Genomic DNA, 57671 nt, shown 5'->3' with positions numbered 1-57671 from the left:
CAAAAACAGGGCGATCCGGGCCTCGCCGCCGCGAAGTAACGGCAGCTTTTAAAAGACGTTGTCGGGCCGCCAATAGCGGCCCGTCTCCGGCCCGGATGGGCATTGCAGCACCGGGAGGAATTTTTCAGCATGCAGACGGTCTTCAGCATCCTTGTCGATGCGCTTGCCTATGGCATGGTCCTGTTCATCATCTCCATCGGCCTTTCGGTGACGATGGGGCTGATGCGGGTGGTCAATCTGGCGCATGGCGCCTTCGCCATGATCGGCGGTTATCTCGCCTCCTATGCCGCCCATGGCCTCGGCCTCGGTTACGCGGTGGCGATCCTCGTCGCCATCGTGGGCACCATCGTCATTGCCATTCCGCTTGAGCGTTTTCTCTATCGCCGCATCTATGGCGCGCCGGAACTGACACAGGTGCTGATGACCATCGGCATCACGTTCTGCATCATCGGCATCGCCAATTTCGTCTTCGGCCCGACGCTGAAGACGATTCCGCTGCCGCAGCAGCTGGCCGGCCCCACCGATCTCGGCTTCCGCACCATCGCCACCCACCGCGTCTTCGCCATTGCCTGCGGTCTGGCCGTTGCCGGTGCATTGTGGTTCACCTTCGAAAAGACCGCCTTCGGCATCAAGCTGCGCGCTGCTGTCGATAACGCCGCCATGGCGGCCGCACTCGGCGTTCGCACGGAGGTCATCTATGCCGTCAGTTTCGCCATCGCCGTCGGCCTTGCCGCCATGGGCGGCGTCATCGGCGCGGAATTGCTGCCGGTCGAACCCTATTATGCGCTGCGTTATATGGTGACCTTCCTCGTGGTGGTCTCGGTCGGCGGCGCGGGCTCCATTCCCGGCGCACTGATCGCCTGCCTGCTGCTCGGCGCCATCGATACGACCGGGCGGTATCTCGCGCCCGAATATGGCGAATTCTTCTTTTACCTGGCGGTCATCGTGATCATCACGCTGTTCCCGCGCGGCCTTCTCGGAAGGGCGAAATGAGATGGCGGTGCTCATGAACGACGTGACTGAAACGGCAGAGATCCCGAAGGCGCGCTCGCCGCTGCGCACGCTTGCAGGGCCGCTCCTCATCATTATCGCCGCCATTGCCGGTTATTACCTGTTTCCGGATAATCTGGCGCTTCTGACCCGCATCATCGCCATTGCGCTTCTCGTGCTATCGATCGATCTCGTTACCGGCTATTGCGGTGTCGCCACGCTCGGCCACGCCGCGCTGTTCGGCGCAGGCGCCTATGCCGCCGGCATCGCCGCCGCCCATTTCGAGATTACCGATCCGCTGCTGATGACCGTGATCGGCGCAGGCGCGGGCGGCGTTGCCGGGCTGGTCTCCGGCACGGTTCTCTTGCGCGCCCACGGCCTGCCGCAGCTCGTTCTTTCCATCGCCGTCATCCACCTGTTTCATGAGGCGGCCAACAAGGCATCGGGCTGGACGGGCGGCAGCGACGGTCTTGCCGGCGTTTCCCCGGACGCGCTGTTCGGCACCTTCGAATTCGACCTTTTCGGCCGCACCGCCTATATTTACGGCGTCTGTCTGCTGCTCGTCGTCTTCCTCGCCCTCAGGGTGGTGGTCAACTCGCCCTTTGGCATGTTGTGCCGCGGCGTCAAGCAGGACAGCATCCGCATTCAGGCCATGGGCGGCGCCGTCAACGGCACGATTTTGAAGATGTTCGTCATATCCGGCATCGTCGCCGGCATTGGCGGTGCGCTGAATGCCATCTCCACCCAGGTCGTCGGCCTCGACAGCCTCAGCTTCACGCTTTCGGCCGAAGCGCTGGTCATGCTGGTGCTCGGCGGCGCGGGTTCGCTTTACGGCGCGCTGATCGGCACTGTTACCTTCATGTGGTTCGAGGATGTCGTTTCCGCCGCCAATCCGTTCCACTGGCTCACCATTGTCGGCCTGCTGCTGATTGCCGTCGTGCTTTTTGCGCCGCGCGGGCTTTATGGCGCGGGTGAGCAGATCATTGCGCGCATCCGTGGAGGTCGCAAATGAGCGCCATTTTCGAAGTCTCCGGCCTCAAGAAAAATTTCGGCGGCCTCGTCGTCACCAATAATGTCTCGCTGTCGCTGTCGCCGGGAGACCGCACGGTGCTGATCGGCCCCAATGGCGCCGGCAAGACCACCTTCGTCAATCTCGTCACCGGCAATATCAAGCCCTCGGCCGGCACGGTGCGCATCGCCGGCGAAGACGTGACCGGCCTCAGCGCCAGTCAGCGGGTGAAGCGCGGCCTTGTGCGCTCCTTCCAGGTCACGCGGCTGTTTCAGGACATGACGCCCGAGGAACATGTGGCGCTCGCCATTCTCCAGCGCGAAGGCAGGACGGGCCGGATTTTCGGCCGTTACCGCGCCATGCCTGCGGTGATGAGCGAAGCCCGCGACATTCTCGGCACGCTTGGCCTCACGGCCCTGGCCGAAACAAGGGTGCGTGAAATCGCCTATGGCCAGCAGCGGCTGATCGAGATCGCGCTTGCCATGGCGCTTCGCCCTAAAATCCTGCTGCTCGACGAACCGGCCGCCGGCGTGCCTTCCACGGAAACCGCGCGCATCGAACAGGCGCTCGACCGGCTGCCGGCCGATCTCGCGATATTGATGATCGAGCACGACATGGATCTGGTCTTCCGTTTCGCCAAACGTGTGGTGGTACTCGCCGCAGGCGCCGTCATCTTCGACGGTTCACCTGAAGACGTCACCAGCAATGCGGAAGTCCGCCAAGCCTATCTGGGAAGTTACGCCGATGCCCGCAGCGCCGCTTGAAATCGTCAACCTCACCGCCGGTTATGGCCCTACCCGCGTCATCGAGGGCCTGTCGCTTTCCGTGCCGTCGGGCTCGCGTTTCGCGGTTCTCGGCCGCAACGGCGTCGGCAAGACCAGCCTCTTCGCCACGCTGGCCGGCCAGACGAAACGCTTCGCCGGCGATATCCGCATCGGCGGGCAGGACATCGCGGCCCTGCCGAGTGCCGCCCGCGCCAAGGCCGGCCTCGGCTATGTGCCGCAGACCCGCGATGTTTTTCCCACCCTCACCGTTGAGGAAAACCTGTTCGTCGGCCTCAAGGCCCGGCCGAAATCGGCCATTGAGGAAGCCTACACGCTGTTTCCGCGCCTGAAAGAGCGCCGCCGCAATCTCGGCTCGCAACTTTCGGGCGGCGAACAGCAGATGCTCTCCACCGCCCGCACCATTCTCGGCCAACCGCGCGTGCTGCTTCTCGACGAACCGCTCGAAGGCCTCGCCCCCGTCATCTGCGAGGAGCTGATGGCCGCCTTCTCCAAACTCGCCCAATCCGGCGAAATGACCATTCTCCTCGTCGAACAGCGCATCCAGATGGCCATCGACTTCGCCGACCACGCCATCATCATGGAACGCGGCCGCATCGTCTGGGAAGGGCCGTCGAGCGACCTTGCGGAGAACCCGGATATTATCGATACGCATCTTGGGGTTGGCGGGCTGCATTGAGCCAACGCATCGCCGTTGCGCGTTCACATATATAATCTCGTCATACCGGCCTTGAGCCGGTATCCAGCCACCCCAAGTCCTTGGGGTGAAAAGACACTTCGCGCCGCGCAGACGCGCGCCGGCTGGATTCCGGCTCAAGGCCGGAATGACGGAGGGTGACCGATCACACAAAGCACCCGCCGTCTCATTTGCCCTTCCTCAAAAAACCCAATGGAATAAAAATTCCACTGCAGTTAAAGTGCACACGATTTCAGTCTGCACAAAGGAACGACAATGACGGCAATCGAGGCGCCAGAATCCGTAAAGGCTTTTGAGGAGCGACTGCTCCAGGTCGCGGAGGGTTTGCCGAAACGATTGCGGCAATGCGCCGATTATGTCGCTTCCAATCAGGATCGCATCGCCGTTTCCACCGTCGCCGAAATGGCGGAAGGGGCTGGCGTGCAGCCCTCGGCCTTCATGCGTTTTTGCCAGATCATGGGCTTTTCCGGCTTTTCGGAAATGCAGCGGCTGTTCCGCGATTCCTATGTCGGCGGCTGGCCGGATTATGCCACGCGACTCGACCATCTGCGGGAAAAGGGCGATGAAAGCGCATCGGGCCTGCTTGCCGAATTCGTGGAGGCCGGCCGTTCCTCGCTGGAAATGCTGCTGAAATCGGTCGATACCCGCCAGCTTGACGAGGCGGTTTCGGCGCTGGCGAAGGCGCGCACCGTGCATATCATCGGTCTGCGGCGCTCCTTCCCCATTGCCAGCTATCTCGCTTACGCCTTCGAGAAGATGAAGGTGCCGGCGGTTCTGCACAGTGCGGTCGGCGGGCTCGGCAATATCAGCGCCATTTCCCGTGACGACGCGCTGATCGCGATCACCTTTTCTCCCTATTCCGCAGAAACGCTGGAGCTGGCGGAAAACGCCCGCGCCAACGGTATTCCGGTCGTGGCGCTCTCCGATTCCGCCGTCAATCCGCTGCGGAAATCCGGCGCGACGCTGCTGACCGTCACCGAGATCGATTTCGGCGCGTTCCGCTCGCTTTCCGCCACGCTCTGTCTGGCCATTACGCTGGCCGTGGCTGTGGGAACTCGCAAAACAGCCTGAATATTTTTATTGAAAACGGAAAAAATAGAATTTATGATCCAAATCCATGAAACGGGCATTCCATAATCGTCCGTCTCGTGACGAACGAAAATGAGCGGAGGAGGCTCATCGGAGCGGGATGGCGAAAGATGCGGGCGATCGTCGCCTGAATGCCGCTCCAGACATGTGAGGCAGACCGTACCGAGGTGCGGTGCTAAGGAGGAACCTTTTGAAAAAACTTGATCTCATCACGATCGGGCGCTCGTCTGTCGATCTGTACGGTTCGCAGGTCGGCGGCCGTCTGGAGGACATGGCCTCCTTTGCCAAATATATCGGCGGCTCTCCCACCAATATCGCAGCCGGCGCTGCGCGCCTCGGGCTCAACAGCGCCGTCATCACCCGTGTCGGCGATGAGCATATGGGCCGCTTCATCCGTGAACAGCTGGTGCGCGAAGGCGTCGATGTGCGCGGTGTGAAGACCGATCCGGAGCGGCTGACCGCGCTGGTGCTGCTCGGCATTCGTGACCAGAACCAGTTCCCGCTGATCTTCTATCGCGAAAACTGCGCCGACATGGCGCTCAGCGAAGACGACATCGATCCAGCCTTCATTGCCGAGGCCGGCTGCATCTGCGCCACCGGCACGCATCTGTCGCATCCGAAGACGGAAGCGGCCGTGCTGAAGGCGCTGAAACTCGCCCGCGAAAATGGCGCGAAGACCGCGCTCGATATCGATTACCGGCCCAACCTCTGGGGTGTGGCCGGCCATGGCGATGGCGAAAGCCGTTTCGTGGAATCGCAGAAGGTGACCGCCAAGCTGCAATCCACCCTGCATCTCTTCGATCTGATCGTCGGCACGGAAGAGGAATTCCACATTGCCGGCGGCTCCACCGATACGCTGGCTGCACTGAATGCGGTGCGCAAGGTTTCGAATGCGACGCTGGTGTGCAAGCGCGGGCCGATGGGCGCTTCGGTTTTCGCCGGCGACATTCCTTCCAGCCTCGACGATGGCGAGACGGGCGAAGGTTTCCCGATCGAGGTCTTCAACGTTCTCGGTGCCGGCGATGGCTTCATGGCCGGGCTGTTCCGCGGCTGGCTGCGCGGCGAGGACTGGCCGACAACGCTGAAATATGCCAATGCCTGCGGCGCCTTCGCCGTCTCCCGCCATGGCTGCACGCCCGCCTATCCAAGCTGGGAAGAGCTGCAATATTTCTTCAAGGCCGGCATTCGCAACAAGGCGCTGCGCAAGGACGAGGCGCTGGAGCAGGTGCACTGGTCGACCAACCGCAAGGGCGACTGGGACACGATGCGCGTCTTCGCCTTCGATCACCGCATGCAGCTGGAAGCCATCGCCGACGAGCTTGGCGTCAAGCACGAGCAGATCGGCGCTTTCAAGAAACTCTGCCTTCAGGCCGCACAGCATGTTGCAGGCGACAGGCCGGGTTACGGCATTCTCTGCGACGGCCGTCTCGGACGTGACGCCCTGTTTGCCGCCAGCGGCTCGGGCCTGTGGATCGGTCGCCCGGTGGAATGGCCGGGTTCGCGCCCACTGACGCTGGAACCCGATCTCGGCAAGGATTTCGGCGGTCTTTCTGAATGGCCGCTTGAAAATGTCGTCAAGGTTCTGTGTTTCTATCATCCCGACGATACGGATGAGATGCGCGCCACGCAGGAAGAGACGGTCATGCGTCTGTTCCAGGCGACACGCCGCAACCGCCTGGAAATGCTGCTGGAGGTCATTCCCTCCAAGGTCGGCCCGACCGACGATTTGACCGCCGCCCGCATCATCGAGCGCTTTTACGAGATCGGCGTCTATCCCGACTGGTGGAAGCTGGAGCCGATGAAGACCCGCGCGGCCTGGAAAAACGCCTGCGACGCCGTGCATCGCAACGATCCTTACGTGCGGGGCATCGTCGTTCTCGGTCTCGACGCGCCGCAAAGCGAGCTGGAAGAGAGCTTCCGCCTTGCCGCCGGTTTCGATCTGGTCAAAGGTTTCGCCGTTGGCCGCACGATTTTCGCGGATGCCGCCCGCAGCTGGCTCGGTGGCAAGATGACCGATGAGGAAGCGGTCAGGGATATGGCGCAGCGCTATACCAGCCTGTGCCGCATTTGGGATGAGGCGCGCGCCAAAAAGGGAGAGGCAGCGTGAAGACAATCAGATTGACGGCTGCGCAGGCCATGGTTCGTTACCTGGCAGCGCAGATGAATGAACATGGCGAAACCTACATCGCCGGCATGTGGGCCATTTTCGGCCATGGCAATGTCGCCGGCATCGGCGAAGCGCTTTATGGTATCCGCGACGAACTGCCGACCTATCGCGGCCAGAACGAGCAATCCATGGCCCATGCGGCCATCGCCTATTCGAAGCAGCTGCGCCGCCGCCGCGCCATGGCGGTCACCTCCTCCATCGGCCCGGGTGCGGCAAACATGGTGACGGCCGCCGCCCTTGCCCATGTCAACCGCCTTCCCGTGCTGTTGATCCCCGGCGACGTCTTCGCCAATCGTGGGCCCGATCCCGTCCTCCAGCAGCTGGAAGATTTCGGCGACGGCACGATGACGGTGAATGACTGCTTCCGCCCCGTCAGCCGTTATTTCGACCGCATCATGCGGCCGGAACAATTGCTGACCGCGCTTCCCCGCGCGATGCGCACCATGACGGACCCTGCCGATTGCGGCCCCGTCACGCTCGCCTTCTGCCAGGATGTGCAGGCGGAGGCCTATGATTACCCTGTCAGCTTCTTCGAAAAGCGTGTCTGGCGCCAGCGCCGCCCCGAGCCGGATGTGGTGGAATTCGAAGAAGCCGTCGCTGCGCTCAAGGCGGCGAAGAACCCGATCATCGTTGCCGGTGGCGGCGTGCATTTTGCCGGCGCAACCGAAACCCTGAAGCGCTTTGCCGAAACCCATTCCATTCCCGTCGTCGAAACGCAGGCCGGTAAATCGGCCGTCGCTTGGGACCATGATCTGAATTTCGGCCCCGTCGGCGTCACCGGCGCGGAAAGCGCCAATATCATCAGCGAGAAGGCCGATCTGGTCTTCGGTGTCGGCACCCGTTTTCAGGATTTCACCACCGGCTCCTGGGCGCTATTCAAGAACCCGAACCGCAAAATCCTGGCGCTTAACGTTCAGCCCTATGACAGCGCCAAGCACGATGCGATCAGCCTGACGGCGGATGCGAAGATCGGGCTTGAGAAACTCTCCGCAGCACTCGGCAGCCACCGTTTTGCGGCGCCGGATGCCGGTCTCAAGGCTGCATGGTTCAAAAAGGCCGATGCCGATACGGCAGCGCCGGGCGAGGACAATGCCAACAGCCTGCCCACCGACATGCAGGTCATCGGCGCGGTGCAGCGCCAGTCGCACGACAATACCGTCGTCATGTGCGCCGCAGGCACCATGCCGGGCGAGCTTCACCAGCTGTGGAAATCCAAGCTGCCGCTCTCCTATCACATGGAATACGGCTTCTCCTGCATGGGTTATGAAGTGGCCGGCGGCCTCGGCATCAAGATGGCGGAACCGGACCGCGACGTGATCGTCATGGTCGGCGACGGCTCCTACATGATGATGAATTCCGAGCTTGCGACATCGGTTGCCATGGGCGTGAAGATCACGCTCGTCATCACCGACAATCGCGGTTACGGCTGCATCAACCGGCTGCAGATGGAAACCGGCGGCGCGGAGTTCAACAACCTCTACGCCCACACCAACGTCAACCCGATCGCCATCGATTTCGTGGCCCATGCGGGCTCTATGGGGGCGGATGCGCGCAAGGTTTCCACCATTACCGAGCTGGAAGAGGCACTTGCGGCAGCCCGTGCCTCCAGCCGCACCACCGTCATCGTTATCGATACCGACCCTTACCCGACGCCGCAGGCCGGCGGTCACTGGTGGGATGTCGCGGTGCCTGAAGTTTCCGACCGCGCCGAAATCGGCCCGGCCCGCGTCCGTTATGAAAACCATGTCAAGGAAAGACAGTAAGATGATCCGTTACGGAACCAACCCGATTGCCTGGTCCAACGACGACGACCGCACGCTTGGCGCGCATATCAGCCTCGAACAATGCCTCGATGAAACCGCCAAGATCGGTTTCGACGGCATCGAGAAGGGCCACAAGTTCCCGACCGAGCCGGCAGGCCTGAAGGGCGTGCTTTCGCCGCGCGGCCTCTCCTTCGTCTCCGGCTGGCATTCGCTGAACCTTCTGACCGACGACATCGAGTCCGAAAAGAAGGCGATGCAGCCGGCGCTTGACCTGCTGAAAGCCATGGGCTCGAAGGTCATCATCGTCTGCGAGACCTCCAATGCCATCCATGGCGATGACAACAAGGCGCTGGTCGACCGTCCGCGCCTTGCGGCCGGGGACTGGGCGAAATTCGGCGCGGGCGTCGAGGCGCTGGCCGCCTTTGCCGCAGAACAGGGTATCACCCTCGTTTATCACCACCACATGGGAACGGTGGTCGAGAGCGAAGAGGAAATCGATCTCCTGATGAAACACACCGGCCCGAAGACGCGTCTCCTGCTCGATACCGGCCATTGCCTGTTCGGCGGCGGCGATCCCGTGCGCGTTGCGCAGAAATACATGGGTCGTGTCGGCCATATCCATGCCAAGAATGTGCGCCCTGCCATTGCCGATCAGGTTCGGGGTGAGCGGCTCTCCTTCCTCGAAGGCGTGCGCCGCGGCGTGTTCACCGTTCCCGGCGACAGCGAAGGCGGCGTGAACTTTCCGCCGGTGCTGAAGGTGGCGGCCGAGCATGGTTACAGCGGCTGGCTGGTGATCGAGGCCGAGCAGGACCCCGACGTGCGCAACCCGTTCGAATATCAGAGCCTCGGGCTGAAATCGCTGAAGGCTTTTGCGCGCGAAGCAGGGCTGGACAAGGCTCAGGCTGCTTGAGCTGAACCGATAACGGGCGGCATATCCCGCCCGTCATATCGGCCTTGAGCCGGTATCCAGCCACCCAAGTCCTTGGGCTGAAAAGAGTTGTCCCCGCCGCGCGGACGCGCGTCGGCTGGACCCCGGCTCAAGGCCGGGGTGACGAGACGGCAAGAACCGACGAACGACTGACCAAAAAGGAACACCACCATGACCTCACTTCTGCGCAAGCCGGTCGCGACCAGCGGCAAGGTGCACGATATCACGCCCCAAAGCGCGGATTGGGGTTATGTCGGTTTCGGCCTCTACCGCCTGAAGCCGGGCGAGACGGCGGCGGAAAACACCGGCGATACGGAAGTCATCCTCGTGCTGGTGGAAGGCAAGGCGACGATTTCCGCAGGCGGTAAGGACTTCGGTGAACTCGGCGACCGCATGAATGTGTTCGAGCGCAAGCCGCCGCATTGCGTTTATGTTCCGGCCGGCTCCGAATGGTCGCTGACCGCCACAACGGATTGCACCATCGGCGTCTGCACCGCACCCGGCGAAAAAGGCAGCCGCGAGGCGCAGCAGATCGGCCCCAATGGCGTGCAGCTCACCGAGCGTGGCAAGGGCGCCAATACGCGTTACATCTTCCCCATCGCCATGGAAGAGCGCGATGTGGCCGACAGCCTGCTGGTAACGGAGGTCTTCACGCCGTCGGGCAACTGGTCATCCTATCCGCCGCACCGGCATGATGAGGATAACTATCCCGATATGACCTATCTGGAGGAGACCTATTATCATCGCCTCAACCCGGCGCAGGGTTTCGGCTTCCAGCGCGTCTTCACCGAAGACGGTTCGCTGGATGAGACCATGGCGGTGTCGGACGGCGATGTCGTGCTGGTGCCCAAAGGCCACCACCCCTGCGGCGCGCCCTATGGTTACGAGATGTATTATCTGAACGTGATGGCGGGGCCGATGCGCAAATGGCGCTTCAAGAACCACCCGGATCACGACTGGATTTTCAAGCGGGATAATCCGTAAGGCATTTCAGGCAAACACCGCCGCCTCCTCATCCCTGTGCTTGTCACAGGGATCCAGCCAGCCCAAGTCCTTGGGCTGGAAGGAGTCTTTCCGTCGCGCGACGCGCGTCGGCTGGATTCGTGTGACAAGCACAGGAATGAGGGGTCTGCGGAGGTACGTCTCGACTCTGCGTTGGAGCTGAACCAACGCATCCAAACAATTGAATTAATTCAAATAATTTCGGGAGGAGAATACCATGGCCGCTCTTGGCGTGGGCCTTATCGGCACCGGTTACATGGGCAAATGCCACGCGCTGGCGTGGAACAACGTCACCAGCGTCTTCGGCGATGTGGAACGCCCCCGTCTCGTGACGCTGGCGGAAGTCAACCCCGAGCTGGCCGCGAAGAAAGCGGCCGAGTTCGGTTTTGCCCGCTCGACAGGCAACTGGCGCGACCTGCTATCCGATCCCGAGATCGACGTGATTTCGGTCACCACGCCCAATGCCTTCCACCCGGAAATGGCCATTGCCGCCCTTGAGGCCGGCAAACATGTCTGGTGTGAAAAGCCGATGGCGCCCGCTTTTACTGACGCGGTGAAGATGCGCGATGCGGCCCGCCGTTCCGGCAAGGCGGCGGCAATGGGCTACAACTACATTCAGAACCCCGTCATCCGCCATATCCGCCGGCTGATCGACGAAGGCGCCATCGGCAGGGTCTATCACGTCCGCGCCGAAATGGACGAGGACTTCATGGCGGATGCCACCCAGCCCTTCTACTGGAAGAGCGAAGCTTCCTCCGGTTATGGCGCGCTGGACGATTTCGCCGTGCACCCGCTGTCACTGCTCTTCGCCCTTTTTGGCCATGCCGAAAGCGCCATTACCGACATGGTGAAACCTTATGAGACCCGGCCGCTTGCCGGCGGTGGCGACCGCGCCGTCGAAACACATGACCTCGCCAGCGTGCTGCTGAAGCTCGAAGGCGGCATTTCCGCCGTGCTCATCGCCAACCGTTCCGCCTGGGGCCGCAAGGGCCGCATCGCCATCCAGATTTATGGTTCCACCGGCTCGATCCTGTTCGATCAGGAACGGATGAACGAGTTCCAGCTCTACACCACGGATGGACGCCCGGAAGAGCAGGGTTTCAGAACAATCCTCACCGCGCCGCACCACAAGCCCTATGACCGCTTCATCCCCGCCCCCGGCCACGGCCTCGGCTTCAACGATCTGAAGGTGATCGAATGCCGGGAACTGATCGCGGCAATCGAGGGGAAAAAGGCCCATATCATCGATTTCGAGGAAGGGCTGAAGATCGAGCGCAGCATTCATGCCATGGCGCGATCATTTGCCGAAGGGCGATGGGTGGGAAGCGCGGAGATTGCGGAATAGAACGCCCACAAAGGGCGAAAACGTCTCCTCCGTCATACCGGCCTTGAGCCGGTATCCAGCCACGGCGCGTCTGCGCCGTGAGAGGAGTATTTCGCGATCAAAGACTTGATCATGCTGGACCCCGGATCTAGTCCGGGGTGACGGGCGTGTGGCGGTAAAGCATTACCCCTTGACCGGCGTTTCCGGCACCGGCGTCAGCACCTTGCCGTCCTTGAACCAGCCAAGAATATTGTCAGCCACCAGATCGGCCATGGCGTTGCGCGTCGGAACCGAGGCGGAGGCGACATGCGGCAGCAGGGAGACGTTCGGCAGCGACAGGAAGGCTTCCGGCACCTTCGGCTCGGCATAGAACACATCGAGACCGGCAGCGCCCACAGCACCGCTCTTAAGCGCCTGCAAAAGCGCATCCTCATCGACGCTGGAACCGCGCCCGACATTGATGAACACGCCCTCAGGCCCCAGCGCCGTCAGGATTTCGGCGTTGATCGCCTTATGCGTTTCCGGCGTACCCGGCACGATGCAGATGAGGATATCGACGGCTTCCGCCATCTCCTTCAGCGAGCCGTAATAGGTGTAAGGGAGGCCATCCCGTTTGCTGCGGGTGTGGTAACCGATCTCCACCTTGAAAGGCTCCAGCCGCTTGGCGATTTCCTGCCCGATGCGGCCCATGCCAAAGAGACCTACCTTGCGGCCGCGCAGCGAAAACGGCGACAGCGCGAACGGGCCTTCACCAACCCATTTGCCATCGCGCAACCAGGTCTCGGCCTGATAAAGACGGCGCACGGTGTTGATCAAAAGCGCAATCGTCGTATCGGCCACCTCGTCGTTCAGCACATCAGGCGTATTCGTCACCACGATGCCACGCGTAGCGGCATGTTTGGCGTCGACGCCATCATAACCCACGCCGAAATTGGCGATGATCTCGAGCTTCGGCAGCGCATCGATCCATTTGGCGTTGACGACGCCGGAAACGGCAATGGCGTTAACACGCTCGGCCGCACCATCAGGCAGAACCGGCTCGGCGCCGGCAGGCACAGTCACGATCTCGACCTTGCCTTCGAGGCGTTCGAGAACGCGCGGGTTTATCTTGCCGGGAACGAGAACGACGGCCTTTTTGTCAGACATGAGCGGATATTCCTCCTGATAACATTCCGATAGCCGGAGCGGGTTTCAGGCGAACCTTCCGCCATCCCGCTCCTCTGGGCGGCGATCTTTTCAAACAAAGACGGCTGTGAAAAGGGCAATAAGGGGATGCTATGGGAGCAGACGGAAGTTTCATGCCGATTTTTTTAAGCGCCCTCACCGTCATGCCGGACTGGATCCGGCATCCAGCCAGCCCAAGTCCTTGGGCTGAGAGAGTCTTTTTCACCGCGTAGACACGCGGTGACTGGATTCCGGCTCAAGGCCGGAATGACGGAAAGGTGCAATGCACAGAACGCGCACCATTTCCCATCGTCTGAAGCCTCACACCCGCGGCCGCACCGGCCCGGTCGATTGCCGGATGCGCATTTCCGGCTTGATGAGGTGAATGCCGTCAGGCTCGTGGCTGCCCGCCAGCCTGTCCAGCAGCGCGCGGGCAGCGAGACGCCCCACCTCGGCCTGGCCGTTGGACACGGTGGTCAGCGCCGGTGTGGCAATCGCCGCCTCTTCCAGATCGTCATAGCCGGTGACGGAAATATCGACGCCCGGCACCAAGCCGGCACGGGAAATGCCGTTCATGAGACCGATGGCGACGAGATCGTTCCAGCAGACGGCGGCAGTCGGTTTCTGCGGCAGGGAGAGGAAATGCACGGCAGCCTCGAAACCGCCCTGTTTGGAGCGCGGGCCGGGAATGCGAAGGTTCGGATCGACCTCGATGCCGGCCTTGCGCAGCGCATTGACATAACCCTGATAACGGTCACGGCCCGTCGATGTCTGGTCGGTGCCGCCAACCATGGCGATGGTGCGGTGGCCGAGGCTGATCAGGTGGTTGGTGGCAAGCGAAATGCCGTAGCTGTCGTCACCGCGATAGGTCGGCATGTCGACGCCGTCCATGGAACGCGCCACCAGAATGGCGGGCATGCCGTTTTCTTCGGCCAGCGTCATATCCTCGATCGGCGTGCCGATGGCCGGCGACATGATGATGCCGTCGGAACCGAGCTGCAGCAGCGTTTCGATGAAGGTGCGTTGTTTTTCCACCGAATCGTAGTGGTTGGAAAGAATGAAGGTCTGGCGGCTGCGGTCCAGCTCACTTTCGATGGCTTTCAGAATTTCCCCATAGAAGGGGTTCATCACATCGTGGAATACCACACCGACGATGCCGGAACGCGAGGTGCGCAGGCTGGCGGCGCGGCGGTTGTAGATGTATCCCAGCGCCCGTGCCTGTTCCTTGATCTTGTCCCGCGTATCGGCAGCGACCAGCGGGCTGTCGCGCAATGCAAGAGAAATCGTGGCGGTCGAAAGACCGAGGCTTTCGGCAATCGTGGACAGTTTGACCTTTTGGGCCACGGCATTCCTCCCCAAACGCGTGTCAGTGACGGATGGCTCCGTTTAAATTGCAATTAAACAATTTAAACAAAATCCGCAACCCGTTTAAGGAATACCCACAAAACAGATGGTTCTTTTAAAAATTTCAGCAAAAATTATTGAAGATTGGCGTCTATTGCCTTCAAGAGTTTAACGATGTTGCGCACATCCTTGGCCGAAAGCCCCTCAACGGCTCTTGCACCGCAATTGGCGATGGAAACATTGATGTGTTCGACGCTTTTCAAACCCGCTTCCGTCAGCTTCACCAGCGTCACGCGGCCATCCTCATCGTCGCCGCTGCGTTCCACGAAACCCTGGGCTTCCATGCGGCCGATGGTGCGCGTCATGGTGGGCGCCTTGACGCCGAGTTTCTGGGCGATCTGCCCCGGCGTGAGGCTGCCTTCCTGCGCCAGCGCCAGGATAACGCCGTCCTGGCCCGCATAAAGCCCGCTTTCGGCAAGGCTGTGGCTCAGCGCCGTGCGCATGGAGCGGGCCGCCTGGGTGATGGATTGCGCCAGTTCCTCGGGGTTGAAATTCTCATCCCTTTTTTTGGCGTCCTTTACTTTCTTGCCGCCCTTTTCCTTCTTGGCGCTTTTGTCCTTATGCCCGGTTTTGTCCTTGCTCATATGCGAGTGCCTTTTACCCTGTGGCGGAACCGATATATGTTGCTGGAAATCCTTAACGAATGCACGCGCGGACTGCCATATGCCAAACTCATACACGCATTATCACGACGAAAACGTAACAGACCCCCATCTTCGCGCAACAGCTGCAATTTCCGTGCTACCGCTCGGCGCGCATGAACAGCATGGGCCCCACCTGCCCTTCGAGACCGATACGCTGATTGCCGAAGGCATCGCCGCCCGTCTCGCCGCCACCCTGCCCGCCCACCTGCCCGTCTCCTTCCTGCCGGTGGAACCGGTCGGCTATTCCATCGAACACATGAATGTACCGGGCACGAAAACCCTGCGTTACGATGAGGCCATCGAGCGCTGGCTCGGCATCGCCGAGGCGGAATATAAAAAGGGCGTGCGCAAATTCGTGATGCTGAACGCCCATGGCGGCAATTCACCGCTGATGACCATCGTCGCCACCGAGGCCCGCGCCCGTTTCGGCATGCTGGCGGTCGCCACAAGCTGGACCCGTTTTGGCGTACCGGCCGATATCGTGAAGCCGGAGGACAAGGCGGTCGATATTCATGGCGGCGATATCGAAACATCGGTCATGCTGGCGCTTCATCCCGAACGCGTGGCGATGCAGAAGGCCGAAGACTTTCCCTCCCGCCAGAGCGATTTCGCCACCCGCTTCAAACACCTGCGCGCCTATGGCCCACATGCATTCGGCTGGCTGATGAGCGATCTGAACCCCGACGGCGTTGCCGGAAACGCCGCCGCCGCCACTGCGGAAAAGGGCGAAAGGCTGATTTCCCATGCCGTAAAAGGCCTTGTCGAACTGCTTGAAGATATCCACGCTTTTGACATAACGTTATTTCATAACAAAATTTGAGTGCCATGGCCGAATTCGGCCAAAATCTCTTTGAACTGCCCGGACGTCGCGCCTATATGGACGACGACACATCTTCCTGAGGCCTGACGGCCTCTCTCCACGCGGGGTTTTCCATGACCGAAACAGCTATAGCCAAGCCCATTCCAGTCACCGTCCTGACGGGATATCTCGGCGCCGGCAAGACGACGCTTCTCAACCGCATTCTCTCCGAGAACCACGGCAAGAAATACGCTGTCATCGTCAATGAATTCGGCGAGATCGGCATCGATAACGATCTGATCGTCGAGTCCGATGAAGAAATCTATGAAATGAACAATGGCTGCGTGTGCTGCACGGTGCGCGGCGACCTCATCCGCGTCGTGGAAGGCCTGATGCGCCGTCCCGGCCGTTTCGATGGCATCATCGTCGAAACGACAGGTCTTGCCGATCCCGTTCCCGTCGCCCAGACCTTCTTCATGGATGACGACGTGCGCGCCAAGACCGAGCTTGATGCCGTCGTTGCCCTCGTTGACGCCAAGCATCTGCCGCTGCGCCTGAAGGACAGCCGCGAGGCCGAAGACCAGATCGCCTTTGCCGATGTCGTCGTCGTCAACAAGACCGATCTCGTTTCGCCGGAGGAAGTGGCCCGCATCGAGGATATCGTGCGCGCCATCAATCCTTCCGCACGCATCTACAAGACCACCCGGTCCGGTGTCGATCTCGCCCGGGTTCTCGATCAGGGCGCCTTCAATCTGGAGCGCGCGCTGGAAAACGATCCGCATTTCCTCGAGCATGGCCATGACGACCATGTTTGCGGCCCTGATTGCGATCATCACCACCACGATCATGACCACCATCATCATGACCATGACCACGATCATGGGCATCATCACCACGATCATGACCATGGCCACGATCATCACCACCATGGCGCGGTTTCGCCGATCCATGATGTGACGGTGCAGTCGGTCTCGCTGCGCGGCGGCGAGATGAACCCCGAGCGGTTCTTCCCGTGGATCCAGAAGGTCACCCAGACCGATGGCCCGAACATTCTGCGCCTCAAGGGCATCATCGCCTTCAAGGGCGATGCGGAACGTTACGTGGTGCAGGGCGTGCACATGATCATCGAGGGCGACCACCAGCGCCCGTGGAAGGAAGACGAAAAACGCGAAAGCCGCCTCGTCTTCATCGGCCGCGAACTGGACCGCGAGAAGCTGGAAAAGAGCTTTAACGCCTGCCTCGCGACGGCCTGATCCTCATCCCTCCGGCACCCCGGCCTTACGCCGGGGTATGACCGTTATCTTCCCTCATCTCTGTGCTTGTCACAGAGATCCAGCCAGCCCAAGTCTTTGGGCTGAAAGGACTCTCCCCGCCGCGCAGACGCGCGTCGGCTAGATTCCTGTGACAAGCACAGGAATGAGGTTGAAGTGATGTAAAGCGGTTCCGCTTTTGCCGGAAATGCTCTAGAACCATGCCAGCGAGCGGGAGCAACGCCCCCGCCCATCCGACACAGATACGAAAGACCGATGCCCCATGCCGACTGTTGCCCCGCTTGATATCGAAGGCCACGTGGTCTCGACCCATTTTCTCGGCGACATTCCCCTGTTTGCCACCGCCGCCGGCACCATTCACCGGCTGGATGGCGGCGAGAAGGTGACTGAGGCGCATGACGGGCTTCTGACCTGCGTGCGCGATCCCTATAGCGCCACCCTGCTTTCCGGCGGTGAAGACGGCCGCGTGCTGCGCATCGGCCATGACGGCAGCATCGGCGAAATCGCCAACGTTCCACGCAAATGGGTGGGCGTCGTTGCCGGGGGGCCGCAGAAGGCTGTCGCTTATGGCGTCGGCAAATCCAGTTTCGTCCGGCTGTCGGACGGCACGGTCAAGGAATTCAAGGAAGAGCGCACGGTGGAGGCCATCGCGTTTGCGCCCAAGGGCCTGCGCATTGCCGTTGCCCGTTATAACGGTGTGACATTGCACTGGGTGGCGACCGCCGGCGATCCCGTCGATCTGGAATGGAAGGGCGCCCATACGGGCGTCACCTTTTCGCCCGATGGCAAGTTCCTCGTCACTACCATGCAGGAAAATGCCCTGCACGGCTGGAAGATGGAAGCCACCAAGGGCGGCATGGAAGCCCGCCATATGCGCATGACGGGTTATCCCGCCAAGGTCAAATCCGTCTCCTGGTCGGCAAAGGGCAAATGGCTCGCCTCTTCCGGTGCGCCGGCCGCCATCGTCTGGCCGTTTGCCGGCAAGGACGGCCCGATGGGCAAGGCCCCGGAAGAACTCGGCAGCCGCGCCAACATCATGGTCACCAATGTCGCCTTCCACCCCGTGGAAGATGTGCTCGCCATCGGCTTCATCGACGGCATGATCCTCGGCGTTCGCCTTGCCGATGGCAAGGAAGCCCTGCTGCGCCGCCCCGGCAAGGGCGCCATCACCGGCATGGACTGGAGCGCCACGGGCAAGCTGCTTGCCTTCGCCTCCGAAGCGGGGGATTGCGGGATCATCGATATTTCGGCTTGAGGGATGGACGCGGGGGTAACAGGCCGCCCTACTCCCCCACCTGCCGCCGCGTCAAAAACAACAGCAGCAAGGCCGCGCCCGCGCCAACCGAAGCGAGCCGGATCGAGACGCCGAAACTCGCATATTGCGATACGAACCCCATCAGCGGCACCGCAAAAAGCGCGGCGAGGAAGATGGAGTTCATGTAGAGCGCCGTCGCCCGGGCCGTGCGGCCGCGCGCAAAGCCCTGCACGAAGGTGAGGCAAGTGCCGGCGCAAAGGCCGTAATAGGCGCCTTCCAGCGCCGCACCCGCGATCATGGCCGGCAATGTGGTGACCGAGGCGATGACATTGAAGGCGACGATGGCCATTACCGCTGAAACGCCCAGAAGCAGGCGGGCGCTGAAGCGGCGCATCATTCGCGGCGCAAGCAGGATGAACAGAACCTCCATGGCGCATTTGACACTGAGCGACAGGCCCGGCACGTAATCCGGCAGGCCGACCTCCCGCACCAGAAACACCGGCAGGGCCGAGGCGCAGAGAGCATGGGCAAAAGACATGCAGAAGCTGGCGGCCGCCGCCAGAAGCAGCGGCAGGTTGCGCCGTGTATCGTCGTCACCCGCCGGTCGCCGCTCCATCGGGCTGGTCTGATCGCGCGGCACGACCGCAAGGGCAAGCCCGCCCCAGATGACCGCCATCAGCATGGCATTCACGAACACGGCCTTCGCGCCGGCAAGATCGAAGATCAGATAGGCGGCAGCGGGAACCAGCATCCATGCCAGCGACACCATCGTTCGCAGGAAGGCATTATAGGCGGCCGTATCCAGCGCCTTCACCCGGCCATGATATCGGCCGTAACTGAAAATGAGCGTGCTGGCGGCATTGGAAAGCCCCATGCCGGTCGCCGTTATCGCCACCAGCAGCGCCAGATGCCCGAAACTCGCCGCAGCCGCCGCGACAAAAGCGCCGCACACGGAAAGCATCAACAACGGCCTCACCCGCACCCCGGCATCGACACGCTCGCCATAAAAACGGCTGGCGACAATCGAGGCCAGCGCCGCCGTGACGCTGTAAAAACCGACGGTGGCCGGCGGATGGCCGAGCACCTGGATGATGTAAAAACCGATAAATGGCACGACAGCCGCATTGGTGCTGCCGGCAATAAAAACCAGCAGGGCGATCAAATAGGCCTGACGATCGAAAGCGCCCGGCAAAGTGCTTTTCTGGAGCATGGGAATCGACTGAAGGCTGGGAGGCGGGACGGGATGGCGGCGACCACCATCACATCAAAACGGCTTGTGGTTCAAGCCTGCTTGGAAAGCAGGATGCGGTTTCATTGCCGGTTAAAGGTGAAGCCGCTTCTTTTATGCCGGGCCTGGCTGCCGCCCTGGGGCTGGACGCAAGCTCTCAACCGCAAGCCCGTGTCACTCAATTAGAAGCACCTGCCCGGCGGTTTTTCTTGCCGCCGGGCAGGTCATGGATCGATATGCGTCGAACTGTCGCCCCCGATACCGCCGCCGTAAAGATGGGCGACCCTCTTCGGAAACGAAAATCCGCAAATCAGAACTTTACGCCGAGACCGACGCTGACGACATGTTCGCTGAGCTTTCCATCGGCGGAAATGCCCCGGACAGTATAGGTTTCCTTGCCGAAGTCGTTGTAACGATATTCGAGACGGCCGAATACGTTGTCGGTGAAGGCGTAATCGATGCCGGCGCCAATCGTCCAGCCATTCAGCATCTTGCTGGTATTGCCGAAGGGCGTCTTGATCTCGCTGTCCGTCGCGGTGTAACCACCGGCGGTGTAGATCAGGGCGCGGTCGACCGCATAGCCGGCACGCAGGCGCGCGGAGCCGTTCAGGCCCGAGGAAACCTTGCTGAGGTTGATCGTCTTTTTGCCCCAGGCATAACCGAGATCACCCTCGACACCGAGAATGACGGACGGCGCGACTTCGGCATTGTAACCGGCAAAGCCCGCAAAGCGAGCGCCATCGAAACTGTGCTTGTCGGTCTCACCGTCTTCAGTCGTTTTCAACCGCTCCCAGCCATAGCCGCCCGAAACACCGGCGTAAAAACCGTCCCAGGAGAAGGCAGGCGCGGCATCGTTGACGACAGGTGCTGCCGGAACGTCGCTGACGGCATCGGCAGCAATGGCTGCGCCGGAAAGAACGCCGAGCGCGGCGAGCGCGAGAAATGATTGTTTCAACATGAAATAGCTCCTTCAAAACTTCCTTACCCGCCGAAATGCGAGCCGCGAACATACCCGCCACCGAAATCACAATCACAAATGGCGAGTCGTGGACACGTGTTAATTGAAACATCCAAAAGTTAAAAGCAAGTAACAACAGCAGCAAAATTGAACGTATTTTAAAATATAAATCATATTTTTACTTTATAATTTCATTTATTACCAATACAGAAATTAGAATATAAAAATATAAATATGCATCGGCGCACACCCGTTTCCGAAGCCGTCACGGATCGGCGGACACAAGGTGCTGATGGAGCATCCAGAATAAAAAAAGAGGGCCGCGAGGCCCTCTTCCAGTCATGCGATGCGCCGTTTGTTCTTGCCGGAAACGCCATGCGTGAAACACACGCAACTCGAGGATCATTGCCGGCTTATGCGCTGCGCGCATCGTCTGCGTCGAAAATCCCTGATGGTTTTCGAGCTGTTGCGTTGGAGCGGGATGGAGAAAAGCCCGATGGTTTCGCCATCCCGTTCCACCTTTCGGTTAGTGGCGGCGCTTTTTGCCGCCGTCATTCTTGTTGTCGATGACATCGACGGACGTCTTGTTGCCGTTCAGCACACCGTTCAGGATGCCGGTCTTGTTGCCATTCAGAATCCCGTTATTGGACAGGATGCCGCTGACACCCAGATCGATGCTGGGCGAGACGACGACAAGGGCGCCGCCCTTGTTGCTGTTGCCGGACAGGATGCCTCCCAGAAGACCGCCCGCATTGGCCTGACCAACGGAAGCGACAGTAAGAATAGCGGCTACACAAGCGAACTTTGCAATCATTTCTCTCTCCTCTTTTGTTTGATCACGCCGTCTGGCGTAACTGAACTGTATATTTAGAGGATTCTAATTCAAGCAAAGCCTAATATTACAATAAACGATTAACACTAATACTCGTGATTTTAATCAAATTCTACATATCGTATCTTCGCGCTCCCGCCCCTTGCTCAAACAATGCCGGTCGGCACCTGTATCGCGACAGTAAAGCGGTGCGGGAAACTTTATTAACCATCCAAATATAAGATATTGCTTAATTAGAGACCGGAGATGCGAATGCGGGTGGGGGGATATATCGCGCTTGTTCTCGGGCTTGCCTGCGCCTGCGGCGCGCGGGCGGGGGAAAAGGCCGATGAGCACAATGTTACCTATAAATCCGGCATTGCTTATGACAGCAATTATTTCGCCGACACCAACCGGCTGAGCGCGATTTCGCTGCGCGCCGGCTTCGGGCTCAACGGCAAGATCGTGCTGGAGGGGGCAGAGCTGCGTTATTCGCTCGAGCAGGAAGAGGTTCGCCTGCCCCGCTATCGTTTCGCCAATGAACATAACACCATCGCGGCGCTGGGGCTGACGAAACGATTTTCCGAGAAGCTGGAATGGGCCCTTGAGCTGCGCGGCACCCGCAGCGATGCCGGCGATATTTTCCTGCACCTGCCGGAAGAAGACATTGGCTACCGACAGCTGGATCACAAGCTGGAGGCGTCTTCCCAGCTCGGCATCCTCGCCCTTGGCGGCAAGAACACGCTGACGGCAAGTGTCGCCAGCCTGATGAAAGGCAAGGCGCGGTTCCGCCCGGCCTATTTCCTGCCCACCCGACTGGAAGCGAACGAGGCGCTTTTATCGCTGAAGGCCGAACATGCACGATCGCTCGGCGGCGGCGAGGCGGGGCTGACGCTTGCTTACGACCGTATCGCCGTGCCTGAGGGGCAGCAGGAAAAATATGAACGTTTCCCGGCCAACACGCTGCGGGGTTCTCTGGCCTATGGTTACAGGTTCTCCGACCGTTTCGCGGTTCTGGCCGAAGCGGGCTTCACATCCATTTCCGGCGATGAGATCAGCGACAAAGTAAAGCGCACCCGCCCCTATCTGCGGGCCGAGGTCGAGGTGAAGGCCACCGAGCGCATCGCCTTCGGCGCGGGCTTTTCGCAGGACTATGCGCTTTTCGACCCGGATGACCCGATTGCCGAATTCCATCGCCGCTTTCAATTCGTCGTGAAAAGCAGGCTCACCGAAAAGGTGGGGCTCGATCTTGCGCTGCACCGGGTCCACAAGGACTGGATCTATTACAATTACGATACCAGCGAGCGCCGGCTGGTCGCGACGCTCTCCTTCGATACCGGCAAGAACAGCAAGCTGGAGGTGGAGTTCAACCGCCTGCTGCATGGCGAGCGCGATACCGATCTTGCCTATAGCGGCTCCAGCATCACCTCGCGTTTCAGCGGCACCTTCTGAAATTTAGTGACGGCCCGCGCGAAGGATCAGCCGCATCAGGTCGAAATTCGGTCCCAATTTCTGCTAGAGTCAGACCTTCCAGATTCGAAGGCAGGACAGACCGGATAATGAACAGACGCTTTTTGCTCCTCGCGGCCGGCCTTGCCTGCGTTCCCGTCGCCGCGGCGGCGCATCCGCATATCTTTGCCGAAGCCCGCATGGAAATCGTCGAGGGGCCGAACGGCACCGTTCAGGAAGTGCGCAACATCTGGCGTTTCGACGAGATGTTCTCGGCAAGCGTGGTGATGGATTACGACAAGAACAGCGATCTGAAGCTCGACAAGGACGAGCTGGCCGAGATCGGCAATACCGTGCTGGAATCGCTCGCCGAATATTCCTACTACACCTTCATCACCGCCAATGGAAAACCGGTGGAATTTTCGAAGCCCGAGGCCATTCACGTGGACTATAAGGATCAGCAGATCCTGATGTTCTTCTCGGTGAAGCCGACAAAGCCTTTGGCCGTCAAGGGCAAGCTCAGCTTCGGCGCCTGGGATCCGACCATGTATACGGCAATCGATTTCGCCAAGGACGGCGATATCGCCACGCAGGGTAAGGACCTGAATGCCTGCAAGCATCATGTCGTCCGTCCCGATCCCGACGAGGTGATCTCGCAGAACCAGGGCACGCTCACCGACGCCTTCTTCAACGATCCGACCGGCACCGACATGACCAAGCTCTTCGCCACCCGGCTGGAGGTCTCATGCTGAGCCGCAGGGCCGGCCTCTTCGCCGTCGCCATTGGCCTCATTGTCGTGGCCGGTGCGGCCCATGCGCAATCGCCGCTCGGCATCGGCTCGGCCGAGCCTTCCTTTTCCGTCGGCGGCCCCTTCGCCCCGCTGATGCAATGGATCAATGTGCACCAGCAGATGTTTTATCGGGCACTGACCGGCGCGTTGAAGGCCATGCGTGAGGATGGCTGGGCGCTCAGCTCGCTGATCGGCCTCTCCTTTGCTTATGGCGTTTTCCATGCCGCCGGCCCCGGCCACGGCAAGGCGGTCATTTCGTCCTATATGATCGCCAATGAGACGCAGCTGAAACGCGGCATTCTCATTTCCTTCGTCTCGGCGCTCATTCAGGGTGCGGTCGCCATCGGCCTCGTCGGTGCGGCCTGGCTGGTGCTGCGCGGCACCTCCATCACCATGACGAAGGCGACGCAGGCGATGGAGATCGCCAGCTTCGCCATGGTGGCGCTGTTCGGCGCCTGGCTGCTGGTGCGAAAACTCTGGTCGCTGCGTATCCGGCGGGAACCCGTTCCCGTCTTCGCCACGGCGGGCGAGGCATCGGTGGCCCGAACCAGCGGCATGGGCACGGGGCTGCGGTTCCAGGGCAAGCCGGTTTTTGCCGATCACGACCATGACGGCACGGGCGATCTCTGCACCGCCTGCGGTAAATCCCATGCGCCGGATCCGATGCTGCTCAAGGGCAAGAACTTCAGCCTGCACGAAGCATGGTCCGCCATCATCGCGGTGGGGCTCAGGCCCTGCTCTGGCGCGATCATCGTCATGAGCTTCGCGCTTCTGAACGGGCTTTATCTCGGTGGCGTTCTCTCCGTCCTTGCCATGTCGCTCGGCACGGCCATAACGGTATCGCTGCTCGCCATCATGGCCGTCTCGGCAAAAGGCCTCGCCGTGCGTTTCGCCGGCCCCGGCAGCCGCAGGGCGGCCGGCATCAGCCATGCGATCGAGATCGCCGGTGCGTTGTTCGTGCTCATCATGGGGCTGTTGCTGCTCGGCGCGTCGCTTAAGCTCTAACCGTCACGGCGACGCTGGTAACGCGCGCGCAGCCAGAACAGCAGGAAGAAACACAGCACGGCCACCGTGCCGAAGGCAGCGGCGAGCCAGGGCGAATAATCGCCCAGCCACAGCATGATCTTCGGCATGACGAAGAAGACCAGCCCGAAACCGACGATGATGAGGGCGGCGGCGATGGCCGGCGACCAATCCTTCTTGCCGGGGCTCGGCTTTTCAGGCGCCGGGTTTTCAGGCGCCGAGTTTTCAGGCAATGGCATCGGCAAACTCCGCACGGATATCCTCAAGCTTACGCTTCTGCGCGCCGTCGGCCGCAAAATTCTCCGGCGCAAGCCAGGCTTCGAAGGCCTTGCCGATCAGCGGCCATTCGCCGTCGATCATGGAAAACCACGCCGTATCGCGGTTCTGGCCCTTCGAGATCATATGCTGGCGGAAGACGCCCTCGAAGGTGAAGCCATAACGCTTCGCCGTGATCTTGGAGGGCTCGTTTTCATTGTGGCATTTCCACTCGTAACGGCGATACCCCAGATCCTCGAAAACATGTTTCGCCATCAGGTAATGCGCCTCGGTGGAAAGAGGCGAGCGCTTCATCTTCGCGCCATGGGCGACGGAGCCGACCTCGACCACGCCATTGGCGGGATCGGGCCGCATATAGCTCGCCATGCCGACGATATCGCCGGTGGCGTTTTCAACGAAGACCAGTGTGACCCAGTTGAGCTTCTGACCGGCGCCGACGAGCCAGTCGCCGAAAGCGTCGGCATCGGGAAAGGCGCTTTGCGGGAAATATTTGAGCAGCGCATTCACGCCCTCGCCACCAAGTGCGGCCCAGAGCCTTGCGAGATGTTTTTCGCGATCGAACGGCTCCGCCATCACGTAACGGCCCTTCAACACCACCGGCTGCGGCGGCGGACATCCCTTGAAATCACTCAGATCGCGCATTCTCTTCCCCATTTGCTGGGAGAAGGATTAGGGCAAGCGGGGCGGGATGACAACAGTGCATATGTCGGGTGGGCGGGTGCGGTTTACCCCCCTCTGCCCTGCCGGGCATCTCCCCCTCAAGGGGGGAGATCGACAAGCGGCTATTTCTCGCCTCTCTCAACGTTTGCGAATGAAGTGGTGGTAGCGCCTCCTGCCGATCTCCCCCCTTGAGGGGGAGATGCTCGGCAGGGCAGAGGGGGGTAAACCGCACCCGCCGAGGCTATCCTCAAACCTTCGCCGCCACCACCGTCGCCTCGATATGGTCCACCAGCGCATCCGGCAGCCCAAGCCGCCCGGCAAGAAGGTCGAGATACCCCCGCTCCGCCCGCGTATCAGCCTCGATGGCAAGCCGCGAGGCGGTATAAAGCTCCACCTTCTGCTCTTCCGTGCGGGCAGCAGCCACCAGCGCGTCGATGTCGAGAGGATCGGCCAGTTCCTTTTCGAGGAACCGCTCAGCTTCGCTATCGAGGCCGGAGACCTGCACCTTGTCCATGATATTGGCGCGCTCCTTCTCATCGATATGACCGTCGGCCTTGGCGGCGGCGATCATCGCCTGGATGAGTTTCAGCGCGAAATCATTGGAAAGAGCTGGCGATTGCGGGTGGAAAGCGGAATCGGCCGGCGGGGCGAGAAGCTCCGGCTCGGGTTTTGGCGCTGCTTCAGGCGCCTGGCCGGACTTGTAATTCTTGTAGGCGAGGTAACCGAGACCGGCGATGGCGGCAACGCCGCCAATGGTGGCAACATTGCCGGCAAGCTTGCGGCCGGTCTTGGTGCCGAGAATGGCGGCGGCGAGCGCGCCGGCCTTGAGCGGATTATTCTTGGCGATATCGGCGGCCTGCCCGGCTCTGTCACGGACGCTTCCCGAAAGGCCCGGCACCTGCGAGCCGAGGAATTGTTCAAGAAGCTTCTTGGCGTCGAACATCGAAATCTCCTGTAGAGGTCAAATCTACAGGGGAGATAGGAAGCCGTGGGCCGAATACAAATGTCAAACCCGCTCACGCCTTCGTGAACGGGTTTGACAGGAAGCAAATCAGGCGCGCAGTGCGGCGGCTTCGGCGGCAAGCTTGGTAATGCCCGCCCAGTCACCCGTCGCCACCAGTTCGCGCGGGGCGACCCAGGAGCCGCCGACGCAGACGACGTTCGGCAGGGAGAGGTAATCATTGGCGTTCTTGAGCGACACGCTGCCGGTCGGGCAGAAGACGGTGCCGGCGAGCGGCGAGGACAGCGCCTTGAGATAAGGTGCGCCGCCCGCCTGTTCGGCCGGGAAGAACTTCAGCACCTTGTAACCCTCGTCGCGCAGCGCCATGACTTCGCTGGCGGTGGCAGCACCCGGAAGCAGCGGCACCTTCGAACCGCGTGCGGCTTCCAGCACGCTTTTATTGATGCCGGGGCTGACGATGAAGGTGGAGCCGGCTTCCGCCGCAGCTTCGAAATCCCTGGCATTGAGAATGGTGCCGGCGCCGACATTCGCACCCTCCACTTCCGCTGCAACCGCGCGGATGGCGTCGAGCGCCGCCGGTGTGCGCATGGTGATCTCGATTGCCTTCAGGCCGCCTGCGACCAAAGCGCGCGCAAGCGGCACGGCGGAAGCGGCGTCATCCACGATCAGCACCGGCACGACCGGCTGGAGCTTGAGGATGGAGAGCAGTTTTTCGGAGTCCTGGGCCAAGATGAGCCTCCCTTGCGCAATTGAAACGATTGAAATTCCGTCTACCGATTAGCCTGCCTCGGCTTTCATGTCGAGGCGCGCCAGCCGCATTTTTATCCAGATACTTCAATCAATTCGCTTCATCGCACTATCATATTGCGATAATCTGGCGCCCCAGTTCGCGGAGACAGCATGGCCAAGGAAATTGAACGGAAGTTTCTTGTTGCAGGCGGTGAATGGCGCAATGAGGTCACGCATAGCATGGCTTTCCGGCAGGCATATGTCGCCTCGATGGAAAACCGCTCGGTCCGGGTCAGGATCGTCGACCAGCGCGATGCGACCCTGACCATCAAGATCGGCGCAAGCGCGCTTGTCCGCGACGAATATGAATATTCCATCCCCCTCAAGGACGCCGAAGAGCTGATGGCGAGCGCGCCGGGCGTGGTGATCGAAAAAACCCGCCACACCGTCGATCATGGCGGCTTCACCTGGGAAGTGGATGTTTTCGAAGGGAAATATCACGGGCTGGTGGTGGCGGAAGTGGAAATGAACGACGAGAATGCCGATCCCGATCTGCCGTCCTGGCTGGGCAGGGAAGTCACCGGAGACAAGCGCTTCTCCAACCAGTCGCTCGCCATGGACTGTCCGAACGGAGACCTGCCGGATGCCCTTCAGAATTGATCCGAAAAAGCCCTTCGACAATGAAATCCGTCGGGCCGGGCTGGAGCTGATCGACGATACGGTCACGATCCTTCGCGACCAGCCGTCCGGATCCCACGAGGCCGTGCACGACGCCCGCAAGCGGTTCAAGCGGCTGCGCGCCCTCTATCGCCTCATCCGCAAGGCGGCACCGGATTTCGGCCGCGAGGAAAACGCCCGTATTCGCGATATCGCCCGCTCCCTCGCCTTTGCGCGGGATGCAACGGCGCTGGTGGAAACAGCGGAATATCTCGAGGCCTTCGCGCGTTCCGATGCGCAGGGCGAAGCGCTGCGGTCGATCACCGCGATGCTGCGCGCGCGCCGCGACGACGCCATAGAACACGAGGCCGGTCTCGACGAAGCCATTGCCGCCGCCATTGCCGGCTGCGGGGAAGCGCGCCAGAAGCTTGAGGACCTGTCGCTGCCGGATGAGTTAAAAGACACCGCCCGGCTGCTGAGAAGCGCCTGGGCGAAACAGAGAAAAAGGGCGCGCAAGGCGCTCACCGACTGCCATCAGCAGGCCGACGCCGAGCATTTCCATGAATTGCGCAAGTCCGGGCAGGCCTATTGGATGCATCTTGGCCTGATGCGCCGGCTCTGGCCTTCCGCCATGCGCGCCAAGCGGGCCGATACCAAGCGGCTGGTGGATATTCTCGGCCACGAGCACGATCTCTCGGTTCTTGCCGCCGTCGCCGACCGCGAGCCGGAGCGTTTCGGCAATGGCGAGCGGCTGGCCCTGCTGCTGGACGCGATCATCGAGAGGCAGCAGGCGCTGCGCACGGAAGGCCTTGCGCTGGCTAACGAGGTGTTTTCCGAATCCGCCCGCACCGAAAGCCGCATCGTCGGCCTGTTGTGGCGGCAGGCGGCGAAATAGGCTAACGCCACTTTCGGCGCTCACCCACCTCCGTCATTCCGGCCTTGAGCCGGAATCCAGCCAGCCCAAGTCCTTGGGCTGAAAAGATTCTCTCCGCCGCGCAGACGCGCGTCGGCTGGATTCCGGCTCAAGGCCGGAATGACGGAGGCGCCAATGCAACACCCTGTTGCCTGCACACGGCGGCAGGAGCGACAGAAAGCCCGCAAACCCTCCCGATTTGACGATTTTCAAAATACCCGAACCCACCGATAAATATTGCTTTGCGGCCGCCGTCGCTGTATTTCAGCGCCCATGACCGACACGACCATTCTCCCCCGCCCGGAAGTCTCTGGTGATTTCCTTGTGGCCGCGCTTTATCATTTCGCCCGCCTGCCGCGGTTCGAGAGCCTGCGCGAGCCGTTGTTTGCGCTCTGCCAGGAAAACGGCGTCAAGGGCACGCTGCTGCTTGCTGCCGAAGGTATCAACGGCACCATTGCCGGGCCGGATGCGGGCATTCACGCCGTGCTCTCCTTCCTGCGCGCCCAGCCGGAATTTACCGCGCTGGAGCACAAGGAAAGCCGCGCCTCGCACATGCCTTTCGTGCGGCTGAAGGTGAAGCTCAAGAAAGAGATCGTCACCATGGGCGTGCCGGATATCGATCCGAACCGCATCGTCGGCACCTATGTCGAGGCGCGCGACTGGAACGAGCTGATCTCCGATCCGGATACGATCGTCATCGACACCCGCAACGATTACGAGACCGCCATCGGCGTCTTCAAGAGCGCGGTCGATCCGCAGACGAAAACCTTCCGCGAGTTTCCCGACTGGGTGAAGAACAATCCCGGCCTGCACAACAAGCCGAAGATCGCCATGTATTGCACCGGCGGCATTCGCTGCGAAAAGGCCACCGCTTTCATGAAGGAGCAGGGTTTCGACGAGGTCTATCACCTCAAGGGCGGCATCCTGAAATATCTGGAAGAAGTGCCGGAAGAAGAAAGCCTGTGGGAAGGCGCCTGCTTCGTCTTCGACGAGCGCGTCTCGGTGGTGCACGGCCTTGCCGAAGGCGACCACCAGCTTTGCCACGCCTGCCGCAATCCGATCACACCGGAAGTGCGCCTATCCCCCAAATTCGAGGAAGGCGTGTCCTGCCCGAGCTGCTACGATGACCGCAGCGAAGAGGACCGCCAGCGCTTCCGCGACCGGCAGCAGCAGATCGAACTGGCAAAGAAGCGTGGCGAGCGGCATCTCGGGCGGTAATCCCGGTCGGCTATCGGCATTCAGAGTAGGATTTCGATTGAGCGGCCCCCGCGTATTTCTTCTCCCCGCCGGGGAGAAGTCCGCGGCAGCGGAATGAGGGGGCAAGCTCTCCGAAATCCGGCAGCGTGGCCCCCTCATCCGACCCTACGGGCCACCTTCTCCCCGGCGGGGAGAAGAAATGGGCCGCACCTTCAGGTGATCAAGAATGAGTGGAAGTAATCAGCCTCACGCCCCTGCCCGCAACGCAAAGAGCGGTGCGTCCTGCCCATCCAGCATGGCGGTGATCTCTTCCGCCGCGACCGGTTTCGAGAACAGGTAACCCTGCAATTCATCGCAGCCGCACAGATGCAGGATGGCCGCCTGCTCTTCCGTTTCCACGCCTTCGGCCGTCACCGGAATATCGAGCGACTTTGCCAGCGCCACGGTGGCCTGCAGCATTTCCAGCGACCGGCCGCCCTTGTCGAGTGCCATGATCAGCGAACGGTCGATCTTCATCCGGTCGAAACCGAAGCGGCGCAGATAACCGACGCTGGCGAAGCCGGCGCCGAAATCGTCGAGCGCTATATGCAGGCCAAGCTGCTTCAGCTTGTCGATGGCGGCACTCGCCCGCTCCGGATGCTGGATGAAATAGCCTTCCGTCATCTCAAGCCGCAGCCTTTCGGGCGGCGTCTGCGTCGCGTCGAGAATATCGGCCACATGGCCGGAGAAGGCCGGATTGCGGAACTGCACGGGAGAGATATTCACCGAGAGCTTGATGGACGGCCATTGCTGCGCCGTCTCGCAGGCCTTGTGCAGGACGAGAAGGCCGAGCCGGTCGATAAGGCCGCTGGTTTCGGCAGCAGCGATGAAGATATCCGGCGGCACGAAGCCATATCCCGGCCGCTGCCAGCGGGCCAGCGCCTCCACCCCGGTAATACAGCGCGTGGCGGCGCTGACGACCGGCTGATAGACCACCTGTATCTCATCGTTTAAAATGGCGGAGCGGAGATCGGCTTCGAGCTGCAGCTTTTCCTCGCGCAGCGCATCCATCTTCAGCTCATAGGAAACGTAACGCCCGCGTCCGTTCTCCTTGGCCTGATACATCGCCATATCGGCACGCCGCAGCAACTCCTCGCCATTGATATCGCCGGCGCGGGAAACCGAGGTGCCGATGCTGCAACCGATGCTCGCCACCCTTTCACCGATGCTGAAAGGCTCGGTAAAGAGTTCAAGAAGCGCCAGACACAGTTTGCGGCCTTCGGCCCAGACGTCGTTGCCCTGAATGGCGATGGCGAATTCGTCGCCGCCGAGCCGCGCCAGCACCGCACCTTCCGGCACCAGCACTCTCAGCGCCGCCGCCACGCCCTTGATCAGCCGGTCGCCGGCGGCATGGCCGTAGGAATCGTTGATTTCCTTGAAACCGTCGAGATCGAGATAGAGCAGCTTGATATCCGTCTTGTCATGGCGGCCCCTGTCGACCATGCGGTTCAGCCTGGCGAAGAGGCCGGCGCGGTTGCTGAGGCCGCTCAGCCGGTCGCGCAGCGCCTCCTCCCGCGCCGCTGCCTCATCCGCCTTCAGGCGGTCGAGCGTGGCCGAACCGATGATGAGCAGCACCAGAAAAAACGTGCCGGCAATGCCAAGCGCGGTAAAGACGACCGGACGCGCCTCATGAAAGCTGACGTCTCCCGGAAGGTGCGACCGCCAGACGAGCCGGGCCAGCACCTCCCCCAGCGGATTGACGATATCCACATGGTTGGCGGCAGGCCCGTCGCCATATTGCAGTTCCAGACCGTCGATGACGTAATTGCGGGCAAGCTTGTCCACCGTCGCCTGCTTGAGATGACGGGCGAAAACCAGGTAACGCCGCTCCGCACCGACCGGCGGCAGCGCCCCGGACTTCATCCGCACGAGCGCAACCCCCGCGGCGGCGACGCCATCGCCGGTCTTGACGAAGCCGGTCACCTGCGAAGTGATACCCGGACGCATGGAACGCACGCGCTCGATCATTTCCCTGAGGCCGCCGGCAAAATAAGCGTCCGGCTTCCATGCCACCGGCTTGCCGTCCTGATAGGCCATGCGGACCTTGCCGTCCTCATCGATGACCACGGCCGTATCGAAGAGATCGTTATTGACCGTCATCTCGCCGTAATTGCTTGCCACCCAGTCGAAACGATCAGGGGCATAGACATATTCGGCGGCATCGTCCCAGGCGGCGTAGTCGTTCAGCGTTGCGCCGAGCTGCTCACGAAAGGTGACGAGGGCGCCCGCCGTCGTCTCGCGCGAACGGGCATTGTCGAGCAGGTTGGCCTTTTCCCGGACCTGGCTCAAGGCGGATAAAACCAGCGCGGTGACGATGATAAGCACCAGCGCGAAGGTGGACAATACGACGCCCACGGCGGTTCTGCGCCCGACCGGCAAATAGTCCCCAATGTTGCGCGGCGCAATCCGCATAAAATCCCCTTCGAAAGCATCATCTTGCGAAGGAAACATTCAAAAGCGGTTAAGCCGCATTGTGGCCCCGCCCCAAAAAACTACGGGTATAAAACGACAGTCTGGCAAAGGCGCTGAAAAATCCTTCCCTGAAATGCCCCGGGTTTTTCATGGAAGGCGGATTTGCATCCGTCCGGAAAAGAAAAAACCTCCCCCGCGAACGGGAGAGGTCGTGATTTTTTAGACCGGGATGGCGAAAAGTGTAAGCGGTTTTCGCCTTAAATACCGGTCTGATCCAGTGCTGGAGCGGCTTACCAGGACGGGATGACCGTGCCGTTGTACTTTTCCAGAATGAAGGCCTTCACTTCCGGGCTCTGGTAGGATTCAACCAGCGTCTTCACCCAGGGCTTGTCCTTGTCCTGCGCACGAACGGCGATGACGTTCGCGTAAGGGGACTTTTCGCTTTCGATGGCGATGGCGTCCTTCTTCGGGTTCAGGCCGGCAGCCGTGGCATAGTTGGTGTTGATGACCGAAGCGTCGGTATCGTCAAGCGAGCGCGGCAGCTGGGCGGCGTCGAGTTCGACGATCTGGATGTTCTTCGGGTTTTCGGTGATGTCGGCAGGCGTTACCTTGAGGCCGGCCTCTTCCTTGACCTTGAGCACGCCCTTGGAAGCGAGAACCAGGAGCGCGCGGCCGCCATTGGTCGGGTCGTTCGGAATGCCGACGGTTGCGCCGTCCTTCAGCTCGTCGAGGTTCTTCACCTTCTTCGAATAAACGCCCATCGGGGTGGTGATGGTGGTGCCGACGCTGACGAGATCGAACTTGCGGTCAGCGATCTGGTTGTCGAGGTAAGGCTGGTGCTGGAAGGAGTTGGCCTGCAGCTCGCCATCGGCCAGCGCCTGGTTGGGCACGACATAGTCGGAGAATTCGACGATATCGATATCGAGACCCTTCGCGGCCGCAATCTTCTTCACCTGCTCCATGATCTGCGCATGCTCGGCGGGGGTTACGCCGATCTTGATGGTCTCGGCCAGCGCCTGACCGGCGGTGAAGAGAGCGGCGAGCGAAGCCGCGAGAATGAGTTTCTTCATGGGTGTCTCCTTGGGTTGTTATTATAAACGCAGTTAATTCTTCCGGGTCCGCTTGTCGAAGCTGCGGGCCAGCCTGTCGCCGGCGCTCTGCACCAGCTGCACCAGCACGATCAGCACCAGAACCACGACCAGCATCACATCCGGCATGAAGCGCTGGTAACCGTAGCGGATGCCGAGATCGCCCAGCCCGCCGCCGCCGACCGCGCCGACCATGGCCGAATAACCGATGAGGCTGACCAGCGTGAGCGTAAGCGCCAGCGTGATGCCGGGCTTGGCTTCGGCAAGCAGAACCTTGGTGACGATCTGCAGCGGCGTGGCGCCCATGGCGCGGGCGGCCTCGATCAGGCCCTTGTCCACCTCGCGGATCGCCGCTTCCACCAGCCTTGCGATGAAGGGCACGGTTGCGACCGTCAGCGGCACAATGGCCGCGCTGGTGCCGATGGAAGTGCCGGCGACGAGGCGGGTGAAGGGAATGATCGCCACCACCAGAATGATGAAGGGCGTGGAGCGCGCGGCGTTCACGACGAGGCCGAGGAGCCGGTTGGTCATCGGCGCCGGAAACAGCTCGCCCTTGCCGCTGGTGGCAAGGAAAACACCCATGGGCACGCCGATCAGCGAGCCGACGATGCCGGCAACGGCGACCATGTGCAGCGTCTGCAACAGGCCCTTGGAAAGAAGGCTGAACAGCATATCAGGCGACATAACCGAGCACCTCCGTGTGAAGACCGGTCTCAGCATAAAAGCGATTGGCGCGGGCGGTGACATCCGCCGAGGCCGGATAGGAGACGACCAGCGAGCCGAAGGGCTGGCCGGAAATTTCCTCGATGGTGCCGGCAAGGATGTTCACGTCAGGGCCGATTTCGGAGACGAGGCGCGCCGTCAGCGGCTGAAAGGCCGTCTCGCCGAAAAACACCAGGCGCACCAGAACACGGTCGCCTTCCGCCGCCTGCGGTTTCAGGCCCGAAGTGACCCAATGCGGCAGCTTCACGCCGACCGAGGACGACAGCAGGCTGCGGGTCGTCTCGTGTTTCGGCGCGGTGAAGATGTCGAAGGTCGTGCCTTCTTCCACGATCAGGCCTCTGTCGATGACCGCCACCTGCGAGGCGATGGTTTTCACCACCTCCATCTCGTGGGTGATGAGCAGCACGGTGAGCCCCAGCTCGGCATTGATGCGCTTCAGCAATTCAAGAATGGATTGCGTCGTTTCCGGATCGAGCGCCGATGTCGCCTCGTCGGAAAGGAGCAGCTTCGGCTGGGTGGCGAGCGCACGGGCAATGCCGACACGCTGCTTCTGGCCGCCGGAGAGTTCCGCCGGATAACGATTGGCCTTGTCCGAAAGCCCGACGAGATCGAGCAGCGGCGCAACGCGCGTTTCGATCTCCTTCTTGCCCATGCCGGCGATTTCGAGCGGCAGGGCCACATTATCGAAAGCGGTGCGCGAGGAGAGGAGATTGAAATGCTGGAAGATCATGCCGACGGAACGGCGCAGCGTGCGCAGGCTCTTTTCATCGAGCGCCGCGACATCGACGCCATCGACGACCACGCGGCCGGTCGAGGGCTTTTCAAGGCCGTTGGCGAGGCGGATGAGCGTGGATTTGCCCGCACCGGAGCGGCCGATAATGCCGGTGATGGAGCCTTTCGGCACCACGTAGTCGATACCGGCAAGGGCTGCGAAACCAGGCTTGCCGCCGGCGCCGCCAAAGGTCTTGGTCACGCCTTCAAACGTGACCATAGGCTCCTTTGCCGACCCTTCAGGGACCGCCTGTTCTTGGCGCGCGGGGGATGCCGCGCTGGATGGAAAACTCATTGTAAACTCTGGGAATGCGTGACGGATCGGGTCTCAAAAAATCCTGTTGCGGTGCTGAACCGCTCTCTTCATGCAGCCTTCGGGCACATTCGATGACAGCTGATTTTCCGGGTCATTTCGTCAGGCTTTCACTCAGAAATGCCGGGGATCGGCAATTCGATGGCGCATACTTGCCCGCACACGCCACCTTTTAACAGGGATGTTTTTTCAATTATCTGAAAAGAGAGGAAAAATCTACCGCAAAGCCGCGGAGGCGGCCCTGCGGCAGTCAAGATTTCGCGACGATATGAAAATCACACGCGGCTGGTGAATTCCTCGAGCGGGCGGCGGACCTTTTTCAGGTTCACCAGCCAGTCGCCATCCGGCTGACGATAACCGAGCGGCAGGATGGTGACGGAGCGCAGGCCCTTTTCACGCAGGCCGAGGATTTCATCGAGCTTCGCCGGGTCGAAGCCTTCCATCGGAGTGGAATCCACGCCCTCGAAAGCGGCCTGCGCCACGGCCATGCCGAAGCCGATATAGGCCTGACGGGCGGCGTGTTCGAAATTCACCTGCTGGTCGCGCTGCGGATAGGTGGAAAGCAGCATCTGGCGATAGGCTTCCCAGCCTTCATTCTTGATGCCGCGTTCTTCGTTGACCAGATCGAACATGTGGTTGATCCGCTCTTCGGTGTAATTGTCCCATGCCGCAAAGACCAGCAGATGCGAACCGTCGGTCACCTGCGCCTGGTTCCAGGCGATCTCGCGGATCTTGGCGCGCACTTCAGGATCGGTGACCACGATCACCTCGAAGGGCTGAAGACCGCTGGAGGTGGGCGCAAGCCGCGCCGCCTCGACAATGCGCTCGACCTTGTCTTCCGACACGGCCTTGGAAGGATCCATTTTCTTGGTGGCATAACGCCAGTTGAGTTTTTCGATAAGCATGTTCGTTTTCCCTGGGAGGACCATCCCGCCCTGCCCCTTGGACGCCAGAACGGGTGCTACGCTTTCGTAGCCCGTCTGACATAGGAGGCAGGATGGCGGGCGCAAGCAGGCACCGCCGGGTAACCGATAAAAAAGTTTGGAAAACTGATAATAAGGTGGGAGAACTTTATTGCGACGGGCGCTGACACGTCGCCTGCTACCGGATGCGGCGCGTAAAGTTCATGCACGGCCGTCCCCCAACCCTCATTCCTGTGCTTGTCACAGGAATCCAGCCGACACGCGTCTGCGTGGCGGAAAGACTCTTTTCAGCCCAAGGACTTGGGCTGGCTGGATCCCTGTGACGAGCACAGGGATGAGGGAGGTGACCGTTACGGCTTCACCAGACCATGGTTCCCCTTCGGAAAGCCCGAAGCCAGCGCACTATACCATTTGCCGCTGTTCTTCAGCGTCCGCACCTGCGTGTCGTAATCCACATGCACCAGACCGAAGCGCATGCGGTAACCCTCGGCCCATTCGAAATTATCCATCAGGCTCCAGGCGAAATAACCGCGCATCGGATAACCGTCGCGGATGAGATCGGCGACGATACCGAGGTGTTCGGCGTAATAGTCGAGACGCGGCTGGTCATCCACCTCGCCGTTTTCGACGCCCATATTATAGCAGGCGCCGTTTTCGGTGATGTAGCAATCCGGCAGGTCGTAACGCTTGTAGAGCGTCTCCACCAGCGACTGGAGCGCCGGGGCATAGACCTCCCAGCCGATATCGGTCTTCACGTCGCTGATGGCTGGAGCCGCTATCGTGGCGGGGAATTCCGCGCCCGGTGTCGCATCGTCGGCAACGCGCATCGGCGTGTAATAATTCAGGCCCCACCAGTCTAGCTTCTGGCTGATGATGGAAAGGTCTTCCGCCTCCACCACCGGCATGCGGCTTCCCAGCGCCTCCATCATCTCAGCCGGATATTCGCCCTTGAAGACCGGATCGAAAAACGCGCCGTTGTGGAACTGGAAGGCTCGTTCGGCGGCCTTGAGGTCAGCGTCGCTATCGGAAGCCGGGATGACGGAATGGGCGTTCAGCACCAGCCCCACGGGCACTTTCGGCGCGACATGGCGAGAGGCTTCCACGCCGAAACCATGGGCGAGATTGATGTGATGCATGGCGGCAAGGGCTGCCTCCATGTTGCGCTCGCCCGGCGCGTGAATGCCATAGAGATGGCTGAGCCACACCGCGCACCAGGGTTCGTTGAAGGTCGCCACCGCATCCAACCGGTCACCCAGACGAGCCATCACGGTCTTGGCGTATCGCTGGAAAGCGTGCGCGGTGGAGCGCGAGGCCCAGCCGCCGTCGCCCATCAGGGTCAGCGGCAGGTCCCAATGGTAAAGCGTCGCATAGGTCTTGATACCCCGCGCCTTGCAGCCATCGACGAGGCGGTCGTAAAAATCCAGCCCCTTCTCGTTGATCGGTCCGAAACCATCCGGAACGATGCGCGGCCAGGCGATGGAGAAACGATAGGCCTCGACACCCATGTCCTTGATGAGATCGAGATCCTGTTCCCAGCGATTATAATGATCGCAGGCAATATCGCCATTGTGACGCCCGAAGACATGGCCCGGCATATTGCAGAAGGCGTCCCAGATGGAGGGCTTGCGGCCATCTGCCTTTGTGGAGCCTTCGATCTGGAAAGAGGCGGTCGCGACGCCGAACAGGAAATCGCCGGGGAAACGGGCGGCTAGCGTTTTGGGATCGGTCATCTGCGAGGCCCTTCTCTGTCCATCGAGCGTGAAAAGATCAGCAGGGGTTTAGACCATGTCGGCCGGCAGGTACAGTCGTGGGCGGCAGGAATCTACAACGTTTCAGGATGCGCAGTTAACAAGTCCAAAGCGCTTTGCATGCGGGAGTGCCGCCGCAGCGTTTGCCGGCGGCGCAAGGCATCGACCCGGCGAATGCGGGTAGAAGATGGGAGGTGGAGGAGTCGTGCATTCACCGGGCCGCATCATCAGGGCCGTCAGGGCAGCCCGTCGGTCACAGCCTTTTCACGACACCTATCGGATCGGTCCTTCCCGCCTCTGGCCCGGCGGAATGCCTTTCCGAAACACGGTTTGCCAGAACCATGCTTGTCGATGCCGGCCTCCGGTTCGCGAAAGGCGCCGCGCGTATCGCCCTTCCGTTCCGGTTGCGGGAGGAATGATGCGGCGGAAATGGCGGGTGGGGATGGGAGGGGACGTATTTTTCGGGAAGTGACTGGAAAAGAAGGAGGCTTGGCGCGGAGTTGTCCGCATCTTTTGGAACAGAACGGAGAGCAAGCCCCCTCATCCGGCCCTTCGGGCCACCTTCTCCCCGGCCGGGGAGAAGAAATGTGCAGTGACCGCAGCATATTCTCAGGAGAGGTCGCTTTGGGCAAAGAGCACCCCGCTTGTTCTTCTCCCCGCCGGGGAGAAGTGCCTGAGCGAAGCGAGGCGATGAGGGGGCGACGCTGCCGCCGCCCCCTCCAACCCGTCAAACGTAACGATTGACCACGTTTTCGAGATATTCCTGACGGCCGGACTTCGGCTCGGGATTGATATCCTCACGCTCCACCAGGGCGGCAATCTCTTCCAGCTTCAGCTCGCCGCGCAGCATCTTCTGGGCTTCAGCCGAATCCCATTTGGCGTAACGCTCCGCAAGCGGCTTCGACAGCGCGCCGTCCTCGATCATCTTCGCCGCCGCCTTCAGGCCGCGGGCGCAGCAATCCATGCCGCCGATATGGCCGATCAGCAGGTCCTGCGGATCGAGCGACTGACGGCGCAGCTTGGAATCGAAGTTGGTGCCGCCGTTCTTGAAACCGCCACCGGCCAGAACATGGTAATAAGCGAGCGCCATTTCCGGCACGTTGTTGGGGAACTGGTCGGTATCCCAGCCCGACTGGTAGTCGTTACGGTTCATGTCGATGGAGCCGAAAATGCCGAAGGCATTGGCCATGGCCAGTTCGTGTTCGAAGGAGTGGCCGGCGAGAATGGCGTGGCCCTGCTCGATATTGACCTTCACTTCCTTTTCCAGACCGTTCTTCTGCAGGAAGGCGTAAACGGTGGCGACGTCGTAGTCATACTGGTGCTTGGTCGGCTCCTGCGGCTTCGGCTCGATCAGGATCGTGCCTTCGAAGCCGATCTTGTATTTATACTCCACCACCAGATTGAGGAAGCGTCCGAGCTGGTCGAGTTCACGCGACAGATCGGTATTGAGCAGGGTCTCGTAACCTTCACGGCCGCCCCACAGAACATAGTTCGCACCGCCGAGCTTCTTGGTGGCGTCCATGCAGGTCTTCACGGTCGCGGCGGAGAAAGCGAAAACATCCGGGTCCGGATTGGTGGCAGCACCCGACATGAAGCGGCGGTTGGAGAAGAGGTTCGCCGTGCCCCACAGAAGCTTCACGCCGGTATCGGCCTGCTTTTGGGCAAAATAATCAACGATCTCATTGAGGTTCTTGGTATTCTCCGCAAAGTTCCGGCCTTCCGGGCGCACATCGGCGTCGTGGAAGCAGTAGAACGGCGAACCGAGCAGCGAGAAGAATTCGAAAGCCACATCCGCCTTCAGTTTCGCCGCCTGCATCGTATCTTCGAACCATGGGCGCAGGAACGTCTGGCCACCGAAGGGGTCGCCGCCCGGCCAGGTGAAGGTGTGCCAATAGGCCACCGCAAAACGCAGGTGATCTTCCATGCGCTTGCCGGCGACGATCTCATCGGGGTTGTAATGACGGAAGGCCAGCGGGTTGGTGCTGTCGGGGCCTTCATATTTGATCTTGGCAATATCGCCGAAGAAACCTGTGCTCATGGTGATCCTCCTTGGTGGGTTTAGATGGTGTTCGGTATAGGTTGGAGGGCGTGGCTCACCCCCCTCTGTCCTGCCGGACATCTCCCCCTCAAGGGGGGAGATCAGCAGGACGCTATCTATCGCTCCATACTCGACCTCGCATGAGGACGAGATGTAGCCGCTTGTCGATCTCCCCCCTTGAGGGGGAGATGCCCGGCAGGGCAGAGGGGGGTGAAGCCGCACACACCGTGTCTCAATGCGAAAGCGCCCGAATAGCCGGATAAAGCGCATGATAGCGCCGGTAAGCCTCCTCATAGGCGCCGGCCAGCGCCGCCACCGGCTCGATGGTCCGCGCCGTTTCCGGCTGCGCGCAAACCGCCACCGGATCGGCCCCGGTCGCGGCGATGAGGCCGAGGCGGGCCGCACCGAAAGCGGCGCCGAAATCGCCCTCGGCCGGAATATCGACGGGCACGCCGAGCGAGGTGGCGATGGAGGCCAGCCAATAGGCCGAGCGCGAGCCGCCGCCGATGGCGGTGACGCGGGAGATGGACGTGCCGGCCGACTTCAGCGCTTCGAGATTGTCACGGATCGCGAAAGTCACGCCTTCCAGCACCGCCTGGGTCAGCGCCTTGCGGTCGCTTTCATGCGAAAGGCCGATGAAGGAACCGCGAATGGCGGCGTCGTTGTGCGGTGTGCGCTCGCCAGAGAGATAGGGCGCGAAGGTGACACCGGTTGGTGCAAGCAGCGTTTCGCCCAGCTCGCCGGTCAGATCGGCGGCGGATTGGCCGGTGAGGCGCGAATACCAGTTCAGCGCATCGGTGGCGGAGAGGATCACGCCCATCTGGTGCCAGGTATTGGGCAGCGCATGGCAAAAGGCGTGCACGGCGCTTTCCGGCTTCGGCAGGTAAGATGCATTGGCGGCAAAAAGAACGCCGGATGTGCCGAGCGAGACGAAGGCGTGGCCTTCCTTCACCGTGCCCATGCCGCAGGCGGAAGCGGCATTGTCTCCCGCGCCGCCGGCAACGATGGTGCGGCCGGAAATGCCCCATTCGGAGCCAAGTTCGGCGCGCAGCACGCCCGCCTCATCCGTGCCTTCCACCAGCGAGGGCATGTGCTTTTCATCCAGCCCGGTGGCGGCAAGAAGCTCGGAAGACCATTTGCGCGCGCCGGTATCGAGCCAGGAGGTGCCGGCGGAATCCGACATTTCGGAGATATAGTCTCCCGTCAGCCACAGACGCAGATAATCCTTCGGCAGCAGGACCTTGGCCACTTTCGCGAAGATTTCAGGTTCGTTCTTCGCCACCCAGGCAAGTTTCGGCGCGGTGAAGCCGGGGAAAACGATATTGCCGGTGATCTTGCGGAAGCGTGGATCGGCATCCAGCGCGGCGGCCTCGGCATAAGAGCGCGTGTCGTTCCACAGGATGCAGGGGCGCAGCACCTTGCCGGCCGCATCGATCAGCGTTGCGCCATGCATCTGGCCGGAAAGGCCGATGCCCTTGACGGCGGCAAGCTCCTTCGGAAACTTCTGCTTCAGGCCGGCAACGGCGGTTTTCGTCGCGGCAATCCAGTCGGCCGGGTCCTGTTCCGACCAGCCGTGATGCGGGCGCGAAACGTCCAGCGAGCCGTTGGCCGAGCCGATGATTTTCTGATCGCCGTCCATCAGCAGGGCTTTGACGCCGGATGTGCCAAGATCGAGACCGAGATACATGTATTTCTCCATTCCGGCGCGCCATGCGCCGCTTTCAGCGTTTTTTAAAAGTCGCCGCATTTCCGGACGGAAAACCGGCGGCCACTTTTCCTGGAAATGCTCTCATCAAGGAAGATTGTCCCTGAGGAATATGTCGATACGGATACGTTCCTGCGCGGCGATGACGGGCTGGCCATCGGCCCGCGCCTTCAACACGCGGATGGCGCTGCGCACCTCGTGACCCGCGTCCTGGTTGAGCACGGCGTCCAGCAGCCCTTCCCGCAGCGCATTGGCGGTGTTTTCCGTCAGCTCATGGGCGATGACCGAAAGCGCTCTTTCGCCCTCTGCCGCGCCAAGCGCCCGGATGAGGCCGCGATTGCCCGCGCCGAGGCTGTAGATGCCGGAGAGCGCGGCATTGCCGAGCGCCTTGCGCACCAGCGTCTCGACGGTGAGCGGATCGTCCCTGCCCTCCAGCACCGGCAGCAGCTGCAATTGCGGAAACTCGGATTCGATGACGGCGCGAAATCCTTCCAGACGTTCGCGATGGTCGCGCACCAGCATGGAGCCGGCGACAACCGCGACATCGCCGCCGCGCCCGGAGAGAAAACGTCCCATCAGGCTTGCCGCCGTGCGCCCGGCCGCGACGTTGTCCACACCGGCATAATGATCCCGCCGCGAACCGGAAAGATCGGACACCAGCGTCACCGTGGCGATGCCGTCTTCGGCCAGCCGGTCGGCGGCTTCCGCCACATCTTCGGAATCGGTGGCGACGAAGGCGACGCCCGAGGGCTTTTCCCGCCGCGCGACTTCGAGAGCCTCCGTCAGCGCGGAGGCATTGAAGGGCGGCACCTCGATGACGCGGATCGCGGTGCGCTCCAGATGCGCCCGTGCCGCTGCGGCCCGCACTTCGGCGCGCAACGTCGCCATGAAGGAATTGTCATTGCCCGGCAGGATGAATACCAGCGAATAATTGCGGCCCTTGGCCAGATTGGCAGCCGCGATATCGCGCACGTAACCAAGCTCGGCAATGGCCGCCTCCACCCGTGCCCGCGTTGCCGCATGCACGCCGGGGCGCATGTTCAGCACCCGGTCGATGGTGGCGAGACTGACGCCCGCCCGCTCGGCGATATCGTGAACTGTCGGCTTCATGGCTCCTCCCTCCCCTTGCATATCCAGCTTTGCAGTCGAGGTAAACTGAAAAATGATGTACGTACCTCATATTTCGCGGAAAGCCGGGATCATGAATTGGGTGCGGACTTCTCCCCGGCGGGGAGAAGAAATATGCCGCCCTCGCTCGCTCCATATTCAAAACAAAAAAGGGGCCGTCATTTCCGACGGCCCCAGCTCTGCGGTGGATGGGAGGGGATTCTTGTTAGTGCGCCGCGTCTGGCGGCGGCGCTGCCTTGGGTTTCTGGATCAGCACGGTCATGAAGATCAGGCTCGAGAACAACAGCGTCAGCGCGAAGAACACATCCGCGAAGGCCAATATCCATGCCTGCTGCGAGACCATGCCAACCAGTTTCTTGACGGCGACGGACGCGCCGTCCAGCCCGTAGGAATCGTAGTTGGCGCCGACACTGTTCAGCCATTCCAGCGCCTGCGGGTTGGAATAGCTCACATGTTCGGCCAGCCGCACATAATGGTCGTCCGTGCGCTGCGACAGCATGGTGTTGATGATGGCAAGACCGACCGCGCCGCCGAGGTTACGGGTGAGGTTGAACAGGCCGGACGCATTGCGGATGCGGGCCGGCGGCAGGGTGCCGAGCGCGATGTTGTTGATCGGCACCATGCACATCATCAGGCCGAAACCGCGCAGGATCTGCGGGATCAGCAGCTCGTAGAAATCCCAGTCGGTCGTCACATGCGTCATAATCCATGTGCCGCAGCCGAAGCTGATGAAGCCGATGGCCATCATCGCCCGCGGATCGAGCTTGGTGGAGACCTTGCCGGCAATCGGCGCGGTGAAGAACATGGCGAGACCGGAGACGAACATGGTCTCGCCGATCATCAGCGCATCGTAACCACGCACCCGGCCGAGATAGAGCGGGTAAAGATATGTCAGCCCGTAAAGCCCGATGCCCATGACGAAGGAGAAAAGCGAGCCGATGGAGAAGTTGCGGTCGGCGAAGGCGCGGATGTCGACGACAGGGAATTCCACCTTGAAGGCGCGCCAGAAGAACACGGCCGCGCCGATGACCATGGCGACCGTTCCCATGACGATATGCTCGTCGTTGAACCAGTCCTTGTTGTTGCCCTCTTCAAGCACATATTCCAGCGAGCCGAGGAAGACGGCCATGGAGATCAGCCCCCACCAGTCGAACTTCTTCCACAGCGACTTTTCCGGCTTGTCGAAATCGATCAGGCTCCAGGTGAGGATGGTGACGATGATGCCGGGGATGATGTTGACGAGGAACAGCCAGTGCCAGGAAAAAGCATTGGAGAGATAACCGCCGACCGTCGGGCCGATGGTGGGCGCAAGCGTGGCGACGAGACCGATGATTGGTGACACGACCGAACGCTTCGAGGGCGGGAAGATCGTGAAGGCGGCGGCGAAGACGGAGGGGATCATGCCGCCGCCGATAAAGCCCTGGATCGCGCGGTAGACGATCATCTGGTCGATATTGGTGGCTGTGGCGCAGAGCGCGCTCGATATGGTGAAGCCGGCCGCGCAGGTGGCAAACAGAACGCGCGTGGAGAGAATGCGCGCCAGCGTGCCCGACAGCGGGATCATGATGACTTCGGCGATCAGATAGGAGGTCTGCACCCAGGCGATCTCATCGGAACCCGCGCCGAGACCCGCCTGGATCTCCGCGAGCGACGCGGAGACAATCTGAATGTCGAGGATGGACATGAACATGCCGAAGACCATCGCGAAAAACGCGATGAGCCTGCGCCTGTCCATCGGGGGATCGGCGGGGATGGACGCCCCGCCCGTACCGACAACCGTAGCCGCCATGATCTTGACCTCAACGGCGCATCAGCGATGCGCCTTACTTGGCTTCCGGGTTAACTTGCGCCGTTCTGGTGCCTTCCGGCGCCGTGCGGGTATCGACATCGACAACGACGCTGAGGCCGGCGCGCAGATTGTGCTTTGCAAGGTCTTCCTTTGAGAAGACGATACGAACCGGCACGCGCTGGATGACCTTGGTGAAGTTGCCTGTCGCATTTTCCGGCGGCAGCATGGAGAAGACCGAGCCCGAGCCGGGCGAAATCGACTGCACCGTGCCCTCGATCGTCGCGTCGTCAAAGGCGTCGACATGCACGCGCACCTTCGAACCGGGCACGACGCGGGCAAGCTGCGTTTCCTTGAAATTGGCGTCGATATAAAGCTCGTTCATCGGCACCAGCGAAGCCAGACGCTTGCCGACAGACACCAGATCGCCGTTCTGAACCGCCAGATTGCCGATGACGCCGTCATAAGGCGCCTTCAGAACAGTGAAGGAAAGATCGCGGGCGGCCTTGTCGCGGGAAAGCTGCAGCGAACGGATCGTGCTTTCGGCTTCCTCGCGCTGGGCGCGCAGGAGTTCCACATTGGCCTTGGCCGAGGAGATGGCGGCATCGCCGGCCACGACATTCGCCTTGGCCTGATCGAGCGCGACCTGCGCATTGTCGGAAGCGGCAACCGTGCCGACATCCTTCGCCTGCAGCTCGCTGGCGCGCTTCTGGGTGATTTCGGCACCGCGAAGGGCGGCATCCAGCGCACCCTTCTGGGCGACGGCCTGCTCCAGCGAAGCTTCGCCGCCGACGATCTGCGCATCGATGCGCTTCAGTGACAGTTGCTCGGTGCGAATCTGGGCTTCGGCCTGATCGAGCGCGATGCGATAATCGCCGTCGTCCAGCGTCACCAGCGGATCGCCCGCCTTGACTTCCTGGTTCTCGACCACGTTCACCTTGGCGACATAGCCCGAAACCTTCGGTGCGATGACGGCGATATCGCCTTCTATATAGGCATCGTCCGTCGACACCATGAAGCGGCCGTCGACCCACCAGTTGTAACCGTACCAGCCGGCGCCGGCGAGAAGGGCAACCGCGATGACCGGCAGAAGCTTGGAACGCTTCTTCTGCTTCGGCGGCGCAATGGTCTGGGGCTGCTGCGGCGGCGCGGCCTCGGCCGGCTTTGCCGGAGAGGTCTCGGCCTTGGCGGAGATATCCGCCTCTTCCGCATCGTTGACGGCGCGAACCGCGCTATTCTTCTGGGCCGACATGGGAGCTTACCGTGATAAATTGAAGAAAGTTTTTCGAACTGAACCGTTCGGTTCGATTGACATAATCTCTTTCCTGACACATATCAAGTGTTATCGAACCGATTGGTTCGACGTTCGGTTAATTTTTTTTACGCCATTGCGATGCTAAGAGACGGTAGCGATGGCAGGTGAAGACAGGGATATGGAGACGGAAACGGAAACGGGCTGTCCGGGCAATGCCGCCGGGCGTTTTGCGGCGGGTGAAGACCCGGCCAAACGCGAGCAGATTCTGGCGGGCGCCTGGCGTGTGTTCAAGCGCAAGGGTTTCGACGCGGCCAGCATGAACGACATCACGCGCGAAGCCGGCGTTTCCAAGGGCACGATCTACGTCTATTTCTCCAACAAGGAGGATCTGTTCGTTGCGCTCGTCGACCACCATCGCAACGAATTCGCCACCTCCATGCGCCATATTCTCGAGGGCACCGAGGAGGTGCGCGAGGGGCTGGAACAGTTCGGCAAGGCCTTCGCCAACAAGATGATCTGTTCGGACATGATCCCCGCCATGCGTTCGGTGCTCGGCGTCATCGATCGCATGCCGAAACTGGCGCAGCGCTTTTTCCTGTCGGCTCCGAACAATGTGCGCACCGTGCTCCTGGACTTCATCGAACATCAGGTCGAGATCGGCCATCTGAAAGTGGATGACCCTGAGCTGGCCGCCCGGCAATATATCGAGCTTTCCACCGGCACCTTCTTCAAGCTGCGGCTGTTCGGCGAACTGGAAGGCCCGGTTCCCGACGAGGAACTGGACCGGGTTATCAGCAGCGCCATCAACGTATTCATGGCGGCTTACGGAACAGACAAGGCCTGAGATCATTCAGCAACGGCGTGAACGCCAATACGCGGCCTGCGCGAAATTTCGATGAAATCTTGCGCCCCGGAGCCATCAACTCCTTGTTTCTCGCGTATTGCGCTATAAATTCCACCCACCGAATGTTTCGGCTGGCCTTGTTGCTGAAAGGAAAACCTACCTGATGGAGTCCGTTCTCCCTCTTCTATCTGACCCCGCCGCCTGGGTGGCGCTCGTCACACTGATCGTCATGGAGGTCGTGCTCGGCATCGACAACCTGATCTTCATCTCCATCCTCACCAACAAGCTGCCGCCCGAACAGCGTGAAAAAGCCCGCAAGATCGGTATAGGCCTTGCGCTCGTCATGCGCCTCGGCCTGCTCGGCACCGTCGCATGGATCGTGCAGCTCACCACGCCGGTTTTCGAAGCCTTCGGCCACCCCTTCTCGTGGAAAGACATGATCCTCATAGCGGGTGGTCTCTTCCTGGTATGGAAGGCGACCAAGGAAATTCACCACAATGTCGACCCGGAAGATCACAAGGAAGACATGGTGGGTGGCCCGGCCGCGATGAATTTCGGAGCCGCCATTGGCCAGATCCTGTTGCTCGACCTTGTTTTCTCTGTAGACAGCATCATCACCGCCGTCGGCATGACACCGCATCTGCCGATCATGATCGTCGCCGTCGTCGTTGCCGTCACCGTCATGCTGCTCGCCGCAACACCGCTTGCCAACTTCATCGAGCGCAACCCCACCATCGTCATGCTGGCGCTCGCCTTCCTGATGATGATCGGCACGACGCTGATCGCCGAAGGCATGGGCTTCCATGTTCCGAAGGGCTACGTATATGCCGCCATGGCGTTCTCGGCGCTGGTGGAACTGCTCAACATGCTGGCCCGCAATGCGAAGCGTCGGAAGAAGGCGAGTGCGGCAGGCGATACGCACTAACGGCATCTTGCCACCGTCATTCCGGCCTTGAGCCGGAATCCTGTGTATTGGTTTTGTGCTATGTAGAGTGCGGGCGGAAGGCCGTCGGAATCCTGGTCGTTAGAGACCGCCTGCTGGCTTTTGGACCTCCGCCCGCTCTTGATGATCCCAACCTGAACAGTTGATGGAGGCCGTGAGCGCGGACCTCGTAGCACAGGATGAGGCTTGCCATGGTACACCCTGTTTACATCGGATGCGACGTCTCAAAGGCACATCTGGATCTTTTCGATGCCGCGACACAAAAAGCCGTCCGCATCGCCAATACCGGCACCGCCATCGATGAATGGCTTGCCACCCTTGATGGACGCGAGGCGCAGATCATTCTGGAGGCGACCGGACGTTATGACCGGCTGTTGTGCTCGGCGCTCGAGAGATGGCGGCGGCCCTATTGCCGGGTCAATCCGGCCAGGGCCCGCGACTTTGCAAGAGCCACCGGCCAGCTTGCCAAAACCGATACCATCGATGCGCGACTTTTGGCGCGCATGGGCGAAACACTTTCACCACCCGTTACGACACCGCCCGACCCGGCCCGTCAGCAGCTGGAAAGCCTGCACACGCGCCGTGATCAGCTTGTTGCCATGCGCCAGCAGGAACGGCTGCGCCTTCATACAGCCGAGCCGTCGGAGCGCGACAGCATCGCGCGCCACCTCGGCTGGCTTGATACGGAAATCGCCGCGATCGAACAACAATGCCAGTCGCATGTGCGGACAAATGTGACGCTGAACGAGCAAAACATCAGACTTCGCTCGATCCCCGGCATTGGCCAGATCACGGCGTTCACCCTGATGGCCCACATGCCGGAACTGGGCGACAGTTCGCCCAGCGGCATGGCGGCGCTTGCAGGCCTTGCCCCCTTCAATGCCGATAGCGGCATTCACCGCGGCCAGCGCCATATCCGCGGCGGACGAAAGCGCGTGCGCGATGCCCTCTACATGGCGGCGCTGGTGGCCTACCGGTTAAAGTCGCCATTCGCCCGCATGGTTCAGGCCATGCAGGCCAAAGGCAAACCGTTCAAGGTCATGATCATTGCCATCGCCCGCAAACTGCTCGTCATCGCAAACGCCATGCTCAGGGATAAAACCACATTCCAAGCAGCTTGAAACAACATGCATCAATACAGTTGCCAGCCAGCCCAAGTCTTTGGGCTGAAAGGACTCTTCTCGCCGCGCAGACGCGCGGCGGCTGGATACCGGATCAAGTCCGGTATGACGGAAATAATTTCGCCTCTTGCCAAAACAATGACCTTTTCGCATGCTTTTCTCATGCGCCAAGGTTACGTTTATATTCTTGCATCCAAAAGAAACGGGACGCTCTATACTGGCGTAACAAGCGACCTTTCTCACCGTTTATATGAACATCAGAACAACCTGACCCCCGGATTCACAACGCGTTATGGCGTTAAGACGCTTGTGTGGTTCGAAACATACGATCTCGTCACGGACGCAATTGCGAGAGAAAAGACGATAAAAAACTGGCCGCGGGCATGGAAGATCAAGTTGATTGAAGATCTCAATCCAGCCTGGGACGACATTGCCCATTTTCTTCTCTGACGATGCCTCCGCTCCGTCATGCCGGCTCACGGCCGGTATGACGAAGAGATAGGAATGACATCCACCCCGGAACCGCTTCACCCCGGCTTGCGTTCTTCGATATCCTCATCGATAGAGTCATTCCCGCCGACTCTCCTTCGAAAGCATAAGCCAGCATGACGACAGACCAGATTCTCGCCTTCACCGTCATCGCCGGCATGATGGTCGCGTTCATCTGGGACAGGCTGCGTTACGATGTCGTCGCCTGCAGTGCGCTGCTTGTGGCCGTCGCGCTCGGCGTCGTGCCTTTCGAAAAAGCTTTTTCCGGTTTTTCGGACGATATCGTCATCATCGTCGGCAGCGCGCTGGTGGTCAGTTCGGCCGTGGCGCGGTCGGGCATCGTCGATATGACGATCAAGAAATATTTCCCCGAAATGCACTCCAAGAGCCTGCAGCTCGCCTTCCTGATGATCGTCGTCGCCGTCATGTCCGCCTTCATCAAGAATATCGGCGCGCTCGCCATCATGATGCCGGTCGCCTTCCAGTTCGCCCGCAAATCCGGCAGCCCGGTCTCCTATTATCTGATGCCCATGGCGTTTGCCGCCCTGCTCGGCGGGCTGATGACGCAGATCGGCACCTCGCCCAACATCGTCGTGTCGCGGCTGCGCGAGGAAATGACCGGGCAGAGTTTTTCGATGTTCGACTTCACGCCCGTCGGCGCGGGACTGACCGTCATCGGCATCATCTTCCTGACCTTCGGTTACCGGCTGCTGCCGGTGCGCAACCGCCAGCAGGCGTCGGTGGAGGATATTCTCGACCAGTCCGCCTATACCGCTGAAGCCACCCTGCCCGCCGACAGCACCCATGCGGAGAAGCCGCTGCGCGAATTGCTGAAACAGGCCGACGGCGATGTGATCGCCAGCACCATCCTGCGCGGGCCGCGGCGCATCTCCCCCTTCCCCGACGTGACGCTGAAGGCGGGTGACACGGTTCTCCTCGAAGGCAGCCCGGAGGGGCTGGACCGCATCGTCTCGCAGGCGAAGCTTCTGCTTTCCGGCAAGCCGCTGATGGAAAACGGCCAAAAAACCGCAGATCTCATTTCCATGGAAGCGGTGATCAGCAATGAATCGGTTCTGAACGGCATTTCGGCGCGTGAACTCGCGCTGTCCTATACGCGTGGCGTCAATCTGATCGCCGTCAGCCGGCGCGGCCAACGCGTCAGCCAGCGGCTCTCCGAGCTGACATTGCAGGCGGGCGACGTCATTCTTTTGCAGGGCAGCCGCAAGAACCTGCCGCAGGTATTGCAGGAATTTTCGCTCTTGCCGCTGGCGCAGCGGGAAATCCTGCTGGGCGTGCAGCGCCGCGCGCTTCTGCCCGTCATCGTGCTCGCCGCCGCCATGATCGCCGCCGGCAGCGGGCTGGTGCCGGTCTCCGTCGCCTTTTTCGCCGCTGCCTTCATGATGATCGTGGTCGGCGCCATCCCGCTCACCGAGGTCTATAAATCCATCGACGGGCCGATCCTCGTCATGCTCGCCGCCCTTATTCCCGTCAGCGACTCGCTCCGCACCAGCGGGGCGAGCGAACTGATCGCCGCCTGGCTCGGTCATGCCGCGCAGGGATTGCCGCCCTTTGCGGCGCTTGGCATGATCCTGCTCACCGCCATGGCAGTGACGCCCTTTCTCAACAATGCCGCCACCGTGCTGGTCATGGCCCCCATCGCCGCCGGTTTCGCCACCACACTCGGTTTCCGGCCGGAGGCCTTTCTGATGGCGGTGGCTATCGGCGCCGGCTGCGATTTCCTCACACCCATCGGCCACCAGTGCAATACGCTGGTCATGGGCCCCGGCGGTTATCGCTTCAGCGACTATCCGCGCCTTGGCCTGCCGCTGTCGATCATGATCGTCATCGCCAGTATTCCCATGCTGCTTTACGTCTGGCCAGTGAACTAGGGCTCTCAGCTGGGACGCTGAACCAGCGCGGGCTTCGTATTTCCTTGACGCCTGCGGTAGAATATGGCCTAAGCCGAAGCCGAACGGGAATGTGCAAAAGGCGCTTTCATTGCGTCTTCCAACATGATTTCCTGCCGCATCCAAACGAAAACATCGTGACAGACGGGTGAACCGCCCCGATGTCACTGCCACGTCACGACGAGTGAATTTCATGACCACTTCCGGCGTTCGCGTCCGCATCGCACCTTCCCCCACCGGCGAGCCGCATGTCGGCACCGCCTATATCGCGCTGTTCAACTATCTCTTCGCCAAGAAACATGGCGGCGAGTTCATCCTGCGCATCGAGGATACCGACGCCACCCGCTCGACCCTCGAATATGAGCAGAAGGTGCTGGAAGCGCTGCGCTGGACCGGGCTGACCTGGTCGGAAGGCCCGGATGTTGGCGGCCCTTACGGTCCCTACCGCCAGTCCGAGCGCAAGGCCATGTACTGGCCCTATGCCGAAGAGCTGCTGGAAAAAGGCCATGCCTTCCGCTGTTTCTGCACGCCCGAGCGGCTGGAAGAAATGCGCGAAGCCCAGCGCGCCGCCGGCAAGCCGCCGAAATATGATGGCCATTGCCTCAACCTGAAGGCCGAGGAAGTCACCGCCCGCGTCGCCGCCGGCGAAGCCAACGTCGTGCGCATGAAAATCCCGACCGAAGGCTCGTGCGATTTCCATGACGGCGTTTATGGCGATGTCTCGATCCCGTGGGATTCGGTCGATATGCAGGTGCTGATCAAGGCCGACGGCATGCCGACCTATCACATGGCCAACGTCATCGACGACCATCTGATGAAGATCACCCATGTGGCGCGCGGCGAAGAGTGGCTGGCGTCTGTGCCCAAGCACATTCTGCTTTACCGTTATTTCGGCTGGGACCAGCCCACGTTCATGCATCTTTCGCTGATGCGCAACGCCGACAAGTCGAAGCTTTCCAAGCGCAAGAACCCGACCTCGATCTCCTATTATTCCGCGCTCGGTTACCTGCCGGAAGCGCTGATGAACTTCCTTGGCCTGTTCTTCATCCAGATCGCCGAAGGCGAAGAACTTCTGACCATGGACGAGCTGGCGGCGAAGTTCGACCCGGAAGCGCTGTCCAAGGCCGGCGCCATCTTCGACATTCAGAAGCTGGACTGGCTGAACGGCCGCTGGCTGCGCGAAAAGCTTTCGCCGGAAGAGTTCATTGCCCGCACACTGGAATGGGCGATGGAGAATTCCCGCCTGACTGAGGGCCTGAAGCTTGCGCAGAGCCGCGTTTCCAAACTCGGCGAGCTGCCGAACCTTGCCGGCTTCCTGCTCGCAAGCGATGCTGGCCTCACACCCGCTTCCTTTGCCGGTCTGAAGAGCAAGCCGGAGGAAATCCACGAAATCCTCACCACGGTTGCAGCAGACCTCGAAAAGATGCCTGACTGGAACGTGGAAGCGATAGAGGCCGAACTGCGCGATGTGGCCGAACGCACCGGCAAGAAGCTGCGCGTCGTCACGCCGCCGCTGTTTGTGGCCATGTCCGGTTCCTCGCGCTCGCTGCCGCTGTTTGACTCGATGGCGCTGCTCGGCCGCTCCGTCGTGCGCCAGCGCCTGAAGGCTGCGATTACCGTTGTGGCCACGATGGTGGGCAGCGGAAGCTGATAGTTATGTGCTGGCGGTGACGGCAGCATTCTGAATATACCCCTCTGCTCGGGGTACCCCCCTCTGCCCTGCCGGGCATCTCCCCCTCAAGGGGGGAGATCAGGTGCTGCACCCGCTCGTTCCATGGGCAAGGTGCCCGCCGCTTGTCGATCTCCCCCCTTGAGGGGGAGATGCCCGGCAGGGCAGAGGGGGGTAAGCCCCGAGCGCAAAGGGTAATTGCAACGAACAAGCCCTCTGAAGGCGAATACGATGAACGACAAGACGACCGAAACCACCGCCCTCTCCTCCGACGCCACCGAAGTGCGCCGCCAGAAACTTGCGCTGCTGCGCGAGCAGATCGGCGATGTCTATCCGGCGCATTTCCACCGCACGCTGACCAATGCGGAGCTTGCGGAAAAATACGCCGATATCGCAGCCGACGTCGAAACCGGCGATACGGTGACGGTGGCGGGTCGCGTTTATTCCTCGCGCAATTCCGGCATGTTCATGGATATCCATGACGCCTCGGGCAAGGTGCAGATCTTCTCCCACAAGGATACGACGCCGGAAGCGGCGCGCAACCTGCTGCCGATGATCGATATCGGCGACATCATCGGCGTGACCGGCAAGGTGCGCCGCACCAAGCGCGGCGAGCTGACGATCAACGCCGAAGAAATCACCATGCTGACGAAGTCGCTGCTGCCGATGCCCGAGAAGTGGCATGGCGTCTCCGACATCGAGCTGCGTTACCGCAAGCGCCACCTCGACATTCTCTCCAACGAGGAATCCAAGCTGCGCTTCCTGCAGCGTTCGAAGATCCTCTCCGGCATCCGTCGTTTCATGGAGGCCGAAGGCTTCCTCGAAGTGGAAACGCCGATGCTGCAGACCATCTATGGCGGCGCGACGGCCGATCCGTTCAAGACCTTCCACAATACGCTGAAGATGGACATGTATCTGCGCATCGCGCCGGAACTGTTCCTGAAGCGCACGCTGGTTTCGGGCCTCACCGACAAGGTGTTCGAAATCAACCGCAACTTCCGCAACGAAGGCGTTTCCACAAGGCACAATCCTGAATTCACCATGATGGAGTGCTATTGGGCCTATGCCGACTACGAGGACATCATGGGTCTCGTGGAGCGGCTGTTCGAGACGCTGGCGATTGCCCTTCACGGCACGACCGAAGTGGAATTCCAGGGCCAGACGATTTCCTTCAAGGGCCCGTTCAAGCGCGTGCCGATGCCTGATGCGGTGAAGGAAGCAACTGGTATCGACTTCCTCGCCATCAAGACCGACGAAGAAGCCCGCGCCGCCGCCAAGGCTGCCGGTTTTGCCGTCGAGAAGGACTGGACCTGGGGCGAATGCCTTGCCTTCATCTTCGAGGAGAAGGTGGAAGGCACGCTGATCCAGCCGAGCCACGTCACGCATTTCCCGAAGGACATCTCGCCCTTCGCCAAGGAAGTGCCGGGCGAACCTCGCCTCGTCGAGCGTTTCGAAAGCTATTGCAACGCCTGGGAAGTGGGCAATGCCTTCTCCGAACTCAACGACCCGGAAGAACAGCGCCGCCGCATGGTGGAGCAGCTGGAACAGGCGCACGCCCGCGGCGAAAAGGACAAGCAGCTGGACGACGAGTTCCTCGACGCCATCGACCAGGGCATGCCGCCCGCCGGCGGCCTCGGCATCGGCGTCGACCGCCTGATCATGCTGCTCACCAATGCTCCGTCGATCCGCGACGTCATCCTCTTCCCGGCCCGCCGCAACAAGGCGGACTGATCGGACGAAACCCGGGGCGGCCTCACGGCCGCCTTCCGCGCCCCGATTTTCTCGCTGGTGGCGAAGGGCGTATTTTCTTGACGTCGGGGAGTGTGGCGAGGTTTCGCCCGTTTGTCTGCCGGTTTTCCTCTCCAGAGATAGACGCCCGCAAGTAATCATCCGGCTTTCAGCGAACGGATCGTGCAAGTTTATTTAACTTTTAGTAGAATATACTGGCGACCTCACCTCAACTTGTGATACCCATTCTCCATCATTCGCATTGTGTTTGACGGCTTTCGATCAGGAGCCGCCGGGGGGGAAATACGCATGCCCGAGAATGAGCTTCCCAAATACCAGCCCGATATGTTTGCCGCACCTGAAAAGGAATGCGACGTGGTGATGAAAGGCGGCATCACCTCCGGCGTCGTTTATCCCTATGCGGTTCTGGAACTGGCGCGCCGGTATCGCTTCCGCTCGATAGGCGGCACATCGGCGGGGGCGATTGCCGCCGCCTTTGCGGCGGCGGCGGAATATTCCCGCACGGTCAGAAACGATCCGAATGGCTTCACCCGCCTGCAGGCTCATTGCGACACGATACCCACCATTCTGGACAGGCTTTTCCAGCCCCAGCGCCGTTTTCGCCCGCTGATGCGTTACCTGCTGTGGGCGCAGGCCGGCGGCTGGCCGGGCAAGGTCCTAGGCTTGCTCCTTGCTTTTCCGCTGGCAGCCATAGTTGGCATTGTCATCGGCGCCGGCGCCTTGTGGGTTCTGGGCGGCGGTTGGGCCGGGTCGGTTCTCGGCGGATTGGTGGGAATGCTGGCCGGCATCCTCGGCCAGATCCTGTGGCTGGTTTTCTACCGGTTGCCAAGAGACGGCTTCGGTTTCTGCTCGGGACTGACGGTTTCCGATGCCGAGGTTCCGGGCCTGACGGAATGGCTTCATGCATCGATCCAGGACATCGCTTTCGGCAGCGACGCAGCAACCGCGCCACCGCTGACCTTCGGCGATCTCATCGGCGCGGAGCCGGAGAAGCCGGTCATCAACCTGAAAATGGTCACGACGAACCTGTCGATGCGGCGGCCGCACACGCTTCCGACCACCAGTCTCATGGTGGCTTACGATCCGACGGAATGGAGCCAGCTCTTTCCCGCGGCCGTGATGAACTGGCTCAAGCAGATCGCAACACCGGGCGGCCCCTTTCCCGAACTCAAGGCTTTTCCGGAGCCCGCCCAGTTGCCGGTCATCATCGCAACGCGCATGAGCCTGAGCTTCCCGGTGCTGTTCAAGGCCATTCCGGCCTATACCAACGATCGCGGCACGCTGGATATCGTGCAGCGTCTCGGCGGCAAAGCGCGGCCCGTCATGAAGGCGAAAATCTGGTTCTCCGATGGCGGTATCAGCAGCAACTTTCCCATTCATCTTTTCGATGCCCTGCTTCCGTCGCGCCCCACTTTCGCGCTTAGCCTCGATGAATTGCCGAAATCCATCGCCAGTAGCGGCAAGCGCGTTACGATCCCGCAGGCGGCGGGCGAAGGGATCGGCGTGCCCGTTCACAAGATGGAAAAAATGAGCGGCTTTCTCGGCAGCATCCTCAGCTCGGCGAAGGACTGGCAGGATCAGTCGCTCGCCACCATGCCGGGCCAGAGAGAACGCATCGCCCGCGTTTTCCTCAACGAGGAGGAAGGCGGGCTGAACCTCACCATGCCGCCGGAACGCTCTGCGAAGCTGATGAGCTACGGCCTCGAGGTCGGATCGCTCTTCGCCAACGGCGCGCTGGATTTCGACGAGCATCGCTGGCGACGGACGCTCGTTGCCTATGATCGGCTGGAAGACACGGTGTTTGCGACTGAGCGGCTGTGGAATGAAGGCAAATATCAAGACTGGCTGACGGGCTATATCGACGAGATCGAGAGTTACGAAGCCGTGACAAAGGGTGATCGGGAAAAGCTGATCGCCCGCATTGCCGCCTTTGCCGCCCTGTCGCAGAGTTTCTCTCCGGCAATCGTCAACAAACGGAAGAAATTTCCAAATCCGGCTGGCCGCCTGCGGATCGGGCCGGATATCTGACACGTCAGATGGGAGCCCCGGAAGGATTCGGGGAGAGAAACCGCCCTCGCCCGCTTAGTGGCTCGCGGCCTTTTTCTCCGCAGCGGGTTCTTCCGCCGGCGCATTTTCGGCAGCCGGCTTTTCTTCCGCCGCCTGCGCGGTCGTCGAGCCTTTGCCGAAGATCAGCGATTTCAGATAGGACAGGCTGAAGATGCTGCCGCCATCGGCTTCCGGCGTCGAGGTGAGAAGTTCGTCGGCAGCCGGTTCGCCATGCGCTTCGGGAGACGGGGTTTCGCCATGGGCAGCCCCGCCTTCGTTGGCTTCCGCCGGCGCGCCGCCATGGCCGCCCGCGCCGTCATCTTTGGTTTCGCCGTGTCCCGTCGCAGTTTTCGCGGGTTTTCCTTCATGGCCTTCAGAACCGGCATCCAGAGCCGGGGTCGCACAATCGGCCGAATCGCTGAGGCCTGCCGCCAGCGCCTCGGCATCTTCCAGCGGCAGATCGATACGCAGGCCGTAAAACTGGCCGCTGGCATTGGCGGCGCCATCGTAATAAAAGGCCGAATAACGATGGGCATCCGCGCCTTCGGGAATTTTTGCCGGATCGGGAATGAAAACCACCTGTGCGGCAATGGCACGGCCACGCATTTCCGAGCGCAGCTGCGGACCGTTCTTGTCTAGCACGGAGACCTGAACCAGATCGGGTTTCTGCTTGTCGTAAACCGCCCTTGCGACACGAAGCGCAGTCTTCAGCCGCTCTGTGCCGTCACCGCCCTGGGTACGAATGAATTTGCGGACCCATAAGGAACCGTTCTTGCGGATATTGACCGTCTGGACCGCGTCGCAGGAAAGCCCGTTGGTGGAGGCATAGGATGGGCCGAGCAGCCGCTCGCTGCCGATAAACACGGCAGCAGAGCCGGTCGCACCCGCCAAAAGCAGGATCCCGCCTCCAATCATAACGAGCTTGCGCGAAAACCGCATTCGTCCGAATACAGCTTTCACCCGCAACATCCTGACATCAAGTACCCCGTCTTACGCCCTCACCCCAAAACGTGGCTCGAAGGATGAGGAACACA

The 57671-nt window shown here is 61.1% G+C and carries 50 protein-coding genes (1 of these 50 running past the window's edge); 28 read left to right on the top strand and 22 right to left on the bottom strand.

What is annotated here, in order from left to right; all coding sequences use genetic code 11:
- The 11 genes from RAC79_RS11945 to RAC79_RS11895 all read left to right on the top strand — a co-directional run.
- Nucleotides 1–39 carry the final stretch of an ABC transporter substrate-binding protein gene (locus tag RAC79_RS11945; RefSeq protein WP_374997038.1) on the top strand. It extends 1134 nt beyond the left edge of the window, so 39 of the gene's 1173 nt are visible here — the last part of the coding sequence; the start codon falls outside the window, past its left edge; it ends in the stop codon at nucleotides 37–39.
- A gap of 90 nt (nucleotides 40–129) precedes the next feature.
- A complete protein-coding gene (locus tag RAC79_RS11940) occupies nucleotides 130–993 on the top strand; it encodes a branched-chain amino acid ABC transporter permease (protein ID WP_374997037.1) in 864 nt (287 codons plus the stop codon).
- Nucleotide 994: 1 nt separating this feature from the next.
- Nucleotides 995–2002 (top strand): branched-chain amino acid ABC transporter permease, encoded by a 1008-nt coding sequence (locus RAC79_RS11935; RefSeq protein ID WP_065655353.1) that lies wholly within the window; start codon nucleotides 995–997, stop codon nucleotides 2000–2002.
- Complete coding sequence (locus tag RAC79_RS11930) at nucleotides 1999–2763, top strand: ABC transporter ATP-binding protein (RefSeq protein WP_374997036.1); 765 nt, start codon at nucleotides 1999–2001, stop codon at nucleotides 2761–2763. Before RAC79_RS11935 ends, RAC79_RS11930 begins: the two co-directional genes overlap by 4 nt.
- Nucleotides 2744–3460 (top strand): ABC transporter ATP-binding protein, encoded by a 717-nt coding sequence (locus RAC79_RS11925; protein WP_003519829.1) that lies wholly within the window; start codon nucleotides 2744–2746, stop codon nucleotides 3458–3460. Before RAC79_RS11930 ends, RAC79_RS11925 begins: the two co-directional genes overlap by 20 nt.
- A 273-nt stretch (nucleotides 3461–3733) precedes the next feature.
- Complete coding sequence (locus tag RAC79_RS11920) at nucleotides 3734–4549, top strand: MurR/RpiR family transcriptional regulator (RefSeq protein ID WP_003519830.1); 816 nt, start codon at nucleotides 3734–3736, stop codon at nucleotides 4547–4549.
- A 208-nt stretch (nucleotides 4550–4757) separates the two neighbouring features.
- Nucleotides 4758–6674, top strand: coding sequence for a 5-dehydro-2-deoxygluconokinase (gene iolC, locus RAC79_RS11915; RefSeq protein ID WP_374997035.1), 1917 nt, complete (start codon nucleotides 4758–4760; stop codon nucleotides 6672–6674).
- Entirely contained in the window at nucleotides 6671–8497 is a 1827-nt protein-coding gene (iolD, locus tag RAC79_RS11910; protein WP_374997034.1) for a 3D-(3,5/4)-trihydroxycyclohexane-1,2-dione acylhydrolase (decyclizing), read from the top strand. The genes iolC and iolD overlap by 4 nt, the downstream gene beginning before the upstream one ends.
- A gap of 1 nt (nucleotide 8498) precedes the next feature.
- On the top strand, nucleotides 8499–9407 hold the full coding sequence (gene iolE, locus RAC79_RS11905; RefSeq protein WP_374997033.1) for a myo-inosose-2 dehydratase: 909 nt from the start codon (nucleotides 8499–8501) through the stop codon (nucleotides 9405–9407).
- A 189-nt stretch (nucleotides 9408–9596) separates the two neighbouring features.
- Complete coding sequence (iolB, locus tag RAC79_RS11900) at nucleotides 9597–10409, top strand: 5-deoxy-glucuronate isomerase (RefSeq protein ID WP_080857918.1); 813 nt, start codon at nucleotides 9597–9599, stop codon at nucleotides 10407–10409.
- A 235-nt stretch (nucleotides 10410–10644) separates the two neighbouring features.
- The gene (locus tag RAC79_RS11895) at nucleotides 10645–11772 is read left to right on the top strand and encodes a Gfo/Idh/MocA family protein (protein ID WP_374997032.1); all 1128 of its coding nucleotides are present in this window, start codon (nucleotides 10645–10647) and stop codon (nucleotides 11770–11772) included.
- 162 nt (nucleotides 11773–11934) lie between these two features.
- Here RAC79_RS11895 and RAC79_RS11890 read toward each other — a convergent pair whose 3' ends face one another.
- The 3 genes from RAC79_RS11890 to RAC79_RS11880 all read right to left on the bottom strand — a co-directional run bounded on the left by RAC79_RS11890 (nucleotide 11935) and on the right by RAC79_RS11880 (nucleotide 14903).
- A complete protein-coding gene (locus RAC79_RS11890) occupies nucleotides 11935–12897 on the bottom strand; it encodes a 2-hydroxyacid dehydrogenase (RefSeq protein WP_104679894.1) in 963 nt (320 codons plus the stop codon).
- Nucleotides 12898–13236: 339 nt separating this feature from the next.
- Nucleotides 13237–14259 carry a LacI family DNA-binding transcriptional regulator gene (locus RAC79_RS11885; RefSeq protein ID WP_003505469.1) on the bottom strand — a complete coding sequence of 341 codons (1023 nt, stop codon included), beginning with the start codon at nucleotides 14257–14259 and terminating at the stop codon, nucleotides 13237–13239.
- Nucleotides 14260–14393: 134 nt separating this feature from the next.
- Nucleotides 14394–14903 carry a MarR family winged helix-turn-helix transcriptional regulator gene (locus RAC79_RS11880; RefSeq protein WP_035263256.1) on the bottom strand — a complete coding sequence of 170 codons (510 nt, stop codon included), beginning with the start codon at nucleotides 14901–14903 and terminating at the stop codon, nucleotides 14394–14396.
- 79 nt (nucleotides 14904–14982) lie between these two features.
- Between RAC79_RS11880 and RAC79_RS11875 the strand changes: the two genes are divergently transcribed.
- From RAC79_RS11875 to RAC79_RS11865, 3 genes are all read left to right on the top strand, one after another.
- The gene (locus tag RAC79_RS11875) at nucleotides 14983–15783 is read left to right on the top strand and encodes a creatininase family protein (protein ID WP_374997031.1); all 801 of its coding nucleotides are present in this window, start codon (nucleotides 14983–14985) and stop codon (nucleotides 15781–15783) included.
- Between the two features lie 113 nt (nucleotides 15784–15896).
- Nucleotides 15897–17015 carry a GTP-binding protein gene (locus tag RAC79_RS11870; protein WP_059758487.1) on the top strand — a complete coding sequence of 373 codons (1119 nt, stop codon included), beginning with the start codon at nucleotides 15897–15899 and terminating at the stop codon, nucleotides 17013–17015.
- A gap of 280 nt (nucleotides 17016–17295) precedes the next feature.
- Nucleotides 17296–18288 (top strand): WD40 repeat domain-containing protein, encoded by a 993-nt coding sequence (locus tag RAC79_RS11865; protein WP_004433450.1) that lies wholly within the window; start codon nucleotides 17296–17298, stop codon nucleotides 18286–18288.
- 28 nt (nucleotides 18289–18316) lie between these two features.
- Here the strand turns inward: RAC79_RS11865 and RAC79_RS11860 are convergent, their stop codons facing one another.
- From RAC79_RS11860 to RAC79_RS11850, 3 genes are all read right to left on the bottom strand, one after another.
- Complete coding sequence (locus RAC79_RS11860; RefSeq protein ID WP_374997030.1) at nucleotides 18317–19498, bottom strand: MFS transporter; 1182 nt, start codon at nucleotides 19496–19498, stop codon at nucleotides 18317–18319.
- A gap of 328 nt (nucleotides 19499–19826) precedes the next feature.
- On the bottom strand, nucleotides 19827–20474 hold the full coding sequence (locus RAC79_RS11855; protein ID WP_142845210.1) for an outer membrane protein: 648 nt from the start codon (nucleotides 20472–20474) through the stop codon (nucleotides 19827–19829).
- A gap of 526 nt (nucleotides 20475–21000) precedes the next feature.
- Complete coding sequence (locus RAC79_RS11850; RefSeq protein ID WP_004433441.1) at nucleotides 21001–21288, bottom strand: hypothetical protein; 288 nt, start codon at nucleotides 21286–21288, stop codon at nucleotides 21001–21003.
- Nucleotides 21289–21558: 270 nt separating this feature from the next.
- Here RAC79_RS11850 and RAC79_RS11845 point away from each other — a divergent pair, with 270 nt between their 5' ends.
- The 3 genes from RAC79_RS11845 to RAC79_RS11835 all read left to right on the top strand — a co-directional run bounded on the left by RAC79_RS11845 (nucleotide 21559) and on the right by RAC79_RS11835 (nucleotide 24529).
- A complete protein-coding gene (locus RAC79_RS11845) occupies nucleotides 21559–22737 on the top strand; it encodes a hypothetical protein (RefSeq protein WP_374997028.1) in 1179 nt (392 codons plus the stop codon).
- A gap of 107 nt (nucleotides 22738–22844) precedes the next feature.
- The gene (locus tag RAC79_RS11840; RefSeq protein WP_004433429.1) at nucleotides 22845–23486 is read left to right on the top strand and encodes a DUF1007 family protein; all 642 of its coding nucleotides are present in this window, start codon (nucleotides 22845–22847) and stop codon (nucleotides 23484–23486) included.
- On the top strand, nucleotides 23480–24529 hold the full coding sequence (locus RAC79_RS11835; protein WP_374997027.1) for a nickel/cobalt transporter: 1050 nt from the start codon (nucleotides 23480–23482) through the stop codon (nucleotides 24527–24529). The genes RAC79_RS11840 and RAC79_RS11835 overlap by 7 nt, the downstream gene beginning before the upstream one ends.
- On the opposite strand, the gene RAC79_RS11830 is transcribed toward RAC79_RS11835, so the two are convergent.
- From RAC79_RS11830 to RAC79_RS11815, 4 genes are all read right to left on the bottom strand, one after another.
- Nucleotides 24526–24786 carry a hypothetical protein gene (locus RAC79_RS11830; protein WP_174058747.1) on the bottom strand — a complete coding sequence of 87 codons (261 nt, stop codon included), beginning with the start codon at nucleotides 24784–24786 and terminating at the stop codon, nucleotides 24526–24528. The genes RAC79_RS11835 and RAC79_RS11830 overlap by 4 nt on opposite strands.
- Complete coding sequence (locus RAC79_RS11825; protein WP_374997026.1) at nucleotides 24773–25465, bottom strand: GNAT family N-acetyltransferase; 693 nt, start codon at nucleotides 25463–25465, stop codon at nucleotides 24773–24775. The genes RAC79_RS11830 and RAC79_RS11825 overlap by 14 nt, the downstream gene beginning before the upstream one ends.
- A gap of 265 nt (nucleotides 25466–25730) precedes the next feature.
- A complete protein-coding gene (locus tag RAC79_RS11820) occupies nucleotides 25731–26426 on the bottom strand; it encodes a tellurite resistance TerB family protein (protein ID WP_004445183.1) in 696 nt (231 codons plus the stop codon).
- Between the two features lie 108 nt (nucleotides 26427–26534).
- On the bottom strand, nucleotides 26535–27173 hold the full coding sequence (locus tag RAC79_RS11815) for a 2-dehydro-3-deoxy-phosphogluconate aldolase (RefSeq protein WP_004433419.1): 639 nt from the start codon (nucleotides 27171–27173) through the stop codon (nucleotides 26535–26537).
- Nucleotides 27174–27344: 171 nt separating this feature from the next.
- On the opposite strand from RAC79_RS11815, the gene RAC79_RS11810 reads away from it, so the two are divergent.
- From RAC79_RS11810 to RAC79_RS11800, 3 genes are all read left to right on the top strand, one after another.
- Nucleotides 27345–27833, top strand: a complete 489-nt coding sequence (locus tag RAC79_RS11810) for a CYTH domain-containing protein (RefSeq protein ID WP_065655372.1) — start codon at nucleotides 27345–27347, stop codon at nucleotides 27831–27833.
- The gene (locus tag RAC79_RS11805) at nucleotides 27817–28725 is read left to right on the top strand and encodes a CHAD domain-containing protein (protein ID WP_125146064.1); all 909 of its coding nucleotides are present in this window, start codon (nucleotides 27817–27819) and stop codon (nucleotides 28723–28725) included. The genes RAC79_RS11810 and RAC79_RS11805 overlap by 17 nt, the downstream gene beginning before the upstream one ends.
- A gap of 291 nt (nucleotides 28726–29016) precedes the next feature.
- Nucleotides 29017–29961, top strand: a complete 945-nt coding sequence (locus tag RAC79_RS11800; RefSeq protein WP_374997025.1) for a rhodanese-related sulfurtransferase — start codon at nucleotides 29017–29019, stop codon at nucleotides 29959–29961.
- Nucleotides 29962–30186: 225 nt separating this feature from the next.
- Here the strand turns inward: RAC79_RS11800 and RAC79_RS11795 are convergent, their stop codons facing one another.
- The 11 genes from RAC79_RS11795 to RAC79_RS11745 form a co-directional block, all read right to left on the bottom strand.
- Nucleotides 30187–32430 carry an EAL domain-containing protein gene (locus tag RAC79_RS11795; protein WP_188129063.1) on the bottom strand — a complete coding sequence of 748 codons (2244 nt, stop codon included), beginning with the start codon at nucleotides 32428–32430 and terminating at the stop codon, nucleotides 30187–30189.
- A 251-nt stretch (nucleotides 32431–32681) separates the two neighbouring features.
- A complete protein-coding gene (locus tag RAC79_RS11790; RefSeq protein WP_004433407.1) occupies nucleotides 32682–33461 on the bottom strand; it encodes a MetQ/NlpA family ABC transporter substrate-binding protein in 780 nt (259 codons plus the stop codon).
- A 33-nt stretch (nucleotides 33462–33494) separates the two neighbouring features.
- The gene (locus RAC79_RS11785) at nucleotides 33495–34163 is read right to left on the bottom strand and encodes a methionine ABC transporter permease (RefSeq protein ID WP_374997024.1); all 669 of its coding nucleotides are present in this window, start codon (nucleotides 34161–34163) and stop codon (nucleotides 33495–33497) included.
- Complete coding sequence (locus tag RAC79_RS11780) at nucleotides 34153–35193, bottom strand: methionine ABC transporter ATP-binding protein (protein WP_174037678.1); 1041 nt, start codon at nucleotides 35191–35193, stop codon at nucleotides 34153–34155. Before RAC79_RS11780 ends, RAC79_RS11785 begins: the two co-directional genes overlap by 11 nt.
- Before the next feature lie 368 nt (nucleotides 35194–35561).
- A complete protein-coding gene (locus RAC79_RS11775) occupies nucleotides 35562–36191 on the bottom strand; it encodes an NAD(P)H-dependent oxidoreductase (protein WP_304983188.1) in 630 nt (209 codons plus the stop codon).
- A gap of 368 nt (nucleotides 36192–36559) precedes the next feature.
- Nucleotides 36560–37939, bottom strand: coding sequence for a GH1 family beta-glucosidase (locus tag RAC79_RS11770; protein WP_374997023.1), 1380 nt, complete (start codon nucleotides 37937–37939; stop codon nucleotides 36560–36562).
- A gap of 745 nt (nucleotides 37940–38684) precedes the next feature.
- Nucleotides 38685–39995 carry a xylose isomerase gene (xylA, locus tag RAC79_RS11765; protein WP_065656360.1) on the bottom strand — a complete coding sequence of 437 codons (1311 nt, stop codon included), beginning with the start codon at nucleotides 39993–39995 and terminating at the stop codon, nucleotides 38685–38687.
- A 232-nt stretch (nucleotides 39996–40227) separates the two neighbouring features.
- On the bottom strand, nucleotides 40228–41682 hold the full coding sequence (gene xylB / locus RAC79_RS11760) for a xylulokinase (RefSeq protein ID WP_065656359.1): 1455 nt from the start codon (nucleotides 41680–41682) through the stop codon (nucleotides 40228–40230).
- Between the two features lie 105 nt (nucleotides 41683–41787).
- On the bottom strand, nucleotides 41788–42810 hold the full coding sequence (locus RAC79_RS11755) for a LacI family DNA-binding transcriptional regulator (protein ID WP_065656358.1): 1023 nt from the start codon (nucleotides 42808–42810) through the stop codon (nucleotides 41788–41790).
- Nucleotides 42811–43033: 223 nt separating this feature from the next.
- A complete protein-coding gene (locus tag RAC79_RS11750; RefSeq protein ID WP_065656357.1) occupies nucleotides 43034–44617 on the bottom strand; it encodes a DHA2 family efflux MFS transporter permease subunit in 1584 nt (527 codons plus the stop codon).
- Nucleotides 44618–44651: 34 nt separating this feature from the next.
- The gene (locus tag RAC79_RS11745) at nucleotides 44652–45866 is read right to left on the bottom strand and encodes an HlyD family secretion protein (protein WP_065656356.1); all 1215 of its coding nucleotides are present in this window, start codon (nucleotides 45864–45866) and stop codon (nucleotides 44652–44654) included.
- 160 nt (nucleotides 45867–46026) lie between these two features.
- Here RAC79_RS11745 and RAC79_RS11740 point away from each other — a divergent pair, with 160 nt between their 5' ends.
- From RAC79_RS11740 to RAC79_RS11705, 8 genes are all read left to right on the top strand, one after another.
- Nucleotides 46027–46713, top strand: a complete 687-nt coding sequence (locus tag RAC79_RS11740; protein WP_065656355.1) for a TetR/AcrR family transcriptional regulator — start codon at nucleotides 46027–46029, stop codon at nucleotides 46711–46713.
- 163 nt (nucleotides 46714–46876) lie between these two features.
- Nucleotides 46877–47638 (top strand): TerC family protein, encoded by a 762-nt coding sequence (locus RAC79_RS11735; RefSeq protein ID WP_065656354.1) that lies wholly within the window; start codon nucleotides 46877–46879, stop codon nucleotides 47636–47638.
- 209 nt (nucleotides 47639–47847) lie between these two features.
- Nucleotides 47848–48777 (top strand): IS110 family transposase, encoded by a 930-nt coding sequence (locus RAC79_RS11730; RefSeq protein WP_174038126.1) that lies wholly within the window; start codon nucleotides 47848–47850, stop codon nucleotides 48775–48777.
- 138 nt (nucleotides 48778–48915) lie between these two features.
- Nucleotides 48916–49227 (top strand): GIY-YIG nuclease family protein, encoded by a 312-nt coding sequence (locus tag RAC79_RS11725; RefSeq protein WP_081307926.1) that lies wholly within the window; start codon nucleotides 48916–48918, stop codon nucleotides 49225–49227.
- Between the two features lie 155 nt (nucleotides 49228–49382).
- Nucleotides 49383–51155, top strand: coding sequence for an SLC13 family permease (locus tag RAC79_RS11720; protein ID WP_374997022.1), 1773 nt, complete (start codon nucleotides 49383–49385; stop codon nucleotides 51153–51155).
- Between the two features lie 211 nt (nucleotides 51156–51366).
- Nucleotides 51367–52824, top strand: coding sequence for a glutamate--tRNA ligase (gene gltX / locus RAC79_RS11715; RefSeq protein ID WP_374997021.1), 1458 nt, complete (start codon nucleotides 51367–51369; stop codon nucleotides 52822–52824).
- A 249-nt stretch (nucleotides 52825–53073) separates the two neighbouring features.
- Nucleotides 53074–54573 carry a lysine--tRNA ligase gene (lysS, locus tag RAC79_RS11710; protein ID WP_374997020.1) on the top strand — a complete coding sequence of 500 codons (1500 nt, stop codon included), beginning with the start codon at nucleotides 53074–53076 and terminating at the stop codon, nucleotides 54571–54573.
- 306 nt (nucleotides 54574–54879) lie between these two features.
- On the top strand, nucleotides 54880–56619 hold the full coding sequence (locus RAC79_RS11705) for a patatin-like phospholipase family protein (protein WP_078053212.1): 1740 nt from the start codon (nucleotides 54880–54882) through the stop codon (nucleotides 56617–56619).
- A gap of 54 nt (nucleotides 56620–56673) precedes the next feature.
- Here the strand turns inward: RAC79_RS11705 and RAC79_RS11700 are convergent, their stop codons facing one another.
- Nucleotides 56674–57576 carry a hypothetical protein gene (locus RAC79_RS11700; RefSeq protein ID WP_374997073.1) on the bottom strand — a complete coding sequence of 301 codons (903 nt, stop codon included), beginning with the start codon at nucleotides 57574–57576 and terminating at the stop codon, nucleotides 56674–56676.
- Nucleotides 57577–57671: the final 95 nt, after the last annotated feature.

This window comes from Agrobacterium sp. LR_9, from assembly GCF_041954855.1.
GTDB classification, from domain to species: domain Bacteria; phylum Pseudomonadota; class Alphaproteobacteria; order Rhizobiales; family Rhizobiaceae; genus Agrobacterium; species Agrobacterium leguminum.
This window is presented reverse-complemented; position numbering and strand designations above follow the sequence as displayed.

Excerpts from the sequence above, each read along its gene's own strand:
- RAC79_RS11940 (WP_374997037.1), top strand. The coding sequence starts at position 130 with ATGCAGACGGTCTTCAGCATCCTTGTCGATGCGCTTGCCTATGGCATG.
- RAC79_RS11935 (WP_065655353.1), top strand. The coding sequence starts at position 995 with ATGGCGGTGCTCATGAACGACGTGACTGAAACGGCAGAGATCCCGAAG.
- RAC79_RS11930 (WP_374997036.1), top strand. The coding sequence starts at position 1,999 with ATGAGCGCCATTTTCGAAGTCTCCGGCCTCAAGAAAAATTTCGGCGGC.
- RAC79_RS11925 (WP_003519829.1), top strand. The coding sequence starts at position 2,744 with ATGCCCGCAGCGCCGCTTGAAATCGTCAACCTCACCGCCGGTTATGGC.
- RAC79_RS11920 (WP_003519830.1), top strand. The coding sequence starts at position 3,734 with ATGACGGCAATCGAGGCGCCAGAATCCGTAAAGGCTTTTGAGGAGCGA.
- iolE (WP_374997033.1), top strand. The coding sequence starts at position 8,499 with ATGATCCGTTACGGAACCAACCCGATTGCCTGGTCCAACGACGACGAC.
- iolB (WP_080857918.1), top strand. The coding sequence starts at position 9,597 with ATGACCTCACTTCTGCGCAAGCCGGTCGCGACCAGCGGCAAGGTGCAC.
- RAC79_RS11895 (WP_374997032.1), top strand. The coding sequence starts at position 10,645 with ATGGCCGCTCTTGGCGTGGGCCTTATCGGCACCGGTTACATGGGCAAA.
- RAC79_RS11890 (WP_104679894.1), bottom strand. The coding sequence starts at position 12,897 with ATGTCTGACAAAAAGGCCGTCGTTCTCGTTCCCGGCAAGATAAACCCG.
- RAC79_RS11880 (WP_035263256.1), bottom strand. The coding sequence starts at position 14,903 with ATGAGCAAGGACAAAACCGGGCATAAGGACAAAAGCGCCAAGAAGGAA.
- RAC79_RS11875 (WP_374997031.1), top strand. The coding sequence starts at position 14,983 with ATGCCAAACTCATACACGCATTATCACGACGAAAACGTAACAGACCCC.
- RAC79_RS11870 (WP_059758487.1), top strand. The coding sequence starts at position 15,897 with ATGACCGAAACAGCTATAGCCAAGCCCATTCCAGTCACCGTCCTGACG.
- RAC79_RS11865 (WP_004433450.1), top strand. The coding sequence starts at position 17,296 with ATGCCGACTGTTGCCCCGCTTGATATCGAAGGCCACGTGGTCTCGACC.
- RAC79_RS11860 (WP_374997030.1), bottom strand. The coding sequence starts at position 19,498 with ATGCTCCAGAAAAGCACTTTGCCGGGCGCTTTCGATCGTCAGGCCTAT.
- RAC79_RS11855 (WP_142845210.1), bottom strand. The coding sequence starts at position 20,474 with ATGTTGAAACAATCATTTCTCGCGCTCGCCGCGCTCGGCGTTCTTTCC.
- RAC79_RS11850 (WP_004433441.1), bottom strand. The coding sequence starts at position 21,288 with ATGATTGCAAAGTTCGCTTGTGTAGCCGCTATTCTTACTGTCGCTTCC.
- RAC79_RS11845 (WP_374997028.1), top strand. The coding sequence starts at position 21,559 with ATGCGGGTGGGGGGATATATCGCGCTTGTTCTCGGGCTTGCCTGCGCC.
- RAC79_RS11840 (WP_004433429.1), top strand. The coding sequence starts at position 22,845 with ATGAACAGACGCTTTTTGCTCCTCGCGGCCGGCCTTGCCTGCGTTCCC.
- RAC79_RS11835 (WP_374997027.1), top strand. The coding sequence starts at position 23,480 with ATGCTGAGCCGCAGGGCCGGCCTCTTCGCCGTCGCCATTGGCCTCATT.
- RAC79_RS11830 (WP_174058747.1), bottom strand. The coding sequence starts at position 24,786 with ATGCCATTGCCTGAAAACTCGGCGCCTGAAAACCCGGCGCCTGAAAAG.
- RAC79_RS11825 (WP_374997026.1), bottom strand. The coding sequence starts at position 25,465 with ATGCGCGATCTGAGTGATTTCAAGGGATGTCCGCCGCCGCAGCCGGTG.
- RAC79_RS11820 (WP_004445183.1), bottom strand. The coding sequence starts at position 26,426 with ATGTTCGACGCCAAGAAGCTTCTTGAACAATTCCTCGGCTCGCAGGTG.
- RAC79_RS11810 (WP_065655372.1), top strand. The coding sequence starts at position 27,345 with ATGGCCAAGGAAATTGAACGGAAGTTTCTTGTTGCAGGCGGTGAATGG.
- RAC79_RS11805 (WP_125146064.1), top strand. The coding sequence starts at position 27,817 with ATGCCCTTCAGAATTGATCCGAAAAAGCCCTTCGACAATGAAATCCGT.
- RAC79_RS11800 (WP_374997025.1), top strand. The coding sequence starts at position 29,017 with ATGACCGACACGACCATTCTCCCCCGCCCGGAAGTCTCTGGTGATTTC.
- RAC79_RS11795 (WP_188129063.1), bottom strand. The coding sequence starts at position 32,430 with ATGTTTCCTTCGCAAGATGATGCTTTCGAAGGGGATTTTATGCGGATT.
- RAC79_RS11790 (WP_004433407.1), bottom strand. The coding sequence starts at position 33,461 with ATGAAGAAACTCATTCTCGCGGCTTCGCTCGCCGCTCTCTTCACCGCC.
- RAC79_RS11785 (WP_374997024.1), bottom strand. The coding sequence starts at position 34,163 with ATGTCGCCTGATATGCTGTTCAGCCTTCTTTCCAAGGGCCTGTTGCAG.
- RAC79_RS11780 (WP_174037678.1), bottom strand. The coding sequence starts at position 35,193 with ATGGTCACGTTTGAAGGCGTGACCAAGACCTTTGGCGGCGCCGGCGGC.
- RAC79_RS11775 (WP_304983188.1), bottom strand. The coding sequence starts at position 36,191 with ATGCTTATCGAAAAACTCAACTGGCGTTATGCCACCAAGAAAATGGAT.
- RAC79_RS11770 (WP_374997023.1), bottom strand. The coding sequence starts at position 37,939 with ATGACCGATCCCAAAACGCTAGCCGCCCGTTTCCCCGGCGATTTCCTG.
- xylA (WP_065656360.1), bottom strand. The coding sequence starts at position 39,995 with ATGAGCACAGGTTTCTTCGGCGATATTGCCAAGATCAAATATGAAGGC.
- xylB (WP_065656359.1), bottom strand. The coding sequence starts at position 41,682 with ATGTATCTCGGTCTCGATCTTGGCACATCCGGCGTCAAAGCCCTGCTG.
- RAC79_RS11755 (WP_065656358.1), bottom strand. The coding sequence starts at position 42,810 with ATGAAGCCGACAGTTCACGATATCGCCGAGCGGGCGGGCGTCAGTCTC.
- RAC79_RS11750 (WP_065656357.1), bottom strand. The coding sequence starts at position 44,617 with ATGGCGGCTACGGTTGTCGGTACGGGCGGGGCGTCCATCCCCGCCGAT.
- RAC79_RS11745 (WP_065656356.1), bottom strand. The coding sequence starts at position 45,866 with ATGTCGGCCCAGAAGAATAGCGCGGTTCGCGCCGTCAACGATGCGGAA.
- RAC79_RS11740 (WP_065656355.1), top strand. The coding sequence starts at position 46,027 with ATGGCAGGTGAAGACAGGGATATGGAGACGGAAACGGAAACGGGCTGT.
- RAC79_RS11735 (WP_065656354.1), top strand. The coding sequence starts at position 46,877 with ATGGAGTCCGTTCTCCCTCTTCTATCTGACCCCGCCGCCTGGGTGGCG.
- RAC79_RS11730 (WP_174038126.1), top strand. The coding sequence starts at position 47,848 with ATGGTACACCCTGTTTACATCGGATGCGACGTCTCAAAGGCACATCTG.
- RAC79_RS11725 (WP_081307926.1), top strand. The coding sequence starts at position 48,916 with ATGACCTTTTCGCATGCTTTTCTCATGCGCCAAGGTTACGTTTATATT.
- RAC79_RS11720 (WP_374997022.1), top strand. The coding sequence starts at position 49,383 with ATGACGACAGACCAGATTCTCGCCTTCACCGTCATCGCCGGCATGATG.
- gltX (WP_374997021.1), top strand. The coding sequence starts at position 51,367 with ATGACCACTTCCGGCGTTCGCGTCCGCATCGCACCTTCCCCCACCGGC.
- lysS (WP_374997020.1), top strand. The coding sequence starts at position 53,074 with ATGAACGACAAGACGACCGAAACCACCGCCCTCTCCTCCGACGCCACC.
- RAC79_RS11705 (WP_078053212.1), top strand. The coding sequence starts at position 54,880 with ATGCCCGAGAATGAGCTTCCCAAATACCAGCCCGATATGTTTGCCGCA.
- RAC79_RS11700 (WP_374997073.1), bottom strand. The coding sequence starts at position 57,576 with ATGCGGTTTTCGCGCAAGCTCGTTATGATTGGAGGCGGGATCCTGCTT.